At 35.5% G+C, this 57,671-nt stretch carries 47 protein-coding genes and 1 tRNA gene (1 of these 48 running past the window's edge); 16 read left to right on the top strand and 32 right to left on the bottom strand.

Annotated elements, in window-relative coordinates; genetic code table 11:
- The 4 genes in view from BXY58_RS14675 to BXY58_RS14660 are tightly spaced (at most 43 nt apart) and all read right to left on the bottom strand, a layout consistent with a single transcriptional unit that may run on beyond the window.
- Nucleotides 1-147, bottom strand: partial view of a type II toxin-antitoxin system RelE/ParE family toxin gene (locus BXY58_RS14675; RefSeq protein ID WP_120214622.1) — the start only. 162 nt of this gene lie to the left of the window's left edge; only the first 147 of its 309 coding nucleotides appear in the window; the start codon lies at nt 145-147; its stop codon lies off the left edge, out of view.
- Entirely contained in the window at nt 135-374 is a 240-nt protein-coding gene (locus tag BXY58_RS14670; protein WP_120214621.1) for a hypothetical protein, read from the bottom strand. Before BXY58_RS14670 ends, BXY58_RS14675 begins: the two co-directional genes overlap by 13 nt.
- Nucleotides 375-417: 43 nt before the next feature.
- Nucleotides 418-2,217 carry a hypothetical protein gene (locus BXY58_RS14665; RefSeq protein WP_120214620.1) on the bottom strand — a complete coding sequence of 600 codons (1,800 nt, stop codon included), beginning with the start codon at nt 2,215-2,217 and terminating at the stop codon, nt 418-420.
- A gap of 9 nt (nt 2,218-2,226) precedes the next feature.
- Nucleotides 2,227-2,997, bottom strand: coding sequence for a UbiA prenyltransferase family protein (locus tag BXY58_RS14660; RefSeq protein ID WP_185140478.1), 771 nt, complete (start codon nt 2,995-2,997; stop codon nt 2,227-2,229).
- Nucleotides 2,998-3,153: 156 nt separating this feature from the next.
- Here BXY58_RS14660 and BXY58_RS14655 point away from each other — a divergent pair, with 156 nt between their 5' ends.
- From BXY58_RS14655 to BXY58_RS14645, 3 genes are all read left to right on the top strand, one after another.
- Nucleotides 3,154-9,111 carry an alpha-2-macroglobulin family protein gene (locus tag BXY58_RS14655; RefSeq protein ID WP_120214619.1) on the top strand — a complete coding sequence of 1,986 codons (5,958 nt, stop codon included), beginning with the start codon at nt 3,154-3,156 and terminating at the stop codon, nt 9,109-9,111.
- Nucleotides 9,112-9,196: 85 nt separating this feature from the next.
- Nucleotides 9,197-9,655, top strand: a complete 459-nt coding sequence (locus tag BXY58_RS14650) for a hypothetical protein (RefSeq protein ID WP_147366854.1) — start codon at nt 9,197-9,199, stop codon at nt 9,653-9,655.
- Nucleotides 9,656-9,675: 20 nt separating this feature from the next.
- Entirely contained in the window at nt 9,676-11,901 is a 2,226-nt protein-coding gene (locus tag BXY58_RS14645) for a zinc-dependent metalloprotease (protein WP_120214617.1), read from the top strand.
- 72 nt (nt 11,902-11,973) lie between these two features.
- On the opposite strand, the gene BXY58_RS14640 is transcribed toward BXY58_RS14645, so the two are convergent.
- The 4 genes from BXY58_RS14640 to lpdA all read right to left on the bottom strand — a co-directional run bounded on the left by BXY58_RS14640 (nt 11,974) and on the right by lpdA (nt 16,219).
- Entirely contained in the window at nt 11,974-12,564 is a 591-nt protein-coding gene (locus BXY58_RS14640) for a porin family protein (RefSeq protein WP_120214616.1), read from the bottom strand.
- A 94-nt stretch (nt 12,565-12,658) separates the two neighbouring features.
- Nucleotides 12,659-13,345, bottom strand: a complete 687-nt coding sequence (locus BXY58_RS14635) for a porin family protein (protein ID WP_120214615.1) — start codon at nt 13,343-13,345, stop codon at nt 12,659-12,661.
- A 158-nt stretch (nt 13,346-13,503) separates the two neighbouring features.
- Nucleotides 13,504-14,550 (bottom strand): 3-dehydroquinate synthase, encoded by a 1,047-nt coding sequence (gene aroB / locus BXY58_RS14630; protein ID WP_120214614.1) that lies wholly within the window; start codon nt 14,548-14,550, stop codon nt 13,504-13,506.
- A 265-nt stretch (nt 14,551-14,815) separates the two neighbouring features.
- On the bottom strand, nt 14,816-16,219 hold the full coding sequence (lpdA, locus tag BXY58_RS14625; protein ID WP_120214613.1) for a dihydrolipoyl dehydrogenase: 1,404 nt from the start codon (nt 16,217-16,219) through the stop codon (nt 14,816-14,818).
- Nucleotides 16,220-16,426: 207 nt separating this feature from the next.
- On the opposite strand from lpdA, the gene BXY58_RS14620 reads away from it, so the two are divergent.
- Nucleotides 16,427-17,083 carry a YggS family pyridoxal phosphate-dependent enzyme gene (locus BXY58_RS14620; RefSeq protein ID WP_120214612.1) on the top strand — a complete coding sequence of 219 codons (657 nt, stop codon included), beginning with the start codon at nt 16,427-16,429 and terminating at the stop codon, nt 17,081-17,083.
- A gap of 37 nt (nt 17,084-17,120) precedes the next feature.
- Here the strand turns inward: BXY58_RS14620 and BXY58_RS14615 are convergent, their stop codons facing one another.
- The 10 genes from BXY58_RS14615 to amaB form a co-directional block, all read right to left on the bottom strand.
- On the bottom strand, nt 17,121-18,257 hold the full coding sequence (locus BXY58_RS14615) for a glycosyltransferase family 4 protein (protein ID WP_120214611.1): 1,137 nt from the start codon (nt 18,255-18,257) through the stop codon (nt 17,121-17,123).
- A complete protein-coding gene (locus BXY58_RS14610) occupies nt 18,257-19,045 on the bottom strand; it encodes a polysaccharide deacetylase family protein (protein ID WP_120214610.1) in 789 nt (262 codons plus the stop codon). The genes BXY58_RS14615 and BXY58_RS14610 overlap by 1 nt, the downstream gene beginning before the upstream one ends.
- Before the next feature lie 3 nt (nt 19,046-19,048).
- Entirely contained in the window at nt 19,049-19,972 is a 924-nt protein-coding gene (locus BXY58_RS14605; protein WP_120214721.1) for a glycosyltransferase family 2 protein, read from the bottom strand.
- A gap of 16 nt (nt 19,973-19,988) precedes the next feature.
- A complete protein-coding gene (locus BXY58_RS14600) occupies nt 19,989-21,176 on the bottom strand; it encodes a glycosyltransferase family 87 protein (protein WP_120214609.1) in 1,188 nt (395 codons plus the stop codon).
- A 49-nt stretch (nt 21,177-21,225) separates the two neighbouring features.
- Nucleotides 21,226-22,038, bottom strand: a complete 813-nt coding sequence (locus BXY58_RS14595) for a 2,3,4,5-tetrahydropyridine-2,6-dicarboxylate N-succinyltransferase (RefSeq protein WP_120214608.1) — start codon at nt 22,036-22,038, stop codon at nt 21,226-21,228.
- Between the two features lie 96 nt (nt 22,039-22,134).
- Nucleotides 22,135-22,674: a C40 family peptidase gene (locus tag BXY58_RS14590; RefSeq protein ID WP_120214607.1), complete on the bottom strand. Its 540-nt coding sequence runs from the start codon at nt 22,672-22,674 to the stop codon at nt 22,135-22,137.
- Nucleotides 22,675-22,998: 324 nt separating this feature from the next.
- Nucleotides 22,999-23,072: transfer RNA gene (locus BXY58_RS14585), tRNA-Ala, on the bottom strand.
- A 132-nt stretch (nt 23,073-23,204) separates the two neighbouring features.
- The gene (locus BXY58_RS14580; protein WP_120214606.1) at nt 23,205-23,432 is read right to left on the bottom strand and encodes a putative signal transducing protein; all 228 of its coding nucleotides are present in this window, start codon (nt 23,430-23,432) and stop codon (nt 23,205-23,207) included.
- A gap of 68 nt (nt 23,433-23,500) precedes the next feature.
- Nucleotides 23,501-24,823: an L-lysine 6-transaminase gene (gene lat, locus BXY58_RS14575; protein ID WP_120214605.1), complete on the bottom strand. Its 1,323-nt coding sequence runs from the start codon at nt 24,821-24,823 to the stop codon at nt 23,501-23,503.
- A 190-nt stretch (nt 24,824-25,013) separates the two neighbouring features.
- On the bottom strand, nt 25,014-26,555 hold the full coding sequence (gene amaB / locus BXY58_RS14570; RefSeq protein ID WP_120214604.1) for an L-piperidine-6-carboxylate dehydrogenase: 1,542 nt from the start codon (nt 26,553-26,555) through the stop codon (nt 25,014-25,016).
- A 255-nt stretch (nt 26,556-26,810) separates the two neighbouring features.
- Between amaB and BXY58_RS14565 the strand changes: the two genes are divergently transcribed.
- Complete coding sequence (locus BXY58_RS14565) at nt 26,811-26,999, top strand: hypothetical protein (protein ID WP_074233254.1); 189 nt, start codon at nt 26,811-26,813, stop codon at nt 26,997-26,999.
- Nucleotides 27,000-27,055: 56 nt separating this feature from the next.
- Here BXY58_RS14565 and era read toward each other — a convergent pair whose 3' ends face one another.
- On the bottom strand, nt 27,056-27,931 hold the full coding sequence (gene era, locus BXY58_RS14560; RefSeq protein WP_120214603.1) for a GTPase Era: 876 nt from the start codon (nt 27,929-27,931) through the stop codon (nt 27,056-27,058).
- A 172-nt stretch (nt 27,932-28,103) separates the two neighbouring features.
- Between era and BXY58_RS14555 the strand changes: the two genes are divergently transcribed.
- Both BXY58_RS14555 and BXY58_RS14550 read left to right on the top strand, forming a co-directional pair.
- A complete protein-coding gene (locus tag BXY58_RS14555; RefSeq protein ID WP_120214602.1) occupies nt 28,104-28,811 on the top strand; it encodes a T9SS type A sorting domain-containing protein in 708 nt (235 codons plus the stop codon).
- 97 nt (nt 28,812-28,908) lie between these two features.
- On the top strand, nt 28,909-29,913 hold the full coding sequence (locus BXY58_RS14550; protein ID WP_120214601.1) for a DHH family phosphoesterase: 1,005 nt from the start codon (nt 28,909-28,911) through the stop codon (nt 29,911-29,913).
- 171 nt (nt 29,914-30,084) lie between these two features.
- Here the strand turns inward: BXY58_RS14550 and BXY58_RS14545 are convergent, their stop codons facing one another.
- The 6 genes from BXY58_RS14545 to tilS form a co-directional block, all read right to left on the bottom strand.
- A complete protein-coding gene (locus tag BXY58_RS14545; RefSeq protein ID WP_120214600.1) occupies nt 30,085-30,450 on the bottom strand; it encodes a DUF1304 domain-containing protein in 366 nt (121 codons plus the stop codon).
- Nucleotide 30,451: 1 nt separating this feature from the next.
- Nucleotides 30,452-31,234, bottom strand: coding sequence for an alpha/beta fold hydrolase (locus BXY58_RS14540; RefSeq protein ID WP_120214720.1), 783 nt, complete (start codon nt 31,232-31,234; stop codon nt 30,452-30,454).
- Between the two features lie 3 nt (nt 31,235-31,237).
- Nucleotides 31,238-31,735, bottom strand: coding sequence for a hypothetical protein (locus BXY58_RS14535; RefSeq protein WP_120214599.1), 498 nt, complete (start codon nt 31,733-31,735; stop codon nt 31,238-31,240).
- 74 nt (nt 31,736-31,809) lie between these two features.
- Nucleotides 31,810-32,331, bottom strand: coding sequence for an ExbD/TolR family protein (locus BXY58_RS14530; RefSeq protein WP_120214598.1), 522 nt, complete (start codon nt 32,329-32,331; stop codon nt 31,810-31,812).
- A 137-nt stretch (nt 32,332-32,468) separates the two neighbouring features.
- Nucleotides 32,469-34,541 carry a protein-disulfide reductase DsbD family protein gene (locus BXY58_RS14525; RefSeq protein ID WP_120214597.1) on the bottom strand — a complete coding sequence of 691 codons (2,073 nt, stop codon included), beginning with the start codon at nt 34,539-34,541 and terminating at the stop codon, nt 32,469-32,471.
- Between the two features lie 99 nt (nt 34,542-34,640).
- Nucleotides 34,641-35,936 (bottom strand): tRNA lysidine(34) synthetase TilS, encoded by a 1,296-nt coding sequence (tilS, locus tag BXY58_RS14520; RefSeq protein ID WP_229728392.1) that lies wholly within the window; start codon nt 35,934-35,936, stop codon nt 34,641-34,643.
- 117 nt (nt 35,937-36,053) lie between these two features.
- Between tilS and BXY58_RS14515 the strand changes: the two genes are divergently transcribed.
- From BXY58_RS14515 to BXY58_RS14505, 3 genes are all read left to right on the top strand, one after another.
- Nucleotides 36,054-36,890, top strand: a complete 837-nt coding sequence (locus BXY58_RS14515) for an OmpA/MotB family protein (protein WP_120214596.1) — start codon at nt 36,054-36,056, stop codon at nt 36,888-36,890.
- 251 nt (nt 36,891-37,141) lie between these two features.
- Complete coding sequence (locus BXY58_RS14510) at nt 37,142-37,789, top strand: O-methyltransferase (RefSeq protein ID WP_120214595.1); 648 nt, start codon at nt 37,142-37,144, stop codon at nt 37,787-37,789.
- 30 nt (nt 37,790-37,819) lie between these two features.
- Nucleotides 37,820-38,536 (top strand): C40 family peptidase, encoded by a 717-nt coding sequence (locus BXY58_RS14505; RefSeq protein WP_120214594.1) that lies wholly within the window; start codon nt 37,820-37,822, stop codon nt 38,534-38,536.
- Between the two features lie 48 nt (nt 38,537-38,584).
- On the opposite strand, the gene BXY58_RS16875 is transcribed toward BXY58_RS14505, so the two are convergent.
- The 6 genes from BXY58_RS16875 to BXY58_RS14475 all read right to left on the bottom strand — a co-directional run bounded on the left by BXY58_RS16875 (nt 38,585) and on the right by BXY58_RS14475 (nt 47,135).
- Nucleotides 38,585-38,839: a hypothetical protein gene (locus BXY58_RS16875; RefSeq protein WP_147366853.1), complete on the bottom strand. Its 255-nt coding sequence runs from the start codon at nt 38,837-38,839 to the stop codon at nt 38,585-38,587.
- A 20-nt stretch (nt 38,840-38,859) separates the two neighbouring features.
- On the bottom strand, nt 38,860-41,031 hold the full coding sequence (locus BXY58_RS14495; protein WP_229728398.1) for a TonB-dependent receptor plug domain-containing protein: 2,172 nt from the start codon (nt 41,029-41,031) through the stop codon (nt 38,860-38,862).
- A 422-nt stretch (nt 41,032-41,453) separates the two neighbouring features.
- Nucleotides 41,454-42,263, bottom strand: a complete 810-nt coding sequence (gene kdsA, locus BXY58_RS14490; protein ID WP_120214592.1) for a 3-deoxy-8-phosphooctulonate synthase — start codon at nt 42,261-42,263, stop codon at nt 41,454-41,456.
- A 79-nt stretch (nt 42,264-42,342) separates the two neighbouring features.
- Nucleotides 42,343-42,975, bottom strand: coding sequence for a hypothetical protein (locus tag BXY58_RS14485; protein WP_120214591.1), 633 nt, complete (start codon nt 42,973-42,975; stop codon nt 42,343-42,345).
- A complete protein-coding gene (locus tag BXY58_RS14480) occupies nt 42,968-43,501 on the bottom strand; it encodes a DUF1697 domain-containing protein (RefSeq protein ID WP_120214590.1) in 534 nt (177 codons plus the stop codon). Before BXY58_RS14480 ends, BXY58_RS14485 begins: the two co-directional genes overlap by 8 nt.
- Before the next feature lie 148 nt (nt 43,502-43,649).
- Nucleotides 43,650-47,135 carry a glycosyltransferase family 117 protein gene (locus tag BXY58_RS14475; RefSeq protein ID WP_120214589.1) on the bottom strand — a complete coding sequence of 1,162 codons (3,486 nt, stop codon included), beginning with the start codon at nt 47,133-47,135 and terminating at the stop codon, nt 43,650-43,652.
- A 218-nt stretch (nt 47,136-47,353) separates the two neighbouring features.
- Here BXY58_RS14475 and BXY58_RS14470 point away from each other — a divergent pair, with 218 nt between their 5' ends.
- The 3 genes from BXY58_RS14470 to BXY58_RS14460 all read left to right on the top strand — a co-directional run bounded on the left by BXY58_RS14470 (nt 47,354) and on the right by BXY58_RS14460 (nt 50,272).
- Nucleotides 47,354-48,391 carry a PLP-dependent cysteine synthase family protein gene (locus BXY58_RS14470; protein ID WP_120214588.1) on the top strand — a complete coding sequence of 346 codons (1,038 nt, stop codon included), beginning with the start codon at nt 47,354-47,356 and terminating at the stop codon, nt 48,389-48,391.
- A 75-nt stretch (nt 48,392-48,466) separates the two neighbouring features.
- Entirely contained in the window at nt 48,467-49,738 is a 1,272-nt protein-coding gene (locus BXY58_RS14465; protein ID WP_120214587.1) for an aminotransferase class I/II-fold pyridoxal phosphate-dependent enzyme, read from the top strand.
- 9 nt (nt 49,739-49,747) lie between these two features.
- A complete protein-coding gene (locus BXY58_RS14460; protein WP_120214586.1) occupies nt 49,748-50,272 on the top strand; it encodes a GNAT family N-acetyltransferase in 525 nt (174 codons plus the stop codon).
- Between the two features lie 318 nt (nt 50,273-50,590).
- Here BXY58_RS14460 and BXY58_RS14455 read toward each other — a convergent pair whose 3' ends face one another.
- Nucleotides 50,591-52,126: a serine hydrolase gene (locus BXY58_RS14455; RefSeq protein ID WP_120214585.1), complete on the bottom strand. Its 1,536-nt coding sequence runs from the start codon at nt 52,124-52,126 to the stop codon at nt 50,591-50,593.
- A gap of 395 nt (nt 52,127-52,521) precedes the next feature.
- On the opposite strand from BXY58_RS14455, the gene BXY58_RS14450 reads away from it, so the two are divergent.
- From BXY58_RS14450 to BXY58_RS14440, 3 genes are all read left to right on the top strand, one after another.
- Nucleotides 52,522-53,073, top strand: coding sequence for a DNA-3-methyladenine glycosylase I (locus tag BXY58_RS14450; protein WP_120214584.1), 552 nt, complete (start codon nt 52,522-52,524; stop codon nt 53,071-53,073).
- A gap of 193 nt (nt 53,074-53,266) precedes the next feature.
- Complete coding sequence (pyrF, locus tag BXY58_RS14445) at nt 53,267-54,625, top strand: orotidine-5'-phosphate decarboxylase (protein WP_120214583.1); 1,359 nt, start codon at nt 53,267-53,269, stop codon at nt 54,623-54,625.
- 65 nt (nt 54,626-54,690) lie between these two features.
- Complete coding sequence (locus BXY58_RS14440) at nt 54,691-57,507, top strand: aminopeptidase (RefSeq protein ID WP_120214582.1); 2,817 nt, start codon at nt 54,691-54,693, stop codon at nt 57,505-57,507.
- Nucleotides 57,508-57,671: the final 164 nt, after the last annotated feature.

The raw sequence follows: 57,671 nt of genomic DNA, 5'->3' as shown, positions 1-57,671 counted from the left end.
AGACTTTAATAAATCAATTTTTTGATAAATAGTAAGGTTTAGTTTTATAGAATAACGATTACTTTTATTTCTATTATTCCAGTAATCGAAAATGGCGTTTCTCTGTTTTCTTGCAAGCGTTGTCCAAATGACCTTTACTTCATCCATTCTTCATCCAATTTTCTTAACTCCTCGTCGGAAATAGTTCGTCCATATTTAATATCCTCTTCCGCAACTAGAATCATTTCTTTCTGACTTTTGGACAAAATATATTTTGCATCTTCTTCAGGCTGAACAGACAAAAAAAGATTTTCAACGGCTTGTAAGAAATTGACATTCGTAGTAGAAAAGATTCTTTCTACCAGTTTGCTTCTTAATACTTCAATATTTTCCATCACTCAAAAATTTATGTAAAGATAAAACTTCTCAGCAAGAAAATCAATTTCCGAAGTTCACAAAATGCGGAATGTCCGCCGCAAAAGTATTCATCGGCATCATATTGTTTCTGTAGCTGTTGAAGTCAAAAACAGAACTGTTGTCAAACGGCACCTTCGGATAATACATAAAAGAAACCTGAATCCTGTTGAAAACCAGATAAGGATTGTTGATCAGAACCCCGATTCCAACTTTTGTGTTGACATTGGTTTTTAGCAATTTTTCATCAGACATTCCCAGCCAGCCAACAGCCGTTGTCAAATATGGGCTGAAATGAAAATTTTTCCAGGTTTTGTTGATGAAAAACTGCAATTGATATCTTAAAACCAATTTTTTTGTTCCTATGTAATCGTAATCGTAAACCGGAAACTCGTCTCTTGCAGAAAGGTTGATTCGGTCTTTGTAAGAATAATTATTTTGAGGATTTCCTAAAGCTAATGTTGGAGAAAAGAAATGACGAACCTTGGCAAACTTCCAATCCATCACGTTGGTAAAATAAGTTCCGTCTAGCCGAAAAGCATCACGGTTGATTTTTTCTTCGTTAAAAAATCTTCCAAACTGTGCTTTGATATTGAAGTATCCTATTTTCGTAAAATCCCCGTAAGCAGCGGAAAGCCCGGCGTAAGGAACTACTTCCTTGCTTCTGGAAAGCAATCCTGCAGTGACATTGAAAGCATTTCCGTATGGAATATCCTCAGGCAAATCATATTGGAAAACCTGCTTCTCCACCGAAAATTTTCTCTGGATAAATCCTGCCGAAGCCAAGAAACTATTGTAGGAACGGAAATATTGAAACTGGTCAATCCCGGGACTGTCTTTGTACTGATAATTTGTGAATCGCCCTATTAAAGCGATATTGCTGGAAACCCGCTCTTCATTATTTTTTGAAACCGGAATCTGATAACCACCCCACAAATCCTGGCTATAAACCTTGATTTGAACTTCAGGAAATGTTTGAACATCTTCCAAAGGCAACAAAACGTTTCGCATAAAATATTCGAAAGTGAAACCACCAGCCCATTGCGTAAGCGGTGAGAAAAAATCACGTCTTGCACTCAGATTGATTCGCTCATTTTTAAAAAAATCACGCTCTCCCAAAATCTGCGCATTGATATAACTTCCGAAGAGATTATTCGCCAGATAACTTCCGTATAAATAATCCTGTTTTTCCTTAGAATCATTACGGTAAAGAAAATCAACTTCGTGACCGAGTCCAAGCAGGTTTTCTTCGGTGAAACCCAATCCTATCTTGCTTCCGGAATAGCTGAATCTTGGTTTCAGGCTCCAGGAATCCAAAACCTTCACTACCACATCAATAGAATCGCTGGAGCTGTTTTCAACGGCAATATTGACACGGTTAACAAAATCCATCTGGCGAAGCAGACGTTCAGATTCATATAATTTCTGAGCATTATATTCTTCACCTTTTTTGAAAAGCAGATAATTATTGACCACAGAAATCCGGGTGTTGGAATGGAGATGATTCGTAAACCAATCATACCATTTTGACTTTTCTTTTTTCTCCTTTGTATTATAACCAAACGGGTCAATGGTTTCAATTTTTACATTTCGGATAAATTTTCCGTCATAAGATTCCTGAGATTGCTTTTCTGTTCTCGATTTAACAGAAGCCGAATCAGCTTCCCGACGAAATATAAAGCGATGAATGAATTTTGTAAATTTTCTCCTGTCCGAGAATTCTTCAATTTTGTAATAAATCGAATCTTTTTTCTCCTGCGCCTTAGCAACGGAAAACAAACTTAAAAAGACGATGATCAGGAGAATAGATTTATTATTGAACATTCGGATATTTTAACAAAACTGCAATATCAATTTGTAAGCCAAAAGATATAACAAAGGAAGTCCACTACAGCTTTCTACCAAAAAACTAAAATAAGCTTCCCGATTATTATTTTCAGAAAAATAAATTAATAAAAATGTGATAATTGTAGTCAGGAAAAAACACAACGCAAAAACTAAATCCAGATAGAAAACACTCAATAGACCTGAAATAAAAACTAATAAATAGGCCAGAAATTTAGTCCTCTGGACACCAATCAGAATCGGAAAAGTCACAACGTCGTCACTGTTCATATCTCGGATATCAAAAGGCAAAACCAAAGCCGAAATGAACAACCAAGTAATGAGAAAAATCCCCCAATTAAATTCCGGAAGAATGAGCCAGGAGTTAATCAAAGCCCAGGTCAAGCCAACGTAAAAAATCTTGAGCAACGGAATTTTCCTAATGAATTTATCGAGAAAAAAAGAATTGTAAAGCAAACCAATGATGACAATCACAGCCCATTTCAACAGTCTGATTTCGTTATGATTAAAAACAATCAAACAAAAACTTAAAATCCCACAAATCGAATTAAAAATCAGAATTTTGATGAATTTCTTTTTATCGTACTGATACTTGGTGTAAAGATAACCGCTGAAGTAGGTAATGAAAATCAAAAGCAAACTTGGCCAGCGAAATATGTTTTGTTCCAGCATAAAATAGGCAGCCAGAAAAGTTCCCATTAATGAAACATAAATCTGACTGTCGATGACATATTTTTTTGCTAAATTTAGAAACGACATTGATTTAACAAATGTCGGAAAAAATGTTCTAAATAAATAGAAAGTCAATAAGCTTTAAATTTTTCAAAAAAATATTTTTTTCTTTCCAACCTTACGATAAAACAATGCATCTTTATAACGTGATTCGGTTCACTGATTAAAAAATAAAAGTCACTTATGAAAATCCTAAAATCCTTATTAGTATTCTTATTAATATTTGCTACTATGAATTTTTCCGCTCAAAACTATTACGACCAGCAATGGAAAAAAATTGAAGACAACTATAAAAAAGGCACTTACAAATCCAATCTTCCCATCATCCTGGAAATACAAAACCAAGCTTTGAAAGATAATAATGCGATACAAATTATAAAGTCTCTGAAAGCTGAATTCAGTATTACAAAACAGACTAGGGATAATACAAAAAACGATGAAAATTCTAAATTCTTTTCGAAGCTTCAGAACACCGAAAGCAAATTGAAAGGTGATGAAAGACAATTGTTTCATCTTCTGACGTTGGAATTCATCAAAGATTATTATCAGAATAATTCTTGGAAAATCAATCAGAAAACCAATATCGATAACGCCGACTTATCTCAAATCGAAACCTGGAGCAAGCTGGATTTTAAAAATTATTTATTGAAGAATTATTCGGATTTAGAAAAAGAAAATGCTGCTTTGAAGAAAATCCAAATGCAGAAGTACAGTGAAATATTTGATGCATCTGACAATCTTGAATATTTCCCAACGCTATCTGATTGGTACAATTACAATTATATTGAGTTCTTAAGAAATCAAAATCTCTTCACACCGAACGAATTGAAAGTGAATTCGACCAAAATTAATTCGATTTTTGATTCGGAAACTGCTTCACTTTCTGGAAATGCTCAGTTGTACTTCAAACATCAAAAAATCAATTATAATTGTGAATTAAATAATTGCAAAGACAAATTCGCGCAACTTGAAAAATTGGTCAAAGACGAATCTGTAAAAGGCGATTACAAAGTCCTGATTATTGATGATATGATTGAACTTCTTCAGCAAAAACAAGATTACAAATTGGCCTTGATTTGGATAAATGATGCGAAGAAAATGTTCCCAAAATCTAAGTTTCTAAATAACATTAAGAACAAAGAAAATCAAATTAAAAATCCTCAGCTAAACATATTTTATGAAAATGAAACGCAGAGTAACAAGCCAATTCACATTGTTGCAGAAGGAAAAAATGTAAAAAACTTTTCACTCAACATTTACAAAGCTGATGACAACGCAGGTTTTCTAAATTATGTTTTCGATTCTTATCAAAATCCTTTTGCAAAAGTCAAAAAAACATTGATAAGAAAAGACCAATTCTCTTTACCAGAGTCTTCGGATTTTAAAACGCATAAAACATCTTTGGAGCTAAAAGCACTTCCAGCAGGAATTTATTTGGCAGAATATGTTGTGGAAAATTCGGTTCAAAGGAATTTCTATTTTATAGTTTCTGATTCCAAAATCATTTATTCCAAAAAAGATGATTCTAATCCAAAAGCTAATATTCTGAAATTGGTGAATAATGAAAACGGAAAAGTATTTGCCAACGAAACTCTTGAAGTAGCTGAATATGTGAGAGGAAAGCAAATTGTAAAACATTCTGTCAAAACGGATGCTTCCGGAAATTTCCAAATTCCGAATTCTGATAACAAAGAATATTACAGAAATTTCCTCATCAAAAATGGAAACAATTATTCACTGATAAATGTTTATGGTTATAATGATTACAATAACCGAAGCAAATCTGAAAATCAGGAATCTGCACAAATTTTTCTTGACAGAAAAATCTACAGACCTGGACAAATTGTTTATTTTAAAGCAATTGCAACAGGAATCAATGGGGAAACCCAGAAAGTGAAAACATTGGAAAAAGTTCCATTGAATATCACTTTACACGATGCCAATGGTGAAGAGTTGCAAACTTTAAAACTCACAACTAATGCATTTGGTTCCGTGAATGGCAGTTTTACGCTTCCAAAAAACAAACTGAATGGAAGTTTCAATATAGAAGTGAATAATGATGATGACAAATCTGGTTTCCATATTAATGGCTATACGGATTTTCAAGTCGAGGAATACAAACGTCCAAAATTTGAAGTGATTTTTGACCCAATAAAAGACGAGTACAAATACGGTCAAACTATTGAATTGAAAGGAAAAGCGATGATGTTTTCAGGTGTTCCTCTGAGCAATTCAACAGTGAATTATGAAATCAAAAAGCAGAATATCCGTTGGCGCTATTTCTGGTGGTATCCTCGTGGAAATGACAATGAAAACTCGATTTTGGGCGATGTGAAAACCAACGAGAAAGGCGAATTTACCATCAAAGTAGAATTGAAAAAAGACGAAACTTTGGACGGGATTCAAATTGATAACTATGCCATCAATGCTTCTGTGACGGACATCAATGGCGAAACACAATCTGCAAACACCAACGTGAAAGTAGCTTCGGTTTCTCATTATATCACGGCAAATGAAATCGGAAATATATTTTCTGATGACGCTGTGAAGTTGACAGTTGACACCAAAAATTATAACGACCAGGTTTTACCAAAATCTTACAACGTAAAATTGGAAAAACTGGAAGAACCAAAACAAATTTTCAGAGAGAATTTTGCTTCTGTTGTTCAGGATTTGCCACAATTATCTAAGAATGAATTTGTACAGAAATTTTCTCACGACAGGTTTGATAAAAATGATGATGTGAAGAACTGGAAGTCAGAGAAACAATTGATTAACCGCACAGAAAATCCGTCAACCGACAACAAACAACCGACAACCAAATTAGATTTAGGAAAACTTAATGCCGGAACTTACAAACTTCAACTTTACAATATCGAAGGAAAAGACACGATAAAAACGGAGCAATTCTTCAAAGTCTGGGATAAAAAATCGCTGGGTCAAAACCAAAATCCATTCTTGGAAGTGATTAAACCAACGCAGGATTTCAAAAGAGGAGAAAAAGCAAAAGTGTTTGTTTACTCTGCAATTCCGGATGCTTTGGTTCAAATTTTCATTCAAAATGGAAAAGGAGAAACTGTAACGGAAACCAAATCTTTCAAAAATGGAATTTTGGAATATGAAACTGTAATGCCGAAAGATGAAAGTATCTCGAGAGTGAATTTGCAATTCCAATTGGTGGCTTTTAATGATGTGAAAACCGAATCGGTTGATTTGAAAATTGCAGACAGCAAAGATGATTTGAAAATTGAAACGGTGACATTCCGAGACAAATTACAACCCGAGCAAAAAGAAAAATGGACGATAAAAATTTCTGGTGCTGATAAAGAAAAAATCAATGCTGAAGTTTTGGCAAATATGTATGATAAATCGCTTGACCAATTTGCGTCTAATTCTTGGAGTTGGCAGAGATTCTATTCGCCTTTCTATCAAAGTTCTTATGAATTAAGAAACGGTTTGGAACAACAATATTATAATGGAAAAACTAATTATTTGAATACAAATAATGTTCGTATTCCTCAATTCAATTGGTTCAATGGTGCAATTTTATTTGGCTCTGATATAGATGGTGACGGAATTGCAAATTCCGATGATGCTTGTCCAACTGTTCCTGGAACTGCTGAATATAAAGGCTGCCCAAAACCAAAAGCAATGTATGCAAGTGAAGTTGAAATGTCTGTTTCGGCTCCAGCAATGAAACTTCAAGGAAGAGCTGCCGGAGTTAAGATTGATGACTTAGCAACAACGCAAGATATGAAAGGGATTATTACATCAAAGGATAAAGATTTAGACAAAATCCCAGTCCGTCAAAACCTCAACGAAACAGCATTTTTCTATCCTAATCTTCTTACAGACAAAGATGGAAATGTATCATTCGAGTTCACTTCTCCAGAAGCTTTGACACAATGGAAACTAATGTTTTTGGCTCATACAAAAGATGCGAGAAGTGCAATTTTGGAAAAATCGGTTGTGACACAAAAAGAATTTTCTATCACACCAAATTATCCAAGATTCTTACGAGAAGGCGACGAATTGAATCTTCAATCAAAATTATCCAGTTTGGTGAATCAAAAACTGAATGGTGTTGCGCAATTACAGATTTTGGATGCGTTTACGAATGAAGATATTTCGGAGAAATTCGGGATTAGTCAATTGACTGCGGTTCCTGGTTATAATAAAGAACAATCTTTTTCATTAGCTGAAAATGGAAATACATCCACAACTTGGAAACTGAAAATTCCTAATAATGTTTCTTCAATTATCATTAAAATCGTTGCAAAAGCTGGCAGTTTTTCTGATGGCGAACAAAAAGCAATCGCAGTTCTTCCTAACAGAATGTTGGTAATAGATGCGCTTCCGATTTTTGTAAAAGAAGGACAAACGAAATCGTTCACTTTGGAAAATCTGAAAAATTCCGATTCTAAAACCTTGACGAATGTTTCCAATACTTTGGAACTGACAACCAATCCGATTTGGGAAATTATGTTTGCGCTTCCAAGCCTGAAAAATGATACTAATAATTCTGCGGATGTTATTTTCAATAAATGGTTTGCAGATGTTCTGGCTTCGGAAATTTTCAAAGCAAATCCAAAATTGAAAACTGTTTTTGATGAATATCAATCCAAAGGTCTTTTGACTTCGAATCTTGAAAAAAATCAGGAATTAAAACAATTGTTATTGGATGAAACGCCTTGGGTTTTAGAATCGAAAAATGAAACGGAACAAATGCAGAAATTAGCAAGATTATTCGATGCGAATACGATGCGAAATTCCATTAATGATGATTGGTCAGAATTGGTAAAACTGCAAAATCCTGACGGCGGGTTCAGTTGGTATCAAGGTTATCCAAGTTCTTATTACACTTCGCTTTATATTTTGAAAAATCTTGGAAGAATCAATGAATGGCTGAAAGGAAATCTTTCTGATTATCAAAATTCTGAACAAAAAGAAATGGTCAAAAAACTGGTTTCTTATGTTGATAATGAAGTGAATAAATATTGGAAAACGGATAAAGATAATGTGTGGAACAATTTTGTTTTGGATTATCTGGACACAAGACATTATTGGGAAAAAGAATATGCTTTGAAGGCTAAAGGAGCAACTTTGAAATCCTCGGTTATTTCCAAAGCGAAAACTGCAAAAATCACTGACTTCACATTCTTTGGATTGCATCGTTCTGCCTTATTATTCAATAATTACGGATTGAAAGAGGTTTCGAAAAAATTGATGACTTATCTTAAAGAAACTTCAACAGAAACAGAAACTCAAGGTGTTTACTGGAAACAAAACCTGAATGATTGGGGTTGGTATTCTTCCAAAACCGTTAATCACGCTGGTGCTTTAGAAGCTTTTCAGAAATTAACGCCGACTGATGAAACTTTGATTGAAGAAATGAAAATCTGGCTGATTACTCAGAAAGAAGTTAATTCTTGGGGAAATTCCAGAGGAACAGCGGAAGTTATTTTTACGATTTTGAATTCAGGGAAATCTTGGACGTCTGTAGAATCTGATAAAGCTGAAATTAATTGGGGAGCAAAAGATTTATATCCAGTTCCACAAACTTCTGCAACAGGATATTTTAAAACTTCAGTAAATTCTGATAAGTTGGATAAAAATCTTGCGACAGTTTCTATTAAAAAAGAAAGCGCTGGGATTGTTAAAGGTGGTTTGTTCTGGCAATACTATGAAGACCTTGATAAAATAAAATCTTCGGAAAGTTATATTTCGATTTCTAAAGAATTATACAAGAAAGTGAAAACCGAAAATGGGGAACAATTAGTTAAAATCAATGAAAATTCGCCAATCAAAGTTGGAGATAAAGTGACTGTAAGAATGATTCTGAATACGGATAGAAATATGGAATTCATTCATTTGAAAGATATGCGAGCGTCTGGTTTTGAACCTTTGGATGTTATTTCTGGTTACCAATGGAAAAATAATCTGGGATATTATCAATCAACAAAAGATGCTTCCACCAATTTCTACATCGAATATATGCCGAAAGGAAAATATGTTTTCGAATATGATTATGTTGCCAATGCGAGCGGAAAATTTTCTAACGGTATTACAACTTTACAGAATTATTATGCGCCGCAGATGAATGCACATACGCAGGGAACGAAAGTTGAAATCAAAGAGTAATTAAACTTGAAACTGTTAAAAAAACAATCAAATAGTATTATTTGATTGTTTTTTTTTATTTTTAACCAATAATTTTTTTCAAAATATGAAGTTTCTAAATCATTTGTTATCAATTGTAATTGTTAGTATGATTTCGTGCGCTTTACCAAACCAACAAAAAAATACAGAAACCACTTTGCAAAAGGGAAAGATTATAGATTTTGAAGAAATTAATCACGTTAATTTAAAATTAATCAATACTGAGTATCGAATTCTTAATTCACAGGAAGAAATCAATTTAATTTATAAAAACATTAATAACAATAATCCTTCACCGAGAAAGAATCCTATCCCGTCTTTCAGCGAAGATGAAACTTATATTGTTTTACAGCCCAAAATTGAAAAAACAGATTTTGTGATTAAAGAAATTCTGGAAGGCAATGATAAATTGGAAATCAACATTGATATATATGATAATCCGGAATTTATTAATAAAAAATATCCTATTAGCATTATCAAATTGAATAAAAAAACACAATACAACAATATTGTAATAAAAAAATAAATTATTTAAATAAATTTTATATGAACAGAAAATTACTAATTACAGCAGGAGTAATGGTTTCGGGATTATTATTCTCCCAGAAAAATTACTGGAAAGCCGTTTCAGGTGTCGATAATAGAATACCTGTTTATGACAAAACAGCAACGCCTTCTAATTATAAATTATATTCCCTTAATTTTGAAGGAATTAAAGCAGATCTTGCAAAAGCACCTCAACGTTTTTCCAATGATGAGTCGCTGGTTCTTAAGTTTCCTACAGCAGAAGGAAAATTGGTAGATTATGTAATACAGGAAGCGTCTGTAATGGATCCTGCACTACAGGCAAAATATCCAGAAATCAGATCTTATGTCGGTTATGAAAAAAATAATTCAGGAAGTTCTATTCGCTTCAGTGTATCTCCTTATGACGGCGTGAATGTAATGTATTTCAATGCTGGAAAAACAGCTTACTTGGATACACATACACAAGACAAGTCAACTTATATGGTTTATAACAGAGCTGATCTTCCTGCAGATACAAGAGGATTCACGTGTTCCTATGAAAATCCGGAAGATACAGCGTCCGCAGTACCGACCGAAGCATCACTTGTACAGGATGGCCAATGGAGAAACTACCGTTTAGCTATTTCTACGACAATGGAATATTCCAGATATCATATCAATAGAGCCGGATTATCTACAGGAACAGTTGACCAAAAGAAAGCTGCAGTACTAACTGCAATGAATACAACGATGACGAGAGTAAATGGCGTCTATGAGAAAACGCTTTCTCTAACAATGACCATGATTGCTAACAATGATCAATTGCTTTCTATAGATGTAGATGCATATGCTCCTGGTTTTACAAACAATGACGGTTATGCATTATTGGACGAAAACCAGGCTTTCATTGATTCTAAAATCGGAAACTCCGCTTATGATATTGGTCACATCTTCAGTACCGGTGGTGGTGGAGTTGCGCAACTTCGATCTCCTTGTACAGCTAGCAAAGCTCGTGGGGTAACTGGAAGCTCCGCACCTAGAAACGATGCGTTCGATATAGATTATGTAGCTCACGAAATGGGCCACCAGTGGGGAGCACAACACACTTTTGATAACTCTTGTTCCAATAACAGATCTGCGTCTACATCTGTAGAGCCAGGAAGTGGTAGTACAATTATGGCCTATGCAGGAATCTGTCCTCCAAATGTACAAAATAATAGTGATGCTTATTTCCATGTGGTAAGTGTTAACCAGATGTATAGCAATATCACAACTGGAACTGGCGCTTCTTGTGCTGTAAAAACAGCTAACAACAATCAAGTTCCGGTTATCCAACCACTTACCAATTATACAATACCTAATGGAACTGCTTTTGTGCTGTCCGGAACAGCGACAGATCCAGATGGGGATGCTGTAACTTACCTTTGGGAACAGACTGATATTAGACCATCAACTACATCAACCGCTCCTAGTTCCACACAAACATCAGGAGCAGTATTCAGATCATATACTCCTACAACTTCCAACTCACGATACTTCCCAGCAATGGCTTCTATAGCTGCAGGAAACTTAGCACCTACTTGGGAAGTTATTCCAACAGTTGGAAGAACGCTTAATTTCTCATTATTTGTTAACGATAACAAAGCAACAGGGAATCAAGCGGCAAGAGCCAATATGGTAGTGACTGTATCTGCGGCGGCGGGACCTTTCAAAGTTACTTCTCAGGCAGCAGCAGCTAACTATGTTGGAGGATCACCTTTAACTGTTACCTGGGATGTAGCTGCAACAAATGTTGCACCTGTGAATACGCAGAATGTACAAATCTTATTATCTTCTGATAATGGACTTACTTATCCTACTGTTTTAGCAGAGAGTGTTCCAAATAATGGAACGGCAACCGTAACGCTTCCAAACGAAGATAACAGCAATGCGAGAATTATGGTTAAAGCGGTTAACAATATCTTTTTAGCGGTTAATGCTACAAGGTTTAATATCAATAAAAATCTTGCGGTAAATGAGTCTGCTTTTGATAAAGGATTTGCTATCTATCCAAACCCTGCAAAAGGAGAAGTTAATATCTCTTTGAGTAAAGTTAATAAAGGAGCAACATATCAGATTCTTGATCTTTCTGGAAAGCTAATTTCTAACGGATCTTTGGAAAATGAAAAAACTCAGGTTAACATTTCTAATTTGAAAACCGGAACTTACAGAGTAGTTATCTCTAACAATGGAGAAACAACAAGTAAAAATCTTATTGTTAAGTAGTCAACAATAAATACCAATAAAAAACCAACTTCAATGAAGTTGGTTTTTTTATTTTTTAGAAATTTAATAATATTAAAATCCGTATTGCAATCCAATTTGGAAGCCGCTATTTCTAAGCTGTTTATCACTGTTATTCCAGCTGGTAGAACCATTCTTTTTAATATCGGTAAAGCCAATAATATATCTGGCACCAATGGCCATATTATTAAACTTGAAGCCTAATCCAATTCCGCCGCTCAGGTCCAATTGGTTGTATGCATCTTTATCTTTCTCGATTATCGTTTTATTATCACTTTCATATTTATTTTTGTTACCTACCAAAACACCAAACTGAGGCCCACCCTCGACATAGAATTTTGGTATTAATTCAAATTGAAACATAATAGGCATCGATATATAATTAAGATTCAGAGTATGTGAAGTATTATTGTTTTTATACTTAACACCCATATTGTTATAAATCAATTCCGGCTGGATACTTAGCAAGGCATTCACAGGAGCATTCATATAAGCTCCTACATAAAAACCAATTTTGGAATTGGTATCTCCCCAGGTATTTTCTTTACTTATTGTAGAAATGTTAGCACCACCTTTCACTCCAAATGATTGCGAATAAGCCAATGACATCACTGTTAATCCCAACAACCCAAATATTTTCTTCATATATATAATCGTTTATGAAGAACAAAAATATAAATTATCAAATAAAAAAAGACCGAATAATCGGTCTTTAGTAATAATTTAATATTATGTAATATTAGAATTTGTAAGATAATCCAACCTGGAAAGTATTGTTTCTGTTTTTACCACTTTGTTCCAATGTAGTATTGCCATCTTCGTCATTACTTTTTTTGTTGATATCAGTAAATCCAGCAACGTATCTAGCATTAATTCCAAAATTCTGAGTGAAATTAAAACCAAGACCTAATCCCGCACCCATATTGAATCCACTGTAAAAATCCTTGATATCTCTTGAAGAGTAAGACTCAGTAGTAGTAGAAGATGAACCTCCGGAAGTGACTGTTGTAGTTGTATCACCTTTAGCCTTAGCACCAACCAAGAATCCGAATTCAGGACCTGCTTCTAAATAAAAATTAGGTGTGGCATGAAATTGAAACATAACTGGAACTGTAATATAGTCTAAGTTAAGACTAGCAGAGTTTTTGTCCGTTGTAGTTACACCTCCAATCGTATAAGAATTGGTTCCTGTAACCTTAGCACCCATCTGGCTATACAAAACCTCTGGCTGAATACTGAATTGCTCGGACAATGGTGCATTCATAAAAATACCTCCGTAGAATCCAGCTTTTGATTTGGAATCTTCATAACCATCATCTGAGATTGATGAAACGTTAAGACCTGCTTTGATACCGAACGACGGACTAGTTTGTGCAAATGCAAATGTTCCCGCTACTAAACCTAATCCTAAAAATAACTTTTTCATAATTTCAAATTTTAAATTTTGTTTTACGAGATGGGTAATTCCAAAATCTTTGCCAAAAATTAAAAATTCGAAATTGATAATTGCTTATAGAGTTGAAATCAATAAAATAATCAACTCATTATTAATTAATTACAAATATTATTCAGTGAATAATAAGATTAATTTTTATGCAGATTTTTATAGAAATCTAAGGTCAAAATAATCTGTTCCGCACTCAGTTTTTGATCGAAAAGACAACTTCCAATGCCATTGATCAATGAAAAATTGATATTTCCATCCTGATTTTTCTTGTCATTGAACATCAGATCCATGATAGCTCCGTTTTTGAATTCTGAAATATCGATATAAGGAAACAATCTTTGGATTTTACTGATGATCACAGAAGATACCTCTACATCTATCAATCCACACAGAAATGCCAAGTGCGTTTCACAGATCATTCCCAGAGCAACGGCTTCTCCGTGAGGGATCAGAGTCCCTTTTTTGAGGAATAAGCTTTCTACAGCATGACCAATTGTATGACCAAAGTTGAGTGTTTTTCTCACATTTTCCTCCTTGAAATCCTTGGAAACCACTTCATTTTTAATTGCCATACTTCTGTTGATGTAAGGTGTAATAGATTCCGGAGTTATTTTATGCAATGAGCTCAAATCATTCCAATGAGCTGCATCAGCAATCAGACCGTGCTTCAGCATCTCTGCAAAACCGCTTCTCAATTCTTCGAACTTTAATGTTTCAAGAAATTGTGGGTAAAAGAAAATAGCTTCCGGCAAAGCAAAAGTTCCAATAATATTTTTAAGATACTGATGATCAATTCCCGTTTTCCCACCAATCGAAGCATCACACATCGACAATAATGTGGTCGGGATATTAATAAATTTGAAGCCTCTTTTATAGGTGGATGCTACAAAACCGCCTAGGTCGGTAATAACGCCACCACCAAGATTAATCAAAAGAGATTTTCTGTCCGCTTCCATTTCCGAGAAGATTTCCCAAAGCTGCGTCGCAGTTTCGATATTCTTATGTTCTTCGCCTGCTTCTATTTCTATAACTTCAAAAGGAGCATCAGTTTCGAGATTCGGGAGCAAAATAGGTAAGCAGTGATTATGCGTGTTCTCATCAACCAGAATGAAAATTTTGCTTGGTTTGATTTGGTTTATATATTCGTTAAGGCTTGTAAAATCCTTGTCCAATTCCTTGATCATAACTCAAATTTTAACAAAAATAAGAACAAAATAATTAGCTTGATGAATTTATGATTAAGAATTAGCTCTATAAACAATTCTTTTATGACAACGCACTGTATAAACCTAACTCAAATTCTTATTTATCCTTATTGGAAATGATGAAGCGCTATATTAGTTTAAAAAGAAAACCTTTTAAAGATGACAAGATGAACCACCCAAACAAAAAAGAGAAGCAAAATATTTGCTTCTCTTAATCTTAGTATCTGAATAATGAAATTCAATCTTACATATGAATGGAACGCTTGTCCGTTGCATCTAAGGCTGCTTCTTTAACTGCTTCTGCATAAGTCGGGTGTGCATGAGACATTCTTGAGATATCTTCTGCACTTGCCCGGAACTCCATTGCTGTAACACCTTCTGCAACCAAATCTGCAGCTCTAGCGCCGATCATATGAAATCCTAAAACTTCGTCAGTCTTCGCATCGGCCAAGATTTTCACAAATCCATCCGTATCACCGCTCGCACGGCTTCTTCCCAAAGCTCTCATTGGGAAATTTCCTACTTTGTAATCCACACCTTCTGCTTTCAGCTGTTCTTCTGTTTTACCGACGCCTGCAACCTCTGGCCAAGTGTAAACAACACCAGGAATCAGGTTATAATTGATATGCGGTTTTTGTCCTGCCAAAGTTTCAGCAACAAAAGTTCCTTCCTCTTCTGCTTTGTGAGCCAGCATTGCGCCAGCAACAACGTCTCCTATTGCATAGATATTAGAAACATTAGTCTGAAGATGGTCATTGGTTTTCACTCGTCCTCTTTCGTCCAATTCAACACCAGCCTTCTCCAATCCAAGACCGTCTGTATAAGGTCTTCTTCCTACGGAAACCAGCACATAATCACTCTCATATGTTACTTCCTCTCCTTTTTTGTTTTTAGCTGTAACTTTTACAGAATCTCCGTTTCTCTCCACTGCAGAAACCGCTGTAGAAAGCTCGAATTTCATTCCTTGTTTTCTAAGAACTTTTTGTAATTCTTTAGACAAACTTCCGTCCATTCCAGGAATGATTTTGTCCATAAATTCAACAACAGTTACCTGAGAACCCAATCTCAAATAAACAGAACCTAACTCCAAACCAATAACTCCACCTCCAATAACAACTAAATGTTTAGGAATTTCTTTCAAATTCAAAGCTTCTGTGGAAGTGATGACTCTTTCTTTATCTAAAGTGATGAATGGCAAACTGGATGGTTTTGAACCGGTTGCGATAATGGTATATTTTGAATCGATGGTTTCTGATGAACCGTCGTTTTTCGTCACTTTGATTTGAGTGGCAGATTCGAAACTTCCAACACCTTCAAAAACAGTGATCTTGTTTTTGTCCATCAGGAAGTTGATCCCTTTTGTCGTTTGTTCTACAACACCGTTTTTACGCTCAATCATTTTTGCCAGATCTACTTTCGGCTCGTTGATAATAATTCCGTAATCTGCAAACTCGTGTTTTGCCTTTTCAAAATGTTCAGAACTATCCAACAACGCTTTTGAAGGGATACAGCCTACGTTAAGGCAGGTTCCGCCCAAAGTAGGATATTTTTCAATAATTGCTGTTTTGAAACCCAATTGCGCAGCTCTGATTGCTGCTACATATCCGCCAGGACCCGAACCGATAACGGTTACATCAAATTGACTCATATATTTGTGATTATTATTCGAAAAAAATTTCCTCAAATTTACGAATTTTAGAGCAATTTTTAGAATATATAATTTTAACACAAGGAGCAAGAAGTTTTTCTTCAAAAAGAATACAGTTTAATCAATTTCATTTCTGTGTCTTTGCGAAAGCTTTGAGACTTTGTGGTTAATAAACTATTTTTGTATCAGATTCAAAATTGATTTACAATGTCACTTGAACAAAATTATCAGAATATCCTATCTCAACTTCCACAAAACGTAAAGCTGGTTGCAGTTTCCAAAACCAATCCTGCAAATAAGATCAAAGAAGTTTATGATTTGGGACAAAGAGCTTTTGGAGAGAATAAAGTTCAGGAATTATTGGAAAAACAGCCCGTTCTTCCTAACGATATCGAGTGGCATCTGATTGGTCATCTTCAAACCAACAAAGTCAAATACATCGCTGGTTTTATCGCAATGATAGAAAGCATTGACAGTGAAAAGCTTTTGAAAGAAGTTGATAAAGAGGCAGCAAAAAACAATAGAAAAATCAATGTTTTACTCCAGGTCAAAATCGCAAAAGAAGATACTAAATTTGGCTTGACAGTTGACGAAGCTAAAGCGATATTCAATCAATATCTTAGCGGAAATTTCCCAAATGTTGAAATCAAAGGGTTAATGGGAATGGCGAGCTTTGTGGATGATGAGACCCAAATCCGTGAAGAATTTTCTGTTCTGAAAAACCTTTTTGATGAATTGTCTCAATTGAAACCATTAGAAACTTTATCAATGGGAATGAGCGGTGATTTTCCGATTGCAATAGAATCCGGGTCAAATTCGGTGAGAGTAGGCTCTGCGATTTTTGGAGAAAGGAATTATTTCTAAATACTGAGCTTTTGCACAATGTGCACAAAGATTATTTTTATTTTGTGTTTTCTGTGGAAAACTTTGAGTCTTTGTGGTTTAATAAACTATTGTAAACTTTCATCATTTCGTCAGCAATTACCTCATCATTGAATTTCTGAACAAACAGCAAACCTTTTTCCGCCCTGCGTTTTCTCTCAGATTCGTTGTTCCAGAGGAACAGGATTTTAGCCTTGATATCATCTACATTTTCAGGATTGACATAGACAGAATCCGGACCACCTGCTTCGGGCAGACAGCTTGTGTTACTTGTTATCACAACGGTTTCCGAAAACAAAGCCTCGATGACTGGAATCCCGAAACCTTCAAAAAAACTTGGATAAATAAAAATATCTGCCAACCTGTAAACAGAAGCCAGTTCTTCCATAGAAACATTATTTAGAAAATAGACTTCGACTCCGCTCAGTCTGACAAGTTTATCTATTTTACGAACATATTTTTTATTTTTCCGGCTTCCGACAACTACTAATGGAATATTAGAATCTTTAAGGGCTTTTACAACATTCAAAAGGTTTTTTCTGGGCTCAATCGTTCCAACATTCAAAAGAAAATTTTCTGGAAGATTAAATTTTTCTTTGATTTGAGTGAGGATTTCTTCAGACTGTTTTTCTTTGAAACTAGCATGACAACCTTGATAAACCACTTCGATTTTACTTTCCGGAACTTTAAGATAATGAATAACATCTTGCTTTGTCTGCTCAGAAATTGCAATAATTTTATCTGCTGAAACCGATGCTTTTTTGAATTTCCAAAAATGAATTCTTCTGTCAATCCAAGTGTAATATTCCGGATATCTTTCGAAAATCAAATCGTGAATGGTCACGACTTTTTTGATTGGTTTCGAGTTCCATCGTAAAGGCAATTCGCCGGACAAACCGTGATAAATGTCTGCATTGTTATTTTGTGCATCGATTCCTGTTTTAAGCTGTCGGGAAAGCGTGCCTTTAGTCGTTCTGACAAAAATTACATTGGGTAATTTCAATATTGCTTCGCCGCGATCCGACTTTTTTTTATTGAATAATAAATATTGATTATCAGGGAAATACGTTGCTAAAACCCGAACCAAATCGCGGGAATAGTTTCCTAATCCAGACCAGCTGGAAAAAATACGTTTGGCGTCGTAAGCAATCTTCATTAATTCTTATTTTTTTGAGTCCAATTTTCCAAAAATTCTTTGGTTGTAGAAAATTGATAATTATTTTTCTTTGCCCATTTGATAAAATCATCAAAACGATTTATCATCTCTTCATTTGTATTTTTAAAAGTAAAGGCGGGCAATTTATACTTTGGATTCGATATGTCTGCAAATTCCCAAGGATGAAAATAAATATTCAAAAATCCTGTGGCGTTTAAAGATAATTTGGACAAAAATTTATAAATCCAAAGTGGAAAGTTATGAAAACTCAGCCAAAACAGTGGAATCCTGAACATCGTAGAAACCGAAGCCGGAAATTGTAAAACCTTCTTCTGCCAGAATGGTTTCCTGCTAACTCTGAAGTTGTTGTATCGTCCTGGCAGATAAGTTGGGTTAATGGATGAATTGTAGAAGTAACCTGCATCAGAAACTGCATCTTCCGAAACCGGACTCATTCTTGGCATTCTGAGACCAACCACTTTTGTATTAAATAATTTTTCTAATTTTTGTTTTGACTCTGCTAAATGTTTCTCTTTAAAATCTGAATGAAACCAAGTATGGCTTGCCAACTCGTGGCCTTCGGAAAGTAATTGCTTTACTAAATCCTGATTATTTTTCGCAAAAACTAAAGTTGAAAAAAAAGTAGCTTTGATCTTATTGTCCTTCAGAATATTCAGAATATTCTGCAAGCCTTTCCTTGAAACAGCCAATTGCTCTTCCAAAGGAATCTCACCGTTATATTCCAAAGGCATATCAAACTCTTCGATATCGAAACTCAGTAAAATCATTAATTAAAAATTTTTTGAACGGACGATATAATTTGGGCGCTCTTTGATTTGTTTGAATATTTTCCCCATATAAATTCCCAAAATCCCCAGAATTATCAACTGGATTCCGCCAAAGAAAACAACAGTCATCAATATCGATGCCCAACCGGAAATTTCAGTTTTATTAATGAATGCATAGATCACATAAGGGATATAAAGCAACGATAAAAAAGAGAAGAAAAATCCAAGATAAGCTGCTAAATAAAGCGGCTTCACACTGAATGCAGTAATTCCTGTAAAAGCGAATTTTATCATTTTCCCCAGGCTGTATTTACTGCTTCCGGAAAATCGGTCTGCGGCAACAAAATCTATCGAATATTGTTTGAAGCCAACCCATTTTACCAATCCTCTTAGAAAAATATCTGCCTCTCCCGTTTTTCTGATAACATCAATGACAGCAGCATCTAATAATCGAAAGTCGGAACTACCTTTTTCCAATTCTACATCTGATAAACTGGATAGAATATGATAGAAAAAATCAGATGTTTTTCTCTTGAAAAAACCAATATTTTTAGAATACTTTCTAATGGTATAAACCACATCGTAACCTTCTTCCCATTTCTTGATCATATCGGGAATCAAAGTCGGAGGATGTTGCATATCCGCGTCCATAGAAATCACAGCATTTCCATCTGCATAATCCATTCCGGCTTTAACAGCATTCTGATGTCCGAAATTTCTTGAAAACTCCAGATATTTCAACTTAGAACAATCAGAAGAAATCTCTTCCAAAGTCTTTTGGGTTGCATCTCGACTGCCATCATTCACATATATTATCTCATAATCATAATCAGGAAGATTTAAAAACACTTTTTTTATCTCGCTGTGGATTATGGATAAATTACCTTCTTCATTATAAGCCGGAATTACGATGGAAATCTTTTTCATCTGCTTATATAATTTATCAGTCCAATTTATAATCGTTTTCAAAATCTCTCGTCAGCAATTCATACATCACTCTAAACCAGATTAATATACACGGAATTGCTTTGGTAGAATATTTAATAAAAATATTTTCTTTTATAGATTTTGGAAATAAATCCGAAAATGCAAAACAAGTGAAAATCATCACAAGAATCAATAAGACAATATCAATTTTCGATAATTTTTTCTGCATCAAAAACCAAAGCATGACACCAGCAATCGCAATAATATAAGTTGGACTTTCCGAACCTGAGCTGAAAAGGACAACGAACAAAAGGGTTGATGCTAAAATCATCAGTTGAAAACTCAGATTTTTGTATTGTTTCGTTCTTAGATAAGGCAACATAAATAGCACAAATCCAGGAATTAAAAAGATAAGATTAGAAATAGTAGCATCGCCTAAAACTCTTCTTACAACGCCCATCAAAGAATAATCCTGACGTGTTCCCAAAGCTTGATTTTCAAGATTTTTCCCTGACAGAGAAGTGTACCAATCAAAGTATGATTGGATTCCAAATTTCGGGCTGGAAATCAGCATTGGCAAAACAAAGAAAAGAATCGAGATGACAATTAATGAAATAATGAACTTGGTTTTATTTTTAACAAAGAAAAAAGCAGAAAGTCCCACGATTCCATAGATTTTCACAAAAACACCTATGAGAATAGCGAATGCAGATTGGGCTTCTTTTCTTTCATAAATGTAAATTGCTGACAGCATCAACAATCCGGTCAGAATAATATTAAACTGAAAATAGGTTGCTGCAGTTATAAATTCCTGAAGACAAAGCCACGCAAAAAAAGATTTCTTTCTATCTGAAAACGGAAGCTTGTAAATGGCTAAAAGAAAAATCAGAGTACCGGTAACATTCCACAAAATACATCCCAGCCAATCCGGCATCATTGCAAAAGGTGCAACCAAAAGGCTAAAAAACACGCCATAATGATTACTATCAAAAAACAAATCGGGATATTGCAGGAATATGTTTTTCTCCTGTAAAGTATTATAAAACACACCTTTGAAAATCAGGTAATTATTATAACCACCTGTTCCTCTCTTGTATTTGCTGTAAGCAGTAACACCTGCTACAATAATATAGATTACGAAAATGATTCTGTAATCTGAGATAAATTTTAAAAATTTTTGTTTCACAAAATTGGCTATTAGCATTAGATAACTGCCTATCAGATTTGACAGGCAGCTTTTATTTTTCTAAATCCTAAACCGCAACATTATTTTCTCTCAGCGCATCATTCAAGGATGTTTTCTTGTCTGTCGATTCTTTTCTTTTACCGATGATCAATGCACAAGGAACCTGATATTCTCCGGAAGGGAATGTCTTGGTATAACTTCCCGGAATCACAACAGAACGCTCCGGCACATAGCCTTTCATTTCCACAGGCTCATCACCAGTCACATCAATAATTTTAGTCGACATTGTCAAACAAACATTTGCGCCCAGAACTGCTTCTTTACCAACACGAACGCCTTCTACCACGATACAACGTGAACCGATGAATGCATCATCTTCAATAATAACCGGCGCAGCTTGCAATGGTTCCAAAACACCTCCAATTCCTACTCCGCCACTCAAATGAACATTTTTACCAATTTGTGCGCAGCTTCCAACTGTTGCCCAAGTGTCAACCATTGTCCCCGAATCTACATAAGCGCCGATGTTAACATAAGAGGGCATCATTATCACACCGCTTGCTACAAAACTTCCGTGTCTTGCAATAGCGTGAGGAACAACCCTTACACCCTTTTCAGCATAGTTTTTCTTCAAAGGAATTTTATCATGAAATTCGAAAGGACCTACTTCTATGGTTTCCATAGTCTGGATTGGGAAATACATCACAACACCTTTCTTCACCCATTCGTTGATTTGCCATCCGTTTTCCGTTGGTTCCGCTGTTCTCAACTCTCCTGCATCCAGTTTCGCAACGACTTCTCTTACTGCATTCTGATATTCTTCCTCCTTTAATAATTCGCGGTTATCCCAAGCTTTTTCGATTTTTTCCTGTAAAGACATACTTTTTATAATTGATTAATGATACTCGATATTAAATAAAAAGTTCAATAAAAAATTATTGAACCTCATCATTATATCTGCGACAAAAATAATAAATTATAGAACACTTCTTGCAAAAAGAAAGGCTTTATTCCAATAAGCTTCGTTAAGTGACGAAATTATCACGCCTTTGGTTGTGGAAGAATGAATAAATGTCACTTCCCCGCTATTCATTACATCGTGAACAATCCCAACGTGCGAGATATTTGATCCGCCTGCTGTTGCGAAAAATAACAAATCTCCAGGTCTTACTTTTGAGATATCGACAGAGACACCGGCTTTTCCCTGATCCTGGGAACGTCTTGGCATTTTCATATCATTCTCATCAAACACTTTACAAACCAGGCCGGAGCAGTCAAAACCCGCTTTTGTACTGCCTGCATATTTGTATGGTGTTCCCAGGTAGTTTTCGGCATCATTGATTACCGAAGCTCTCTTGCCGGAAACCGAGCCAGAATAAGTCGAGTTGAGTTTTTTGAGATTATTGGACTTGGCAATGCTTGTTGGCTTTTTGTAAGTGTATTTTTTTACAGGCTTTGAAGCGCCACAAGAAACCAGAATAATTGAAAATATAATTACCAGTACAGATTGTTTCATAATCAAATTTATATAGTAATTGTTTCTCAATAAGATTTTTTTCAGTTATACACACAAAAATAGGTCAGATTATTTTCTCAAACAAGCATTTAAGATAAAAAACATAGAAATTTGCTGCAAAAAAAAGAGAAGCTTGTAAAAAACTTCCCTAAGTTGAGTATATCGATTGATTAAATGACAAATTAAGAGGGCAACGAGTGCCCCCTTTAATCAATAATCAGGTTCTATGAACTTGATTATCTTATGTTTTATACATCAATTTTTTTGCCAAAATAAAAAAATCAATCCCCTGAATTTCAGAAGATTGATTTTATATATTGTTTGTGGAGAATACCGGATTCGAACCGGTCGCCTCTTGCCTGCCAGGCAAGCGCTCTAGCCAAATGAGCTAATCCCCCAATTGGAATTGCAATGATAAGGATTTTGTCTGAAGAAATATCAAAATTTGAAGAAAAATTTAAAATAAAAAAATCGGGACCAAATCAATTTGAACCCGATTCCTGTAAAACGTAAAATTTAAAAATATGAAATCAATTTTGATTTGATTTTAGATATTCATCGATGATGTCAAAGGATTTTTTCTCGTCTTTGATATCAACTTTAATAAAAGTATTGGTTGCAGTGGGAGTCGAAAGAAAACTAAGGTAAGAATTCTCAACATCGCATTTGATTCCTGCATCTTCCAGTTTAGATTTCATAAGCTGGATTTCCTGGGGGTTGCTGCTTTCATAAACAGCGACTCTTGTTGTTGCATCCATAATTTCTAAGATTTTGATTTTGTTAAAGCATAGCAATTTATGAAAAAAATATCAAAATCCGAAATTCCTTATATTAAATTCTCAAATATTGAATTAATTTTATCTAAAATTATCTGGATTTCTTCTTTTGTTACATTAAGATGCGGACGAAATCTAAGTGACTGATCTCCACAGGTTAAGATAATGATTCCCTCATCATAAAGTTTGCTTCTTAACCACTCTCTGCTTTCGCCATTTTTGAGATCGAATGCGCACATTAATCCTTTTCCTCTTGCAGCAGAAATATGGTCTGGGAATTTCTGCGCTAATTTTTTCAATCCCTCTAATAAAAACTCTCCTACAACTCTGGAATTTTCTATCAAATTTTCATTTTCTATAATTTCTAAAACCAGTTGAAAACGAAGCATATCGATAAAGTTTCCTCCAAATGTAGAATTGATCCTGGAACTTTCTTTGAAAACGTGATGTTCCACCTCATCCAGCTTTTCTTTATTAGCAAGAATGCCGCAAACCTGAGTTTTTTTACCGAAAGTAATGACATCCGGAATAATATCAAGATGTTGGAAAGCCCACATTTTCCCGGTCATTCCAATTCCTGTCTGAACTTCGTCAAGGATAAAAAGAATTTCGTTTTCGTCACAGATTTTTCTCAGCTCAGTAAAGAACTCATTTCTGAAATGATTATCACCACCTTCCGCTTGGATTGGTTCTATAATGATACAAGCCACTTGGTCAGGATTTGCTAAAATGGCTTCCTGAATATGCAATAAGGCCAATTGCTCGTGCTTGATTGTTTCCTCCAAATTATCCTCTGTAATTGGGAAAGTCAGTTTTGGATTGGAGATCCTTGGCCAATCGAATTTTGGAAAATATTGATGCTTTCTCGGGTCAGAAGTATTGGTCAAAGACAATGTGTAACCGCTTCTTCCGTGGAAAGATTGTTTGAAATGGATGACCATTCCAGCTTCTTTATCAATATTCTTCTGCCAGTTCTTTCTGGTTTTCCAGTCGAAAGCAGTCTTCAAGGCATTTTCAACAGCCAAAGCGCCACCTTCTACGAAAAAACAATAAGGTAATTCTTTCGGAATTGCCACTCTGGAAAAAACCTCCATAAAGTCTGCATACTCCTGCAAATAAACGTCACTCAAAGTCGGTTTGTACGTCGCCAATCTTCCCAGCCAATTGGCTTTTTCCAAAATGTAAGGATGGTTGTAACCTACGGAAGCCGAAGCGAACATAGAGAACATATCGAGATATTCTTTGCCCGTCAAACGGTCTACAATATAAGAACCGTGTGACTTTTCAAAATCCATTACAAAATCGAAACCGTCGGCTAGAATATGTTTTCCTAATGTTTCTTTTACTTTATTTTCGTGTACAAGTGTGCTCATTTTAATAATTGATGTTGGTTTTTGGTTTTATGTTGAATCTGCAGCCCGACTTGAGCGGAAATCCTTTTTTGCTTATATTCAAGTTCTATTGAATCTTAAATCTTCTGCAAAAAAGATTGACTTTGTCGAACCACTCCGTTAGGTTTGGGAGCGGAAGGCGGATTAAGCTGCCATAAAAAATTTAATTATTTTAATCTAAATCGAATTTAATTCCTTGTGCCAAAGGCAAACTGGTTGTATAATTAATTGTGTTGGTCTGTCTTCTCATATAATATTTCCAAACGTCTGAGCCGGATTCTCGTCCGCCGCCGGTTTCTTTTTCGCCACCAAAAGCACCACCGATTTCAGCACCTGAAGTTCCAATATTGACGTTTGCGATTCCACAATCTGAACCTCCGTTGGAAAGGAACAACTCTGCTTCACGAAGATTTTGAGTCATAATTGCTGAGCTCAAACCTTGCGGAACATCATTTTGGATGGCGATTGCCTCTTCTAAAGTTTTGTATTTAATCAAATAAAGAATTGGTGCGAATGTCTCGTGCTGAACAATCTCGTAACTGTTTTCTACCTCAGCGATACAAGGTTTTACATAACAGCCAGAAGTATAATTTTCACCTTCCAAAACACCACCTTCTACGATGAATTTTCCGCCTTCGGACTTACATTTTTCGATGGAATCCTGATATTGTTTTACCGCAGCTTTATCAATCAATGGTCCAACATGATTGGTTTCGTTTAAAGGATTTCCGATTTTCAGTTGTCCGTAAGCTTTTACCAAGCGATTTTTCACATCATCATAAACAGATTCGTGGATGATGAGACGTCTTGTAGAAGTACATCTTTGTCCAGCCGTTCCAACTGCGCCAAAAACTGCGCCGATGATTGACATATTAAGGTCTGCATTTTCTGTAATGATGATGGCATTATTCCCACCTAATTCCAGAATCGATTTTCCGAAACGTTCTGCTACATTTTTTCCTACAATTCGTCCTACTCTTGTAGAACCAGTGAAAGAAACCAAAGCAATTCTTTTGTCGTTGACTAATTTGTCACCGATTTCGTGGTCGGCAATTACAAGACTTGAAATCCCTTCCGGAAGTCCATTTTCTCTTGCAACCTCAGCAAAAATATTTTGGCAAGCAATCGCACAAAGTGGTGTTTTTTCTGATGGTTTCCAAACGACAACGTTTCCACAGATCCAAGCTAAAGCTGCGTTCCAGCTCCAAACCGCCACCGGAAAATTGAAAGCGGAAATTACACCAACAATTCCCAACGGATGATACTGTTCGTACATCCTGTGTCCCGGTCTTTCTGAATGCATCGTGTAACCGTGAAGTTGTCGCGATAATCCAACTGCAAAGTCGCAGATGTCAATCATCTCCTGAACTTCGCCAAGACCTTCCTGCAAAGATTTTCCCATCTCGTAAGAAACCAATTTGCCCAGATCGTCTTTGTATTCTCTTAATTTATTTCCGAATTGACGAACCAAATCACCACGTTTTGGAGAAGGAACCTGTCTGAATTCTCTGTAAGCTTCCTGCGCTTTTGCTACCACTTTTTCATAGTCAGCAGAATCTGAAATTTTCACAGAAGCTATTTTATTCCCGTCAACGGGAGAGAAACTATCTATATTTTGCCCAGATGAGAAGAATTCTAATCCGGTAGAAGTACCATTATTTTCTGTCGAAATCCCTAATCTTTTCAGGTTTTCTAATATTGAAATCGAGGACATAAATTTTTAATTTTTTAGAGTCCCTAAGATAAAAATATATTTCGACCAGCAAAATCAAAAGCTAACAATCGTTAGTAAACATTTAGCAATTATTATTGCTTTGAGATAGTAAAAAGATAATTAATTTGTAAAAAAGGATGTTATCAATAAATTTAATTTGATATCAGTCACTCAAACATCTATAAATTAAGGATAATTTATAATTTTGAATGAGTCTAAATTACATAAATTTTCATATTTTTGAAAAAAATAAAAATGGAAGACCAACTACAGACGACCGAAGAAAAGAAATTGCCGAAGTGGAAAAGTCTGCTTAAAAAATTCGGAATTGGTGGAATTATTTTTTTTACGGTAAAAGGTATTATCACGTCTACACTAATTTATTTTCTTGGAAAAAACTTTTGGGTAATCATCAAAGACTACGTTGCTCAATGGTTTGATTAAAATTGAGTTTACTCCTTATTGAAAATAAAAAAATCCTTTTTAGAGGATTTATTTTTTTATCGGTAACCAAAATTTTTCAAGTCTCTGTCATTCTTTCGCCAATCTTTCTTGACTTTTACAAACAGATTAAGATGTATTTTTTTGCTGAAGAATTTTTCCAGATCCACACGTGCTTCTGTTCCCACTTTCTTGATGGCTTCACCCTTATGTCCAATAATGATCCCTTTTTGCGTGTCTCTTTCGACATAGATTATAGAATCTATAAAAATAATACCTTCCTTTTCTTTGAACATTTCCGTTACGACTTCTACAGAATATGGAATTTCCTTGTCATAATTAAGAAGAATTTTTTCGCGGATAGTCTCGTTTACAAAAAAACGTTCCGATTTGTCTGTAAACTGATCTTTGTCGTAATATGGCGGATTTTCCGGCAACATAGATTTCAGTTTCGGAAGGATAATCTCCGTATTGAAAGAGTTGAGTGCAGAAATCGGAAGAATCTCAGCTTTCGGGATTCTCTCGTGCCATTCAGTTGCTATTTTTTCTAAACTTTCTTGGTTGGTCTGGTCAATTTTATTCAACAATAACAAAACCGGAACAGGAATTTTGTTGAGTTTATCAATTAAAAATTCGGATGGTTCTGCTTTATCTGTCACATCTACAATGAACAGGAAAACGTCCGCATCCTGCAAAGAATCCTTCACAAAATCCATCATTTTTTCCTGCAAACCATATTTTGGATCGAGAACACCTGGTGTATCAGAAAAAACAATCTGCAAATCTTCTTCATTATAAATCCCGAAAATACGGTGACGCGTTGTCTGTGCTTTTTGAGTAACAATCGCCAGCTTCTCTCCCATCAGTTGATTGAGAAGTGTAGACTTTCCGGCGTTCGGTTTTCCGACGATATTTACGAATCCTGCTTTGTGCATTGATTTTAAATTAAAATGATTAAAAAAATTAAAAAATTGAGAAACCTTTTAATGGACCGCAAAGTTAGGGAAATTTAAAGGGAAGATTTTAGAAATTGTAATATTAAATATATCAATTATGAATTAAGTTTAATTATGTTTATCTTTATAGTCAATTAAAAAACTTATACTTATGAAAAAATTCTACACATTATTTTTTAGCTTTTTTTGGCTATTCGGGTTTTCTCAATCTTACGCATCATTATTATCTAATATCGATTGGAAAATAGTAAAAATCCAATGGAATAATACAGATTACGCACCGCCTTCCCCACTTTCACATAATGGAAGACTAAAATTCAATTACCCTGCAACATCAAATTATATGGGAACATTTTTTAATTCTGTAGGTGGCGATTTTGTTTTTGGAGAGAACAATGAAAATTACTTTAATGTTCTATCTCACGCCATTACTTTAGCAATGTATGGTGGAGAGAATGAACAAGCTGTCAATCAATTTGATGGAATGTCAACTAGCTTTTATTTTGGTTTTCCTAAAACGTCCAATTTTTATTTTGATTATCAAGAGACTTCTGCAGGAAAAAGTTTAGTCGTAACAAATCCTGCTGGAAATAAGATTTTCTATTCTGACGCAATTCTTGCCACATCTGAAGTTTCAAAATCAAAAATTTCTGTTTATCCAAATCCTGCTACAGATGTTATAATATTAGAAAATCTGAAACCAAATTCTTCTTTGGAATTAATTGACAATTCCGGAAAATTAGTAAAAATGATTTCTAATAAATCCTCACGAGAAGAAATCGACATTAAGAATCTGATTCCAGGAATTTATTATTTAAAAGCAGATGGAAAAATGATTCAAAAGGTTATCAAAAAATAAATTTTAATCAATCAAATAAAAATCGGTTCAAGTTTGAGCCGATTTTTTTATTTTAAAGTTCTACCTTTGAAAATTCATTATTCCCAAATAATCGTTTATGTTTACAGACAAAGAAATTTCAGAAATCAATCATCTTCTCATTCCGGAAAACAATATCGTTATCGTAACGCATCATAACCCCGATGGAGACGCAATTGGTTCTTCTCTTGGTCTTAAACATTACTTGAAAACAAAAGGAATTGATGCCACCGTAATCACTCCCAATGATTTCCCGAAATTCCTAAAGTGGATGCCGGAAGCGAAACAAATTGTAATTGGCGAATACAAAAGAAAAGTAGCTGGTGAAGCCATCTATAATGCTGATGTTATTTTCTGTCTCGATTTCAATTCGCCTACAAGAATTGGGATTTTAGGAGATTGGGTTACGAAATCCAGAGCAAAGAAAATTTTGATTGATCATCATCAGATGCCGGAGCAATTTGATTATGTTTATTCTGACACAACGGTTCCAGCGACTTGCCAGATGGTTTATCATTTCATCCAAGCGAATCAAGACGAAAAATCGGTGAACATTGATATCGCACAATGTCTTTACACTGGAATAATGACAGACACTGGTGGATTCCGATTCCGTTCTACGAGTGCAACGACTCACAGAATTGTTGCTGACCTTATCGAAAAAGGTTCTGATCCGGCCATTATCACGTCCAATACCTGGGACACGAATACAATCTCCAGATTACATTTACTTTCTTTGGTTCTTAGCAGAATTGAATTAACTAAAGAAGGAAAAGTGGCCATACTTTGGCTGAAACGTTCTGAATTGAAAGAATACGGCTTCGACAAAGGCGACACGGAAGGTTTTGTGAATTATGGACTGAGCGTTTTAGGAACCAAGATGGCAGTTTTCTTTATGGAAGACCTTTATGAAGATTTTATCAAAATCTCTTTCCGTTCCAAAGATTCTGTGGATACGAATCAGTTTGCTCGAAAACATTTCAATGGCGGCGGACATATCAATGCGTCTGGTGGGAAGTATTTCAAATCGATGGAAGAGACTATTGAGGATTTTAAAGAGAAGATTGAAACTGAGGATTTTTAGTAAAATCAAGATCAAAGCTAAAGAAGTAAAGTTTGATTAACCAAACTTTATTTGCCACTGAAAATTTGATTGACCGACAAATCCCTAGCCCCGATAGTAGCGGCATCCTTTTTCTTTTTTTGCTAAAAAAGAAAAAGATATAGCGGATAGCGGGAAATAGCTCCTAAAAATCTATCTCAAAAAGACAAAAACCAGTGCAATAATCGCTGGTAAAGCCTGAACGAAAAATATTTTCCTCGAAGCTGATAATGCGCCGTAAATTCCTGCTACGATAACACAACCTAAAAAGAATATCGAGACATTTTTTGACCAAATCTGGTCGCAAATAAAGAAACTCCAAATGAGTCCAGCCGAAAGAAAGCCGTTGTAGAGACCTTGGTTCGCAGCGAGTTTTTTAGTTGGTTTGAACATCTCATCTGGCAATGAACCTCGGAATGTTTTTTTGCCCAATGTTTCCCAAGCGAACATTTCCATATAGAGGATGTAAAGATGCTCTAGAGCGACGATTGCGACGAGGATTTTTGAAATAATTTCCATTTTAAAAAACAAGATTTTTTGGTAAATGATGCAATAATTCTGTATTGATAATCGCAGCACAAATCTCCGGTTTTTCCCAATGACCGTTGTGTCCGCAGTCCAAAACGTAAGATTTGATATTTGTTCTGTCAGGAAGATTTCCAATTGTTTTTTCTGAATTGACCGCCGAATCGTGTTTGCCTGAGAGAACCAGAATTTTACCTTCGAAATTTTCTAAAACCGATTTTCTATCGGAACGCTCAATCATTCCTTTTTGAGATGCTAAAACACCTTCAACAGACGATGTATAGGCTGTTTCTTTAGCTAGTTTGATTTTGGATTCCAGAAGATCGTGTTCATTTGGGTTGAAAAGATTCGGGACACCTGCGTTGACGAAAGCTCTGAGATTTTCTTTGATGATTCTTAAACCTTTTCTTCTGGTTTCTTTTTTCACTTCGTCATCGGCAAAATAAGTTGAGAAAAATAAGGTAAACGACTTCAAAAGTTCAGGATATTTTTCTGCAAAAGCCAACGAAATATAACCGCCCATAGAATGTCCAAGCAAATGAAATGTTTTCAAACCCAATTCATCCGTTACGTTTTTGACTTCATCCGCCATTATCTCGGAAGTCTGAATTTCCGCAACAACATCAGATTTTCCAAAACCCGGCAAATCGATTTTTATCATTCGGAATTTCTCTGACAGAAACGGAATCATATCATCCCAAATCGACAGATTTTCCATAAAGCCGTGAAGCAAAACCAGATTTTCCGTTCCTTTTCCTTCGATTTCGTAATTGAGCATCATTTACAATTTAATTATTATTTTATCTCCAAACCCTGCATTATTGACGGATTCATAAAGCTTAAACGTTTTTCCACCATCTTTTGTAGAGAAATTTTTCTTGCCTTTTCTGACATCCAGTTTTCCATTGTCATAATCCGAAATGCTTTGCGTGATGGTTCCGTCGAATTTAAGATTTTTCGGTGAGGTCATTCTTGCGCTGCCTTCGATTTTCACAAAATTGCTTCCCGATTTATTCTCGCCAGAGATTTTGTATTCGTCTTGTCCAATTTTTGTAAAAGTGATTTTTCCTGCACCATTTACTTGGTCATGAGTCAAAGAATGCGTTCCAGACAAATCTTTGTAGGCGCGACTGCTGAGAATACTGTCATTAATTTTTGTTCTGGCTGCATTGATTGAATCGATGATTTTTACACTATCAACTTTCGAGGCTGTAGTTTCTTCAGATTTTTTACAAGAAACGATTAAAAAAGGAATAAGAACTGGAATTAGTTTTCTCATAGTTTTAATTTTCCTCACGAAAATAAATAAAAAAGAGCGTCCTGAGACACTCTTTATAAAATAATTTTTATTAATTATTGAACTTTATTTTGGTACAATTCCTTTTCTTTATCATTCATTTCTGAGATTCCGTAGCGCTCGGATTTTGTAATTGTCATTTCGTCTAACATATCCACCATTGTTTTGTACTGCGAATCGTCAGTAGGTTTTATAATGACTGTAAAGATTTCTTTTCTAGGTGCTTTTGCTTTTGCAGCTTCGATAGTTTTTGCAACCTGTGCTTTATCGAAAGAAACTTCTGTAAGGCTGCTCTCATTCAAATCTTTTTTCTCGGCCTGATAATAGAAAACCCGTCCATCTTTGCCTAGAATAAATGTTATTGAATTTCTAATATCGATATCACTTATAACTTTAATATCATTTTTCGGAGGGTTGGAAAAATTAATGGCGTTTGGTTTTGAGAAATTGGTTGTGAACATAAAAAATGTAATCAATAAAAATCCCAAATCCACCATTGGCGTCATATCCACACGAATTGGTTTCTTGTTCTGAGTTTTCTTTCCGTTAGATTGCTCTTTAATTTGTATTTCTGCCATAGCTTTAGATTTTAGTAGTTAATAATAGAAAATAAAAATCCATAATGATTCGTCATCATTATGGATTTTTGAATACAAAATTTATTCCTATTTGTAAATTTTATTTAATTATTACTAAAAAAATTATTCAAAACATATTAATTGCTACTTTTAAAATAATCAATCCCGCATTTCAGGAATTTTTTGAAATCTTCTTTTGGCATATATCCTGAAACCGGCGAATTAATCACTTTTTGGTCTGGCGTTACCAAAACATAGTGTGGCTGAGAATTATTATTGAAATTAACTTGTTGGAACAAACTCCATTTGTCGCCAATCGTTTTCACTTTTTTCATCTGACCTTCGCCCATATCAATTTTGATTTGCTCGTTTTCCGGCAATTCTTCTTTGTCATCCACATAAACGGAAGCGATAATCACATCATTCTGAAGAATTGGCAAAACATCATCCTGGCTCCAAACAAACTCTTCCATTTTACGGCAATTCTCACAGCCATAACCCGTGAAATCTATCAAAACTGGTTTATTTTCTTTCTTCGCAACTTCTATCGCTTCGAAGTAATTGTGATAAGGTTTCAAACCAAGAATGCCGTCTTCTTCTTTATGGAAATAACTAACGTTTAACGGAGGTAAAATCCCGCTCAGCATCTGTAACTTTGGTTTGTCAGAAGGAATCAATCCCTGAATCAAATATGCAATGAATACAATTCCGAAAACCCCAAGAATTCTTCTTCCTAAACTGATTTTCGGCTTTTTATCATCGTGCGGAAATCTGATTTTCCCGAATAAATAAACAACCAATCCAATGGCAATGATAATCCAAAGCACGATGAATAATTCTCTTTTCAGCAAGAATGTTTTGGAAACCAAATCTGCTTTTGATAAGAATTTAAGCGCCAAAGCCAACTCTATAAATCCAAGAACAACTTTCACCGTGTTCATCCAACCGCCAGATTTTGGCAAACTTTGTAAAGCTTGTGGAAACAACGCCAACAATCCGAAAACCAATGCCCAAGCCAATCCAAAACCAGCCAAAGCAAAGGTCAACAATGTTGGAACATTAGTCGCTCCAGCTACAACACCTCCTAATAAACTCCCTAAAATTGGACCTGTACAAGAGAACGAAACGATCACTAAAGTCAAAGCCATAAAGAAAATCCCAATCAATCCGCCCGCTTCTTCAGCTTTGGAAGATTTGTTAGCGATAGAACTTGGCAATGTAATTTCGTAATATCCGAAAAAGCTCAATGCAAAGAATAAAAATATGGCGAAGAAAAATAAATTCAGCCAGATATTCGTCGAAATCTGATTGAAAATATTTCCCGAAATTCCATCAATAATATGAAACGGAATACTCAATAAAACGAAAATCAGCAAAATAAAGAAACCGTATATAAACGCATCTCTTTTTCCTTTTGCTTTGTCTTTGTTCCCTTTTGTAAAGAACGAAACCGTCAACGGAATCATTGGGAAAACGCAAGGTGTCAACAACGCAATTAGTCCGCCTAAGAATCCTAAACCGAGAACCAACCAATTGTCATCATTTGGTTTTTCCTGAACAGTTCCACAATTAGTCAAAGGATTTTTGAAGTCCAGAGAATTAACTTTCAAACCTTCTTGTTTGGCAACAGCAGGCGTTTCAATATTTGTAGGTTTCAGAACTGTTCCGACTTGTCCTGCCGGAGCAACTTCGTAAACAGTATCTTTTGTTTTTTCAACATTTTCGTCAGGAGCAATTGCAGTTTTACTGCCTTCGATTTGTTTTTCAAATTCCAGGGTATTTGGTGCCAGACAAACGCGGTCATTACAAGTCTGATACATTATTTCTGCGGTAATGGTCGCTGGCTTTGTTGCATCTTTTGGTTTGAATTTTTGCTTAAAAACGACTTTATTGGAATAATAAACAATCTGAGCACCAAAAGCTTCCGAAAACTCATCGTGTTTTTTTCCTATTTCCTGAACTTTTCCAAGCAATTGAATTCCCTGTTTTGAAGTAATTTTAAATTCAGTTGGAATTCCTGAATCTGGTGGCAAATCCTGAGAATAAACGTGCCAGTTATCTTCAATTATTCCTGTCAAAACAGCTTCATATTCGTCTTTCCCAACAGGATTAACATCAAATTTGAATTTGACCGGATTTTTTATCTGTGCATTGAAAATAGTTATTATTAATAGAAAAAGTGTTGAAAACACCAGTTTGAAATCTTTCATTTTTTGATATTAAATTTTATTTTCTAACCACAAAGGTCACAAAGTTTCTTCACAAGGACACAATTAGTGACCTTAGTAAAATCCTTGTGCTCTTTGTGGTTAAACTCTAACTTCCAAATAATCTGACGAATTTTCAGATACAAATCTCCCGTCCTGCCGAAAAGGCAATACGCCTAAGATTCGTTCATCAGCATCACAAAGAAGCCAGATTTTTTGCTTCGCTAAAATAGACAATTTTTCATCCTTAAAAAACTTCGAAATTTTCTTTTTACCAATCATTCCAATAGGAAAAAACAAATCGCCTTCTTGTTTTCTTCTCAATTTCAAAGGTAATTGAATCTTATTTTTATCAATTTTCCAAAAACAAGTTCCGAATTCTTGAATTTCAATCTTAACATTTTCAGGAATAATGATTTCGTTCTTAATAATTTCAAGCCTAATCTCTTCCATCCTCCATCTTCTATCTACCATCTTTTCCTTAAAAATCAATTCATTCCGATTAATGATCAATTGAAAATCAGAATTAAAAAATAAGCTTCCGGTTTGAGCTGACAGAACTTTCTGCATTTCGTTTTCATCATTGAAACCAAATCGTTTTAAAATTTCATATCGAATCAATTCAGATTCTTCTGAGAATTTTTGTTTATCGATGATGATTTGATTTTCGCTGGAATTTATTTTGAGAGCTTCAATTTTCTCATTCACAGATTCATCAATAAAATCTTTAGCCTGATTGATATAATTGATGCTATTTGAAAAATTATTTAGAAAATCTGGATTAATTTTTTCTAGTTCCGGAACAATATGATGTCGGATTTTATTCCGTAGATAATCAGTTTTTTGGTTGGATTGATCTTCTCGAAATTCGATTTGGTTCTGTTTTGCAAAATCGTAAATCTCTTCCTTAGAAAAATCAAGAAGCGGACGAATAATGCCATTTTCATTTTGCGGAATTCCACTTAAACCCCGGATTCCTGCTGCTTTGGAAAGATTCATAATAAATGTTTCCAGCTGGTCATTCAGATGATGTGCTGTGACTAAAAAATCAAGGTTTTCTCTCTGTTGAATTTCTCTGAAAAATCGATAACGTAATTCTCTCGCCCAATTTTGAATTGAATTTTCCGGCTGCTCATCTTTCTCCGAAACTTCATACAGATGAAAAGGAATTTTATGTTTTTTACAAAAGTCAGAAACCAGTGTTTGGTCCAGATTAGAATCCTCATGACGAAGATGATAATTAACGTGTGCTACTTCGAATTTCAAATCGCGGATTCTGAACAGCTCAGCAAGAACCATGGAGTCCACGCCTCCACTTACAGCCAAAAGGTATGTTTTTTGATGCGGTTGGTTCAGAAATCGTTTTAGATTATTCTGAAATTTTAAGAGAGTTAACACAATTTTATAACGAAATAATAAGTTATAAGCACAAAGATACAGTTATAATCCTTACTTTTGAAACGATTTTGAATTTACACTTTACAAAGAGATAAAGAACAAATTAAATATTTTACTATGAGATTATTTAAAATTTTGACAATGGCGGCTGTGGGACTTTCCCTCGCATCGTGTGTCAGCAAAAAACAATTCGACGCCCTTAATCTGAACTACAAGCAATGTGTAGAAGATGCGGGTGAAAGAATGCGTCAAATCCAGGATTTGAAAAGCGCTAACTCGGGTCTTCAAAGCCAAAACGACTTATTGGTTGGTCAAAATAATGCACTGAAATCCAGTCTTGATGCTTGTCTGTCCAATGCCGGAAAAGGTTCTGCTAACATCGATAAATTGGTTGGAGAAATCAACGCTTCCAACGCTTATATTAAACAATTGATTTCTGGAAAAAGCAGAAACGACAGTTTGAATTTGGCTTTATCTAACAAGCTGAAACGTTCTCTGGACAATGTGGCTGATCAGGATGTTGATGTAAAGGTTCTAAAAGGTGTGGTACTGATTTCGTTATCAGACAAGATGCTTTACCAAGTTGGAAAGTATGACATCCAGCCGGCTGCAGCAGACGTTCTAGCTAAGGTTGCTAAAGTCATTAACGACTACGATACTTACAGCGTCTTGATTGAAGGTAACACAGATAATACGCCGCTAAGCAGTGCCAATGCGCCAAGAGACAACTGGGATTTATCGGCACTTAGAGCGACTGCGGTTGCAAAAGTTCTTCAGAATCAGTTTGGTGTGAATCCTAACCGAATTACAGCGGGTGGTAGAGGCGAATACAATCCGAAAACGACCAACGCTTCAGTTTCCGGAAGATCTGAAAACCGTAGAACGGAAATCATCATTATGCCGAAACTGGATGAGTTTATGAAGTTAATGGACATTGCTCCGGTAAAGAAATAAATCATAAACGATGAATGATAATCGATTACTCATTCAGAATTTGTAAAACTCAACCTCGTCAGAAATGGCGAGGTTTTTTATTTGGGCAGCTTTATCCGCCTTCCACTCCCGCTATTTTTTGCCTTTGCTTTTCCAGCCACAAAAAATGAGCTCCGTTCAAGCCGGGCATCAGATTCGACATCAATACAACATCGATCATAACTTAAACATTTAGTACCTTTGAACCTCAAACCAAAAACTCCGAACTCCTAATGAGTTATTTCGAAGAATTAGACAAAGAAATGGACAGATACTTGGAAGAAACCGCTTCCGAAGAACCTGCCATTCTCAAAAAATTAAGAAAAGAAACTTATCAGAAAACGACTCAACCGCATATGATTTCCGGTTATCTGCAAGGTCGTCTTTTGAGCATTTTATCGCATATTATCCAGCCAAAAAATGTTTTGGAAATCGGGACTTTTACAGGTTACGCAGCGTTGAGTATGGCAGAAGGCATACCGAAAGATGGGAAAATCTACACAATTGATAAGAATGAAGACCTAGCTTATATTCCACAAAAATACTTTTCAGAAAGTGATTACAAGGATCAAATCGAATTCATCATTGGTGATGCGAAAGAAGAAATCAAAAAACTGGATAAAGTTTGGGATTTGATTTTCATAGACGCGGACAAGGAAAGCTATCTGGAATATTTGAAACTCATCAAACCCAATCTCCGCTCGGGAAGTATCATTTTGATTGACAACGTTCTTTGGTACGGAAAAGTCCTTGAAAATAATCCGAAAGATAAACAAACAGAGCAAATCAAACTCGTGAATAAAATCATCGCCGAAGATTCTGATTTCGAAAATCTAATCTTACCTTTGCGAGACGGATTACACTTGATTAGAAAGAAATAATTCGTATTTTTAAATTCATAATTGATTGAAATGAATAAAGGCATTTGCAATGTTTCCATCGCGCCACTGAGAGCAGACAGTTCTGACAAAAGCGAAATCGTATCCCAACTACTTTACGGTGAGTCTGCGGATATCATCGAGGTTAAAGATAATTGGACCAAAATCATAACGCATTATGATAATTACGAAGCGTGGATGGACACAAAACAAATTTCGCCTGTTTCTGATGAATTAATAGCATCAAGAAAAAGAAACCTTGTGAAAGAACCTTTCCAATCTACAATGACGGAAAGTGGAAAAGTACTTTTATCAATGGGTTCTGAAGTTAATTTTGAAACGACTGCGCCGACTCGCGGACGTGACCTCAGCGAAAGTATTATAAATTGTGCTAAAGAGTTTCTAAATGTTCCTTATTTGTGGGGCGGAAAAAGCTTTTTCGGAATCGATTGCAGTGGTTTTACACAAATTATTTATAAAATCCACGGCATCAAAATACCAAGAGATACTTATCAGCAGGCAGAACTCGGAGAAGCATTAACTTTTATCGAGGAAGCAAAACCAGGCGATTTGGCTTTTTTTGAAAATTCTGAAGGAAGGATTATCCACGTCGGCTTTATTCTGGCAGACCAAAAAATCATCCACGCTCACGGAAAAGTGAGAATTGACAGTTTAGATTCCACAGGAATCTTCAACAAAGACCAAAATAAGCATACCCATAAATTAAGATTCATTAGATCTTATTTTTAAAACAAAAAGCTTCCAAATTTGGAAGCTTTTTATTTATTTGAAGGAAAATCAACTGAGCAGATTTCTGTTCTTCATTTCTTCTTTTACTTTTCCGTAGCTGAAAATATTGGCAATAATCAATGGAATAAAGGTCAATGGCAAAATTGTAAAAACGCCAAATCCCTTCGTAACCGTTATATAGAGACAAGTCACAAGAAGCAGAATAAAAATACTGAAAAAGATTTTTAAAACCATCCTTGCTTGCTTGAATGACCTTTGTAATTCTTCATTCGATAATTCGGTGAGGTTTTGTGACTGTTTCATTACTTTATTTCTCAACTGTACTACAATTTGAATTCCAATTTGACATTGAAGAACCTTCCTGTCAATCTAACCGGCACTGGATAATACAATTGTGGTGAAGAATTAACATCACTGATCCATTGGTTGGCAATCGTATTATTAATATTAAATGCATTGAAAATCTGAACGCCTAAAGTCAGTTCTTTGAATTTGCCCCAGAAATTACCGCTTGCCTTGTTGTCCTTTTGGTCAATAAAGACTTTCGTCAGACCAATGTCAACTCTTTTGTAAGAAGGTAAAGTTTTCTGGTAACGGTAAGCTGCCAAATAATCCGGCAAGCCTGCTGCATCAAATAAAACCGGCGTTCCAGAATTAATTCCGCTGGCGAAGGTCAACGTTAAATTAACTCTCATACTTGGAAACTTCGGCATATAATCCTGGTAGAACATAGAAAAACGGAAACGCTGATCTGTAGGTCTAGGAATATATCCGTTTCCATCAATATTTTCATAAACTCTCGCGTAACTTGCAGAAATCCAAGAATCAACTCCCGGAACAAATTGTCCGAATAACCTTGCGTCTAAACCATAAGCATAACCTTCCGCATTATTTTTACCAGAATATCTTACTCTTACATTATCCAAATAATACGGAATTAAATTTTCCATTTTCTTGTAGTAAGCTTCCGTTGTCAATTTGAAAGGCTTTCTGTTATCATTATTTCCAATCTTGAATTCGTAATCGTTGGCAATGATGATCTGATAAGATTTCTGAGCTTTGATATCAGAATTGAAACTGCCTGTCAGATCCTTAATCTCCTTATAGAAAGGTGCCTGATAGTAAACACCTCCGGAAACTCGGAACAACATATCCATATCCCAGTTAGGTTTGATGGCAAATTGTGCTCTTGGACTAAACAAGGTTTCTTTATTATAACTCCAGTTCTGAACTCTCGCTCCACCATTAACAAAGATTCTGTTGCTTCCCCAATAGAATTTTTTAGAGAATTGAGCATAAGCAGAAATTCTTGTCGGTGTAATATTGTTTTGTCCTGCGATGTAATATTTAAGATTAAGATCAGAAGTATCAAGATTTCCAGGAATGACAAAATCTCTAGGATTGCTGTAACCGATAGAATCTACAAACTGCCACTCATTGGTGAAATCCTTAATCGTTTCTCTTTCGAATTTTGCGCCTACTTCGATATCTGTATTGACATCCGGGGAGAATTTGGTTCTGAATTGAGATCCAACAACTCTTACTAATAAGTCATTTCTGGCGTGATCAATTTGTCCACCCGCATCATAACCTGCAACAGGATTTCCCTCCTCGTCAAATGCTTCCAAGATATAACCCGAAGCCAAAGAATAGTATTCTCTTTCTCTGTTTTGGTAAGCAAAATTATCTAAACTGAACTGCCATTTCTTACTTGGTTTGAAGTTAACGCTTACCGTTCCCATCATATTCTTGTACTGATCATCTTCTTGCCCGTTGTAGAAAACAGTCAGTTTTAGAGGTTGTAAAAGACTACCAAAATCTACTTCTTTCTGCTTTGGAACCATCTGATAATCGTTCTTTGCATAGTAACCTAAGAAAGACAGAGACCACTTTTCATTGAACTGATAATTAAGATAGGTCTGTAAATCCATATATCGTGGATTGAAATCTGTATCTTCATTCAGAGTATTAAGAACAAGGTTGGTATTTCTATAACGTGCAGAAACTAATCCTGTAAATTTTTTATCTTTTGATGCAAAACCTGTTGTTAAACGTCCGCCAATCAAACTTGCTTCTCCGGAGAGTTCGAATTTCTCAGGTTGTCTGTAATAAATATTAAGCGCAGAAGACATTTTATCACCATATCTCGGTTCAAATCCACCCGCAGAAAAGTTGATCATCCCTACCATATCTGGATTGATGATACTCATCCCTTCCTGCAAAGAGTTACGAGTCAAAAACGGACGATAAAGCTCAACATCATTAATGTAAATTAAGTTCTCATCATAATTTCCACCTCTTACCATAATCTGGGAAGATAACTCGGAATTGGAATTGACCGATGGTAAACTTTTCAAAAGGCCTTCCACGCCACCTCCTAAAGAAGCCACTTCTCTCGCTTCTTTCACAGATATCTCAACCGAAGTCAAATCATTGGTTTTACGGATTCCTTTTTTCTGGAAAACAACTTCCTGAATCTCTGTAGCATTAGCCACTGGTAAGAAAAGAACATTAACAGTTTGAGATTTTGGTGATGTTTTGATGGTTTTAGAAAAACCTTTGAAGTTTTCTTTTTGCACTTTCAGTTCTTTTTCAGAATCAGAAAGCGGAATTCTTACAAAACCGTTTTTATCGGTCTGATAAGTCTGGTCATTATAGGTAACCTCAGCTTCGGAAACTGCTTTACCGTCTTCATCGAGAACTTTTAAATTGATTTGAGAAAATGCCAAAACGGGCAAAAAGAAAAGAATTAAAAGAATATAATTTTTCAATGTTGTAGTTTTTTATCTGAATTTATTTTTAACGCATTCTTGAGTGAACAAAAATAGCAATTAATACAAAGAACGAAAGAATATTTATAAATCTTATATGAAAAACTGAAATTAACAAAAAAGTCCGGCAATTCCGGACTTTAATTTTATAATATCGCTTCTCTGATTCTTGTCAGTTTCCCAAGCAAGTCATCAAGCAAATCTAATTTCAACATATTTGCACCGTCAGATTTCGCTACAGATGGGTCTGGATGAGTTTCAATGAACAATCCGTCTGCACCCACTGCAATTCCAGCTTTGGCAATCGTTTCTATCAACTCTGGTCTTCCGCCTGTCACGCCAGAATTTTGATTCGGTTGTTGAAGAGAGTGCGTTACATCCAAAATCACCGGAGAATATTCCCTCATTGTCGGTATTCCACGGAAATCTACAACCAAATCACTGTAGCCAAAAGTATTTCCTCTTTCGATAATTGCTGTTTTATCATTTCCGGAATCTTTCACTTTCTGAACAGCAAATTTCATTGCTTCTGGTGAAAGAAACTGTCCTTTTTTAAGCGTCACTGCTTTCCCAGTTTCTGCTGCTGCAATCAACAAATCGGTTTGTCTAACTAAAAAAGCCGGAATTTGCAAAACATCCACATATTCTGCAGCCAAAGCGGCGTGCCCATTCTCGTGAATATCTGTTGTCGTAGGAATATTAAAAGTTTCTCCCACTTTTTTAAGAATCTTCAAAGCTTTCTCGTCGCCGATTCCTGTGAAAGAATCTACACGGCTTCTATTTGCCTTTCTGAAAGATCCTTTGAAAATATAAGGAATATTGTATTTGTCGGAAAGCTTCACGATATGTTCTGCAATCTGCAAAGCCATTGTTTCATCTTCGATTGCGCAAGGTCCTGCAATCAGGAAAAAGTTCTTGGAATCTTTGTGATGAATCTTATCTAAATATTGTATCATTTTTTTGATTTTAAATTATAAAGTTCAGATTGTTTTATGTCTGAAAATCGAATACAAATATACGGATTAATGAGTATAATTACTTGTTCATACTTTTAACCGTTTTTCCTACTGCAAATAATATTTGATCGATAAAATAAACATAATCATTTTCAGATTTTAGTTCTGGACTTATTTCTTCGGAAACTAACCAGTTTTTATATTCATTAATATATTTTATATGCCCTTTTTCAATAATTTTAATTTTTTCATAATTTTTGTAAACACAAAAAGCTCTTATAACATGCTGATCAATTATTGGTTCATTAGACTTTTTTGTAAGATGTCTACCAAACTGATGAAAAACTAAAGATTCAGTAACTTGAAGTTCTTCATCCTCAGTAGATAAAATCCCCTTTATTATATGATTTATTTTTTTCAAATCACCATTTTTCCAAGCTAATGCATATAATAGCTTAGTTACAACATGTGATTCTTCGAATGAAACTTCGCTATTAAATTGATAATTTTGATCTAAAATATTAGCAGCTACTAATTGCTGAATTTCTTGGGCCGAAATTTTAAACCTAATTTTAGGATATGTTTCGACTGAAATCTTATTTTTCTGAAATTCAAAATCATCTAATATCTTTTGAAGACAATTAACTGATCTAGCTTTTTTAATTTCTTCAAAAGCTGATTTTACGAAATTTTTAATTTCAGGATTATACATCAAATTTCTTTATTATTTTTTCAAAAGTATTCACATTCCTGCTCGTCATTTTATCTTTCAGACTTTTCTTACCAAGCACTTTCCCGAAATTGGAATCTAAAGTTTGTCCTTTTGGAACTTGCCAATAGAATATATTATTGATGATTTTACCTTTCTCTCCTTCTGCTTTGCTTGATTTCTCAAATTCTTCCAACAATGTTTCTTCTACTTTTTTTGAACCGAGGAAAACGTAATTATGAAAATTCTCGATTGTTGGAAATGGGTCATTTTTTAAAATTTCAATAACTTCTTTTTCATTTTTGATGAAAAGAAAAGCTTCGTAATTGAAATGATCTGACATTGCTTTTTCCAAAATCTTCTTTAATTCCACAGAATCTTTATCGGATTGAAACAGAATATTCCCACTCGCCAAAACCGAAGATACGTTTTGGACACCTGCATCAGTAAAGACTTTGCAAACATCTGCCATTTTCATATTGGTTCCTTTAACATTCACGCCACGGAGGAAAGCACAAAAGTTGTTCATAGTTGATAGTGATAGTTGATAGTTGATAGTTGATAGTTGATAGCAAAATTACACTTTAAAACTTTGACTGAATGATAATATTTAAAACAAAAAACCCTTTCAGAGTTCTAACTCTGAAAGGGTTGATATAGTTTCAGTAGATAACTTTCTACTGTGTGACTTTCATCAATTGTTTTGTGATGTTATCCATCTTTTCAGCTTCGTAAGTTGTATCGTAATCTTTCATAATATCAAACAGATACGAGTAGAACGATGTCACTTTCTGAACATCATCGGCTTTTTTGAAGGCCTTTTCTTTGCCCATCTCCTGCAAATCTTTGATAAATGTATTGAATCTCTTATCAATAACATTCAGAGAGTTGACAAGATATTCGTAACCTTTTTCCTTCTGTCCGATTTTGTTGTAAGCATCGGAAACTGCGCCAACCACGAGAGAATATTCCATTGGTTTCACCTTCATTTGCCTTGCCGCGTAAACCTGGAATTTCGGAGATAATCTGGTGTAATAATCATACTCTTCGAAGATTCCTTTTTTGAGGTCTTCTGCCAGTTTCAGTCCTTTTTGCTCTTGTCCGGCAACGATATAAGCGTAAACAATAGAACTCAAAGACCTTGGATCATTATATTTGGAGACCGGGATTTCTCTGCTTGCTAAATCCAGAACTTCAATCGCCTTTTGCTTCTCGCCTTTCAGAACCAGAGCCTCAGCCGCTCTACTTGCCGATGATCTGTAACCGATGATATTCTGCGTACAAGTCTCGTCAAAATGGACTTTCAAATCTTTGAAATTACCCCATCTGTAATTTTTCACAATGTTGTAAAGCTCGTCCGCATTCACCATTCCTAACTCGCCATCCGGAGACTCTTCGGTTTTGATTGGAACCAATCTGTAGCTGAATCCATCAAACTTAAGATAATTGGACAAGAAGAATAGATTGCTTCCGTCGTAAATCCCACCGCTTGAGAAGTTGATTGGGCGTTTCCAATCAAAGTTGGCCAGGATATCCAGCATCATCATATTATTTTTGAACATACTAGAACCTTTATAATCGATGACGATTTGCTTTTCTGCTTTTTGAGCTTCCGCTGCCGTGATGATTCTTGATTTAACGGCATTATTGACATTGACCGGAAGTACAAATTTGGAAACCGGAAGGAAGTTAAATTTCTGATAACGCTCTTCTCCGAAAATCATTTTAACAATTTCATCTTTTTCAGGCGATTTCATTTTCAGGAAGTTAACCGCTTCTTTCATTGTGATAGAATCCTGAGTCAGATATTTTCTGAAGGCTGCAAATTCTGTATCTGGTGCACCTTGATCTTTTAAATTCGCAAAAATATTAGACCAATCGTCCTTCGTCATCATATAAACCTGGTCGTTGGAACCCTCACGGTAATCTTCGTGTTCCAGAGTTGACGGAACAGGCATTGAGTTGTAAGTTCTTCTCTTAACCTGGTCAATGTTCCAAGGTGTTGACAACAATGTAAAATTCACCACTTTTACATCCGGACGGAATTCCTCAGTTTCCTGAATGGCCCAAACCGGATAGGTATCATTATCGCCATAAACGAACATTATTCCGTCTTTTGGCAGTGATTTCAAACTTGAATAAGCGTAATCGTAAGCTGTATAACGTCCGCTTCTGTCGTGAACATTATAGTTCTGGAAGCCCATCATAAAAGGAATTCCCAATAAAACGACACCCACAATAATCTGAGCTGATTTGCTTTTTACTTTTTTCTGAAGCAACCAATAGATTGCTGCAACACCTAATCCAATCCAAATCGCAAATGCGTAGAAGGAACCGACCATCGCATAATCTCTTTCACGAGGTTCAAATGGCTTCATCCCGGTATAGAATACAATCCCAACACTTGTTAAAATGAATAAAGATAATATCGCGTAGAATCTTCCAAAATCTCTATTCAATTGGAAGAAGAATCCTAGTAAACCTAAAATCAAAGGCAACATAAAGAACTTAACCGTGCTTTCATTCTGGAATTTAGCAGGCATCTCGCTCTGGTCGCCCCAAATATTATTATCGATAAAAGGAATACCTGTAATGAAGTTTCCATTCGTGTTTTCCATATGCCCTTCGACATCGTTCTGACGACCAGCAAAATTCCAAAGCAAATATCTTCCGAAATAATAGTAGTTCTGGAATGTGATAAAATAGTCTAAATTTTGTGCTAAAGTCGGTTTCTGAACATTGATAATTCCGAATTGTTTCGCTTTCAGATAATCATCCATTTTGATGGTTCCGTTCTCATATTTTTGACGAAGTTCATCAAAGAATTGTTTCGCTTCCGGACTTTCGGAGATTTGCTCATTCCCATAATTGAAAGTGAAATCCGGCGCACCGTACATCGAGATGTAATTCGGCATCACCGATTTATCCTCACTAAACATTCTTGGCAAGAAACCAACGTGTTCTTTGCTGTAAACATAATTGAACTTCTCTCCTACTTTGCGATATTGTCCTGTTGTAGCATCTTTCTCGTAAGTATCACCTGTTTTTTCAGTTTTGTAACTTCCGTCTTCATTTTTCTCAATTCCGTTCGGATCTAGATAAGCGGTATAATTTTGTCCGTACAACGTTGGCCAGTCACCATATTGTTCACGGTTATAGTAATCCAGCATTCCCAAGGCATTGTCCGGGTCATTAAGGTTCATTGGCGGATTGGCAATTGCCCGGATTGGGATAACCAGCCAACAAGAAAATCCAATTATCATATAAACGACTGACAAAGCAATCGTCTGATACAAAGATTTTCCGGTTTTTCTTGTATAAGTGATGAATAAATAACAAAGAACTGACAAAATAACAAATGCGAAAACTGTCCCTGAGTGGAAAGGCAGACCTAGTCCATTCACAAAGAATATTTCGGATTTTCCGAACAATGTCATTATCACAGGGAAAATAATTTTGAAGACAATGGCTAGGATTATTAAAGTAATTCCATTTGCCCAAAGGAAGGATTTCCAAGTGAACTTATAATTTCTGGTGTAATAAATCAGACAAACCGCAGGCAAAGCCAGCATACACATCATATGCACCCCTACAGATAAACCGATAACGAAGAACAAAAGGATAATCCATCTTTCGTTATCTTTTTCCAGATATTCATTTTCCCATTTAGTAATCAACCAGACAATCAATGCAATGAACATACTTGCCATCGCATAAACTTCACCTTCTACTGCTGAAAACCAAAATGTATCCGAAAATGTAAAACACAAAGCACCAACTGCTCCTGCAAACAAGGTTGCAATTTCTTCAGCAATTGTAATGTTTTCGAATTCTCTATTTAGTAATCTTCTTACAAGATGCGTAATGGTCCAGAATAAAAAGAGGATTGTAAACGCACTGAACAACGCCGACATCGCATTAATTACCAACGAATAATGCTGCCCGTCACCAAAAGCAAACAACGCAACAACGGCTCCAACCAATTGGAAAAGTGCAGCTCCCGGTGCGTGGGTAACCTCCAATTTAACCGCTGAAGAAATGTATTCTCCACAATCCCAGAAACTGAAGTTGGGTTCTATGGTTGATAAATAAGTGATAAATGCAATTACAAAAACTACCCATCCAAGAATAGTGTTCCATCGTTTAAAAGTCCAATTCTTCATACGGAAAATGAAATATCGGCGAATTTAACGTTTTTGATTCAGTTATTTAAGTTTTTAACAAAAATTAAATTTTGATACATTTTCTGAAAACGGCAGAAAAACAACTGATTTTTTGAATAAATATTTTGATTAAAATCAGATTCGCGCCACAAAAGTAAAAACATTGCAATTTTTTTTTTATTTTTGCAGACAGTTTTTGAGAGAAAAAATGATATAAAATGACGAATGTATACGATAATATTCTTGGTTTGATTGGCAACTCACCGTTAGTCAAGTTAAATCAGGTTACTAAGGACATTCCTGCGACAGTATACGCTAAGTTGGAGTCTTATAATCCAGGGCATTCTACAAAAGATAGAATTGCGCTTCATATTATAGAAAATGCAGAAAAACAGGGTATCCTAAAATCAGATTCTGTAATTGTAGAAACTACTTCCGGAAACACCGGTTTTTCTATTGCAATGGTTTGTATCGTCAAAGGTTACAAATGCATCCTTGCCGTTAGTGATAAAACAAAAGCTGAAAAAATTGCTTATTTAAAGGCACTTGGCGCAACAGTTTATGTTTGCCCGGCTTCAGTTCCTGCAGATGACCCAAGATCTTACTATGAAGTAGCTAAAAGAATTGCTGCGGAAACTCCTAATTCGGTTTACATCAATCAATATTTCAATGAATTGAATATTGATGCACATTACCAGACTACAGGTCCTGAAATCTGGAAACAAACAGAAGGAAAAATCACGCATCTTTTTGCTTGTACAGGTACCGGCGGTACGCTTTCCGGTTCTGCAAAATATCTGAAAGAACAAAATCCTGATATCAAAGTAATTGGTGTAGACGCAGATGGCTCTATCCTGAAAACTTACCACGAAACAGGAAAAATCAATAAAACAGAAATTCATCCTTATCAGATAGAAGGTCTTGGAAAAAACCTGATTCCAGGCGCTCTTTTATTTGACACGATTGATGAATATGTTAGGGTTAATGACGAGATGTCGGCTTACAGAACCCGCGAGATTGCTTTGAAAGAGGCTATTATGGGCGGCTATACCACCGGCGCTGTCACTCAGGCTTTGATTCAGTATGCGAATTCCCACGAGTTCAAAGAAGATGATTTGGTTGTATTAATTTATCCAGACCACGGTTCCCGCTATATTACCAAAGTGTACAGCGACAAATGGATGGAAGAGCAAGGCTTTATCAACAATTGTTTCCACAACTATGATGAAGTTTTCAAAACAGAAATCATCAAATAAAATTTAATCACAAAATTCATAACCTTTTGTCATACAAAAGGTTTTTTCAATCAATAAAAATATCAGTTAGAAAAAATGGACATTTTTGAAAGAATAAAACAAAATCCAGGTCCACTAGGACAATTTGCAGATTATGGCGAAGGATACTATATTTTCCCAAGATTAGAAGGACCAATTGGCCCGAGAATGAAGTTCCAGGGGAAAGACGTCATATTTTGGAGTGCTAATGATTATTTGGGAATGTGCAATCATCCCGAAGTTTTGGAAGCCGATGCCAAAGCCGCTGCAGAGTTTGGAATGTTTTATCCGATGGGTGCAAGAGCTATGTCCGGAGAAACTGAACAGCATTTGCAATTGGAAAGAGAATTGGCGGAATTCGTTAAGAAAGATTCAGCTTATCTTTTGAATTTTGGTTACCAGGGAATGGTGTCTTGCATCGATGCTTTGGTTTCAAGAAATGACGTAATTGTTTACGACGTAGATTCTCACGCTTGTATCGTGGACGGTGTCAGATTGCACGCTGGTAAGCGTTTTACTTACAGACACAATGATATTGCAAGTTTTGAAAAGAACTTGATCAGAGCTCAGAAAGTCACTGAAGAAACAGGTGGCGGAATTTTGGTAATTACTGAAGGTGTTTTCGGAATGAGAGGACAACAAGGTAAACTGAAAGAGATCTGCGCACTTAAAGACAAATATAAATTCAGAATCCTTGTGGACGATGCGCACGGATTCGGAACATTGGGAGAAACTGGTGCAGGAGCTGGTGAAGAGCAAGGTTGCCAGGACCAGATCGATGTTTACTTCTCTACGTTTGCGAAATCAATGGCAGGTTTCGGTGCTTTCTTGGCCGGAGATAAAGAAATTATCCGTTATCTGAAATTCAACCTGAGATCCCAGATTTTTGCTAAATCTCTGACAATGCCAATGGTAATCGGAGGTTTGAAGAGATTGGAACTGTTAAGAACAAGACCGGAAATCAAAGCTAAGCTTTGGGAAAATGTTGAAAAACTCCAAGGCGGACTTAAAAAAATCGGATATAACCTTGGCGACACCAACACTTGTGTAACGCCGGTTTTCATCCAGGGAACACCAGTTGAAGCAACTTTATTAGTTAAAGAATTGAGAGAAGATTACGGGATTTTCACCTCTGTTGTGGTTTATCCGGTAATTCCAAAAGGAATGATTCTTTTGAGACTGATTCCAACCGCTTCTCACACTGATGCTGAAATCAACGAAACCCTTGCAGCTTTCGAATCGATTTACAACAAATTAGCAAACGGTTATTACAAAGAAGCAGAAGCTAAATTATTAAAAGAACAAAATCTTCAGTTCAAAGAGATTTAATCATTGGATATGAGTGATATTCAAATCAAAAAAGTCGGCTTAGAAGACATTGCTGATCTACAGATCATCGGAAAACAAACTTTTGCCGAGACATTTTCAGAAGGGAATTCCGAGGAAGATATGAATCAATATCTGGAAGAAAAGTTTTCTGTTTCGCAATTGAAATCAGAACTTTCAGATGAGAATTCGATGTTCTATTTTGCTTTGGTTGATAAGAATGTTGTGGGTTATCTTAAGGTCAATTCGGGTGATTCCCAAACTGAGATCAAAGATAAAAATGCTCTGGAAATCGAAAGGATCTACGTTATAAAGGATTTTCACGGAAAAAGTGTTGCAAAATACCTTTACAACAAAGCTATTGAAATTGCTGAATCCAAAAACGTTGATTACGTTTGGTTAGGTGTTTGGGAAGAAAATGCAAGAGCCATAAGTTTCTACAAGAAAAATAATTTTGTAGAGTTTGATAAACATATTTTCAAACTCGGAAATGACGAGCAAACTGACATTATGATGAAACTTCACCTCCACAAATAAAAAAAGCCGATTTGAATTTTCAAATCGGCTTTTTTATGCAAAAGATCTTCAGACTTCCTGTATGTCTCTTTTTGAAATATCAATAGATTCAATCACATTTAATGATTTGATTGATTCCTTCTTCAAAAAACATTATTAATGGATTATTTGGAAATTTCGATTTTATCTCGTTCCAAAAATATTGTTTTATAATATTATTAAAAATGCTGAAATAATTAATATCAAAATACAAATATTAATAATCCAATCTGTTTTTTTATCTACTTTGACTCCAAATAGGAACTCAATTATATTTTTAGGAGGAATCATTAAATATTTCTAATTAATCTTCCTCAAATCCAGATCCTCAAAATCAAAACTAAAATCCGTCACATCAGAAATCGGTTTCATTTTCGCAGAAACCGCTTTGCCGTTTTCATCAAAATTTAAAGTAAAAAACGCATCAGCATCATAACTTCTGTCATCCCATTTTGCAACAAAAGCATTCGCAGAATAGGGAATTAAATCGCCTTTAAGCCTTGGAGAAGACTTAGAAATAATTCTGTAACCTTTGCCCTGCTTGGACACCTCAACAATCCCGAACCATTCATCTTTGTACCAACCGATAAATTGGTCGTCTTTCAAATCGGATTTGAATTTTGAAGCTTTATCATAAACCTCTTTCTTCTGTTTTGCGAAAGTCTCTTCATTTTTTTTATTTCTGTCACCATAAAGTTTTAGCCAATCACGATTTTCAACGCCGAGATAAGCATCTTTCACAGAGTTGGTAATCGTCGAGAAAGCTGCTCCGGACTGTTGATTCGTCAAAACTACAATTCCCAGTTTCAAATCCGGAATCAATGTAAAATGGGTTACCGTTCCTATCAAACCTCCGGAATGCTGAACCTGCAAATGGCCTTTAACATCGCTCAAAAACCAGCCCAATCCGTAACCATAAAAATGAGTATCATAAGGCGAAGTCATCCCAACTTTATCCGGAATCTGAAGACTCCACAATTCGTGGGCATTTTTCTCAGAAACCAAACGTTTTCCGTCTTTAGTCACAAATCCATTCAGAAGAAAGTTCGCCCAAGTTGTCATATCCTGGATGTTACTCATAATGCCGCCAGCGGCGTTCGCTGTTTCATTCCAATCGTGCGGAACAGCAATAGCTTTTCCATCAACCGGAGCGTGTGCATCGATGATATTTTGTGAATTTTTTGCTCTATTATAAGACCCGAAACTCGCCGTCATCCCGACAGGTTTCATAATTCTTTGCTCAATAAAGTCCGCCCATTGCAAACCGGAAACTCTGTGAATCACCTCGCCAGCCACGATAAACATAATATTGTTATAATCCAAAGTCGTTCTGAAAGGATTTTCTGGTTTCAAGTAACGAACATTGTGAACAATATCATTCACAGTCAGATTTCCACCTTCTGGGAAAAACATTAGATCACCTTGTCCCAATCCTAATCCAGCTCTGTGTGTCACCAAATCCTTGATGGTCACATTTTGAGAAACGTAAGCATCTGCCATTTGGAACTCAGGGATATATTTTGTCACTTTATCGTCCCAGTTGATTTTGCCTTCATCAGCCAAAATCGCCAAAGCAGTACAGGTAAAACCTTTACTATTAGAAGCAATTCCTACCAACGTATTGTCATCCATCGGCTGATTATTTTTAAGTGAGCGAACACCGAAACCTTTCGCATATATAAGTTTTCCGTCTTTCACAATGCCAACAGACATCCCAGGAACATCAAAGGTTTTAAGTGAGTTCTGAATCAGTTCGTCGAGTTTTTTTTCCTCAATCTGAGCATTAACAAAGGCAAAAGAGGTAAGTAAAAAGAAAAAAGATATTGATTTATACATTGTAAAAAAGCTTTGCACGAAGATATGAAATTGTTAATTCTAATCCTTAATCATATTCACAGTTGATTGAACAATATTTCAAACCCGTTATCATTGTTAAATTTTAATCTTTGACTGTCTTCTCAATCTCTTTGATAATCTACTTAAGACATTTGACAGTCTACTTAAGACCCTTGATTGTGTACTCAACATCTTTGACTGTCTATTCAATTTCTCTGACAGTCTACTTAACTCTTCTGAATACTTACTCAAGACCTCTGACTGCCTACTCAACTCTTCTGAATACTTACTCAAGACCTCTGACTGTCTACTTAACTCGTCCGTTTTCCTATTTTAGGGAAATTTTAATAACCGGTAAAAAAAATTACCTTTACATTCAATTTTAAAAATATAAGATGTCATACTGCCAAGCCATAGAAACAATGCAGCCCGAAGACCGGAAAGCGTTGCACAAAAACTACCACGATAATCATTATGGTTTTCCGATTCACAATGATGATGAATTGTTTGGAAGACTCATAATGGAAATCAATCAGGCTGGATTGAGTTGGGAAACGATTCTCAAAAAGGAAGATTCTTTCCGAAAAGCCTACAGCAATTTCAGTATTGAAAAAATAGCTGCTTATACAGAAAAAGACCGAGAAAGATTACTATCAGACCCAGGAATTATCCGAAATAAACTAAAAGTCAATGCCGCCATAGAAAATGCTAAAACCATTTTGGAACTGAAAAAGGAATTTGGTTCTTTTGAAAAATGGCTGGAGCATCATCATCCGAAAACAAAGGAAGAATGGGTAAAACTGTTCAAAAAAACCTTTAGATTCACAGGCGGCGAAATCGTCGGTGAGTTTCTGATGAGTATTGGTTTTCTGAAAGGTGCGCATTCCGACGATTGCAAAATCAATGAAAGGATTTTTGCCGCGAATCCGAAGTGGAAAGAGGAATAAACCACAAAAGTCACAAAAGAAAGTGGTGAAAAATTCAATGAAATATTTTGAGCATTTAGTTTCCGTAGAATCTAAGCAAACTCTGTAGAGATTCCTACGGAATGACAAAATTGTGTTTTTGATTTTCAAACTTTTGTGGCTTTTGTGGTTAATAAAAATTAGCCTTAAATTTGTCGAAATCTAAAGAAAGTCAATGGAAAGTAAAAAAGAATTCTTCCTCGAGTGTTACAAACTCGGGATCATCAAGTTTGGGCGTTTTACACTGAAAAGCGGAATAGAAAGTCCATTTTATGTGGATTTGCGACCTCTCGCTTCTGACCCAAAAATCCTAAAAAAACTAGCCAATTATCTTTTGGAAATGCTTCCTTTGGATAATTTTGATATCATCTGCGGCGTTCCTTACGCGGCGCTTCCAATGGCAACAGCAATGTCTCTGGAAAGTTATCTTCCGTTGATCATCAAAAGAAAAGAAGCCAAAGCTTACGGAACCAAAAAACTGATTGAAGGGATTTACGAAAAAGGACAGAACTGTCTATTGGTGGAAGATGTCATCACATCAGGAAAATCCTTGGTTGAAACCATTGAAGAAGTTGAAAATGAAGGTATCAAAGTTTCAGACATCGTTGTGGTTCTAGATAGAGAACAAGGCGGAAAAGAAAAATTGGAAGCCAAAGGTTACAAAGTTCATTCGCTTTTCAATATTTCTGAGGTTGTGGAAATCCTTAGAGAAGTTAATTACATTGATGACGAAGAAGTTGCAAGAATTCAAGATTTTGTAAATGGAAATCAAGTGGTTTTTGAAGAGAAAAAACGTTTGTCATACGAGCAAAAATTAGAAGTTGCTGAACATTCTTTCGCAAAGAAAATACTTGAAATCGCCATTGAAAAAAGGTCAAACCTGATTGCATCAGCAGACTTTATCACAACAAAAGAATTATTAGATTTTGCTGATATTGTCGGTCCTCATATTGTGGCTCTTAAAACACATATTGATATTCTGAACGATTTTGATGCTGATGAAACCATTCTTCCGCTCAAAGATTTAGCAACGAAACATAATTTCCTTTTGATGGAAGACCGGAAATTTGCTGACATCGGGAACACCCAAGAACTGCAGTTTTCTTACGGAACTTACAAGATTTCCAACTGGGCAGATTTGGTAACCTCCCACGTCATTGGTGGAAGCAAAAGCTTAGATTGCTTTATGAATGTTGGTGTTGTAGCGATTTTAGGAATGTCTTCCCAAGGCACTTTAACCGATGCTCATTATCGTGAAGAAGCTTTGAAAATCATCGAAAATCACCCAAGTATAATCGGCTGTGTAGCACAAAATCAAGTTTCTGACCAGCTTTTATTATTCACACCAGGCGTTAATTTAGCGACAAGTGGTGATGATAAAGGACAACAATACAATTCGCCGGAACACGTGATTAAAAATTACGGAACAGATTTCATCATTGTGGGACGCGGCATTTATAAAGCCGATGAGCCGGAGCAAGAAGCTTTGCGTTACAAAAACGAAGGCTGGAAAGCTTATCAGGATTCTTTGTAATTTTAACAATATAACTTCTCGCTTCATCAGAAAAAAGTAGTAGTTTTAGTTACTGATATTTTTTGATGAAGCGATTCCTTTTATGTTTGGTCTTATTTCTTCCTTTTTTCTGGGCAAAGGCTCAGCAGGACAGCATTTTGTTGAATGTAAAACTGAATGAAGACCAAAAATCAATTTCTGTAGAGCAAACTTTGATCTATCACAATCCGCATCAGAAATCCATCAGTCAAATCAAGCTGCTGAATTGGGTTTCGGCTTATCAGAAACGCAAAACGCCACTTCTCAAAAGAAAAATTGAAGACCGGAAAAAGGATTTGTACTTTGCTAAGGAAAATCAACTGGGGAAGCTGGAAAGCCTTCAATATTCTTATGGAAACACATCGTCAGAAATCCTTAATAAAACTCAGGAAAACATCTTCATTCCGCTTTCGGAACCTTTGGAATCCGGCAAAAGTATTAGACTTAATCTGAAATATCAAATTCAGTTGCCAGATGCCCGTTTTACCGGTTATGGTGTGGACGCAAATCATATTCTTTTAAAATATTTTTTCCTGGTCCCGGAAACTTATGAAAATGAAAATCAAAGTAACGTTTCATATCGGGATACGGAAGAAACTGCCAACGCTGGCTCATTTTGGAGTGTGAATTTCGAGATTTCAAACAGTTGGAAAGTTTATTCTAACCTTAATCAAAAATCAGATTCCAAATTTGAAGGAACTTCGATCAATGACCCGGAATTTCAATTTTCCAGAGAGATTTATCCCGAATTTTTATTAGATATCGACAGTCAGAAAATCAATATCCAACTAGGTTATCAGATCACTGAATATCAAAGACAGGTTTTAGGTTTTCTTTTGCCAACGCATCTCAAATTCATAAAGGCAAGAGTTGGAAATCTGCCTGACAAATTGTTCATCACTCAAAAATTCCTGAATAAGGAAGAGTTCATTGGCATTGATGATATCAAATTCTGGAAATTCAAATATCAGATGTTTACGGATTATGAAAAGACGGATCTAGATTACTTCAGTGCGGTCTCAAAGAAAATAATGGACGAATATTTCATTACTAATAAAACGGAAGAACACTGGCTGAAAAACGGCTTGAAATCCTACCTCGAAATCCAATATCTGAAAAATTTCTACCCTAACCATAAACTTCTTGGGAATCTACCTGACAATGCGAAGATCTTCGGAATCAAGCCTTTGAAATTATTTCACGCCTCCAAGCTGAAACTTTCCGAGCGTTACGGATTGGCTTATCATTATATCTATACGCAAAATCTTGATCAGAAAATCACCACGCCTTATTACTTATTAAGCAATTTTAATACAACTGCAATCAGTCAGTTTGAGATGGGAAGTCTTTTGAATTATATTTCGGAATACCAAGGTTCGGATTCATTTGATTTTTTTCTGAAAAACTATCTTTCGTCTAATTATAAAACCAAAACAACAGGTAAGGATTTCCTCATTAGCCTGGAAAAATTCACTTCAGGAAAATCAGTCTTTCTGAGTCCTATGATGGATGAGAAGCACAGGATTAATTTTAATTTGAAAAATATTAAAGTACAAAACGATCATTATCAGGTAAACATCAAAAATAAAAATGCTTCCAATATCCCTGTAAAAATTGAATCGGAAAATAAGAATGATGAGAAAACAACTTATTGGAAAGATGGCAGCTCCAAAGCAAAAGACTCGATTCTGATTCCAAAGGAAAATGTGGCAAAAATTGTTTTAAATGATAATTACGTTTTTCCTGAATCCAATTACAGAGACAATTATATCTATACGAAAGGCTTATTTTCCAATACAAAAAAAATAAAATTCAAGCTGATCAAAGATATTCAGAACCCTGAATACAATGAAATTTTCTTGACACCGAGATTAACCTTCAATGCTTATGATAAGATCTTGGTCGGTCTCAATTTTAAGAATCAGGGGATTTATGATCAAAAATTTGATTATTCGTTCACACCTTATTACAGTACAGGAACAGGGAAATTGACGGGTTCGGGTGCACTTGGCTATTCGATTCTTCCACCTAACAGTTTTTTCAGGAGCTGGAATTTTGCGGTTTCAGGGTCCTATTTTCATTATAATACAAATTTAGCTTATAAAAGATTTGGAGCAGCAACAGCACTTAATTTCAACAAAAATCCGAGAAGTGCCATTGGAAGAAGTTTATATTTCTCATATAATTATTATGAGCGGGAATTGACACCATTGATGATTGAGAATAATTTGTATTCCAAATATAATCTTTGGAATCTTGGTTATTCTTATTCTGATAACCGATTGATTCACGAAAAATACATCTCGGGCAATTTGCAATGGATGGAAGATTTTCAGAAAATTTCTGTCGAAGCGTTTTACCGCTGGGAATATGCGAAGGACAAAAAAATCAGTTTCCGCTGGTTTGCCGGGTATTTTTTGACAAATGACACGAAGAATGCTTTGTTTAATTATGGAATATCGCGTGTTTCCAACTATTCTTTTTCTTATGGATTATTGGGACAGAGTGCCACTTCGGGAATCCTATCTCAGCAGTTTATTCTGGCAGAGGGCGGTTTCAAATCGATGTTCAATACTTCAGTTAATCAATTCATCACCAGTATTAATGTTGATTCTCATCTTTGGAAATGGTTCAACCTGTATGCTGATGCGGGGATTTATAAAAATAAGAGCAGAAGTACCGAATTCATTTGGGATTCCGGCGTAAAGGTAAAAGTGGTGCCGGATTTTTTGGAAATCTATTTTCCTGTAGCGTCCAATTTAGGATTTGAGCCCACATTCAAAGACTATGGTTACAGGATACGATATACCTTGGTTCTGAATCTTGGTGCTCTGATTAATAATCTCAGACGGGGAGTTTTCTAAATAAAAACCACCGAGAGATCGGTGGTTAAAATATAGAGAATGTGTTATTAGTTTTTCGTGATTATTTTTGACACTCTCCCATAAAGTGTGTAAGTTAAAAAGTGAGGGCTTGGATTTTATAATCTGAGCCTTTCTTCAAAAATAAGCATAAATTGGTTGAGAAT

Origin of the sequence: Epilithonimonas arachidiradicis, assembly GCF_003610695.1 — a bacterium.
In the GTDB taxonomy this organism is placed as follows: domain Bacteria; phylum Bacteroidota; class Bacteroidia; order Flavobacteriales; family Weeksellaceae; genus Epilithonimonas; species Epilithonimonas arachidiradicis.
Note: the sequence above shows the minus strand (reverse complement) of the source record. Positions and strands in the feature narration are given on the sequence as shown.

Bases quoted from the DNA above. Each gene is read 5' to 3' on its own strand.
- BXY58_RS14670 (WP_120214621.1), bottom strand. From the start codon at position 374: ATGGAAAATATTGAAGTATTAAGAAGCAAACTGGTAGAAAGAATCTTT.
- BXY58_RS14665 (WP_120214620.1), bottom strand. From the start codon at position 2,217: ATGTTCAATAATAAATCTATTCTCCTGATCATCGTCTTTTTAAGTTTG.
- BXY58_RS14660 (WP_185140478.1), bottom strand. From the start codon at position 2,997: ATGTCGTTTCTAAATTTAGCAAAAAAATATGTCATCGACAGTCAGATT.
- BXY58_RS14655 (WP_120214619.1), top strand. From the start codon at position 3,154: ATGAAAATCCTAAAATCCTTATTAGTATTCTTATTAATATTTGCTACT.
- BXY58_RS14650 (WP_147366854.1), top strand. From the start codon at position 9,197: ATGAAGTTTCTAAATCATTTGTTATCAATTGTAATTGTTAGTATGATT.
- BXY58_RS14645 (WP_120214617.1), top strand. From the start codon at position 9,676: ATGAACAGAAAATTACTAATTACAGCAGGAGTAATGGTTTCGGGATTA.
- BXY58_RS14640 (WP_120214616.1), bottom strand. From the start codon at position 12,564: ATGAAGAAAATATTTGGGTTGTTGGGATTAACAGTGATGTCATTGGCT.
- BXY58_RS14635 (WP_120214615.1), bottom strand. From the start codon at position 13,345: ATGAAAAAGTTATTTTTAGGATTAGGTTTAGTAGCGGGAACATTTGCA.
- aroB (WP_120214614.1), bottom strand. From the start codon at position 14,550: ATGATCAAGGAATTGGACAAGGATTTTACAAGCCTTAACGAATATATA.
- lpdA (WP_120214613.1), bottom strand. From the start codon at position 16,219: ATGAGTCAATTTGATGTAACCGTTATCGGTTCGGGTCCTGGCGGATAT.
- BXY58_RS14620 (WP_120214612.1), top strand. From the start codon at position 16,427: ATGTCACTTGAACAAAATTATCAGAATATCCTATCTCAACTTCCACAA.
- BXY58_RS14615 (WP_120214611.1), bottom strand. From the start codon at position 18,257: ATGAAGATTGCTTACGACGCCAAACGTATTTTTTCCAGCTGGTCTGGA.
- BXY58_RS14610 (WP_120214610.1), bottom strand. From the start codon at position 19,045: ATGATTTTACTGAGTTTCGATATCGAAGAGTTTGATATGCCTTTGGAA.
- BXY58_RS14605 (WP_120214721.1), bottom strand. From the start codon at position 19,972: ATGAAAAAGATTTCCATCGTAATTCCGGCTTATAATGAAGAAGGTAAT.
- BXY58_RS14600 (WP_120214609.1), bottom strand. From the start codon at position 21,176: ATGCTAATAGCCAATTTTGTGAAACAAAAATTTTTAAAATTTATCTCA.
- BXY58_RS14595 (WP_120214608.1), bottom strand. From the start codon at position 22,038: ATGTCTTTACAGGAAAAAATCGAAAAAGCTTGGGATAACCGCGAATTA.
- BXY58_RS14590 (WP_120214607.1), bottom strand. From the start codon at position 22,674: ATGAAACAATCTGTACTGGTAATTATATTTTCAATTATTCTGGTTTCT.
- BXY58_RS14580 (WP_120214606.1), bottom strand. From the start codon at position 23,432: ATGGATGCAACAACAAGAGTCGCTGTTTATGAAAGCAGCAACCCCCAG.
- lat (WP_120214605.1), bottom strand. From the start codon at position 24,823: ATGAGCACACTTGTACACGAAAATAAAGTAAAAGAAACATTAGGAAAA.
- amaB (WP_120214604.1), bottom strand. From the start codon at position 26,555: ATGTCCTCGATTTCAATATTAGAAAACCTGAAAAGATTAGGGATTTCG.
- BXY58_RS14565 (WP_074233254.1), top strand. From the start codon at position 26,811: ATGGAAGACCAACTACAGACGACCGAAGAAAAGAAATTGCCGAAGTGG.
- era (WP_120214603.1), bottom strand. From the start codon at position 27,931: ATGCACAAAGCAGGATTCGTAAATATCGTCGGAAAACCGAACGCCGGA.
- BXY58_RS14555 (WP_120214602.1), top strand. From the start codon at position 28,104: ATGAAAAAATTCTACACATTATTTTTTAGCTTTTTTTGGCTATTCGGG.
- BXY58_RS14550 (WP_120214601.1), top strand. From the start codon at position 28,909: ATGTTTACAGACAAAGAAATTTCAGAAATCAATCATCTTCTCATTCCG.
- BXY58_RS14545 (WP_120214600.1), bottom strand. From the start codon at position 30,450: ATGGAAATTATTTCAAAAATCCTCGTCGCAATCGTCGCTCTAGAGCAT.
- BXY58_RS14540 (WP_120214720.1), bottom strand. From the start codon at position 31,234: ATGCTCAATTACGAAATCGAAGGAAAAGGAACGGAAAATCTGGTTTTG.
- BXY58_RS14535 (WP_120214599.1), bottom strand. From the start codon at position 31,735: ATGAGAAAACTAATTCCAGTTCTTATTCCTTTTTTAATCGTTTCTTGT.
- BXY58_RS14530 (WP_120214598.1), bottom strand. From the start codon at position 32,331: ATGGCAGAAATACAAATTAAAGAGCAATCTAACGGAAAGAAAACTCAG.
- BXY58_RS14525 (WP_120214597.1), bottom strand. From the start codon at position 34,541: ATGAAAGATTTCAAACTGGTGTTTTCAACACTTTTTCTATTAATAATA.
- BXY58_RS14515 (WP_120214596.1), top strand. From the start codon at position 36,054: ATGAGATTATTTAAAATTTTGACAATGGCGGCTGTGGGACTTTCCCTC.
- BXY58_RS14510 (WP_120214595.1), top strand. From the start codon at position 37,142: ATGAGTTATTTCGAAGAATTAGACAAAGAAATGGACAGATACTTGGAA.
- BXY58_RS14505 (WP_120214594.1), top strand. From the start codon at position 37,820: ATGAATAAAGGCATTTGCAATGTTTCCATCGCGCCACTGAGAGCAGAC.
- BXY58_RS16875 (WP_147366853.1), bottom strand. From the start codon at position 38,839: ATGAAACAGTCACAAAACCTCACCGAATTATCGAATGAAGAATTACAA.
- kdsA (WP_120214592.1), bottom strand. From the start codon at position 42,263: ATGATACAATATTTAGATAAGATTCATCACAAAGATTCCAAGAACTTT.
- BXY58_RS14485 (WP_120214591.1), bottom strand. From the start codon at position 42,975: ATGTATAATCCTGAAATTAAAAATTTCGTAAAATCAGCTTTTGAAGAA.
- BXY58_RS14480 (WP_120214590.1), bottom strand. From the start codon at position 43,501: ATGAACAACTTTTGTGCTTTCCTCCGTGGCGTGAATGTTAAAGGAACC.
- BXY58_RS14475 (WP_120214589.1), bottom strand. From the start codon at position 47,135: ATGAAGAATTGGACTTTTAAACGATGGAACACTATTCTTGGATGGGTA.
- BXY58_RS14470 (WP_120214588.1), top strand. From the start codon at position 47,354: ATGACGAATGTATACGATAATATTCTTGGTTTGATTGGCAACTCACCG.
- BXY58_RS14465 (WP_120214587.1), top strand. From the start codon at position 48,467: ATGGACATTTTTGAAAGAATAAAACAAAATCCAGGTCCACTAGGACAA.
- BXY58_RS14460 (WP_120214586.1), top strand. From the start codon at position 49,748: ATGAGTGATATTCAAATCAAAAAAGTCGGCTTAGAAGACATTGCTGAT.
- BXY58_RS14455 (WP_120214585.1), bottom strand. From the start codon at position 52,126: ATGTATAAATCAATATCTTTTTTCTTTTTACTTACCTCTTTTGCCTTT.
- BXY58_RS14450 (WP_120214584.1), top strand. From the start codon at position 52,522: ATGTCATACTGCCAAGCCATAGAAACAATGCAGCCCGAAGACCGGAAA.
- pyrF (WP_120214583.1), top strand. From the start codon at position 53,267: ATGGAAAGTAAAAAAGAATTCTTCCTCGAGTGTTACAAACTCGGGATC.
- BXY58_RS14440 (WP_120214582.1), top strand. From the start codon at position 54,691: ATGAAGCGATTCCTTTTATGTTTGGTCTTATTTCTTCCTTTTTTCTGG.